The sequence below is a fragment of the Azospirillum sp. SYSU D00513 genome, from assembly GCF_017356015.1.
Taxonomy (GTDB): Bacteria; Pseudomonadota; Alphaproteobacteria; order Azospirillales; family Azospirillaceae; genus Azospirillum.
In genome coordinates, this window is record NZ_JAFIQV010000004.1 from 1 (window position 1) to 57,271 (window position 57,271).

The window sequence follows — 57,271 nt, forward strand, 5'->3', positions numbered from 1 at the left end:
CGTGACAGACCATCACGTCGATAGGAGGCATGTGGACGCGCGGCAACGCGTGAAGCTGAGCCTTACTAATCGCTCGATCGGCTTGATCCACCGCGCCTGGAGGACCGAAAGGTCCGAAGGTCGCGCCACGCGCAGCAGCAAACCTGTCTGCAGCCCTACCGTCGTTCAGACGTCCTCACTTGCAACAGCTGCCCCTTGGGCCCCGGTGACCTGGTGGTCATGGCGAGGTTCCCAACACCCGATCCCATCCCGAACTCGGCCGTGAAACACCTCAGCGCCAATGGTACTGCGTCTTAAGGCGTGGGAGAGTCGGTCGCCGCCAGGTCACCAGGGCCCAAGGACACAGCAGCTCAGCAAAACAAAACCACTTGCACCTGTCATCACCCATTCGAACGGCCCGGATCTCATGATCCGGGCTGTTCCGCGTTGTGCGCCTAGAGCATTTTCCATTCATTTGCGGTCATAGCCTGCGGCGGAAAAGTAGTTCGTACATTCAGCCGGGGTGACGGCATCGATGCACTGGCCGATGGTTGTCCAAAGATCGTCTTTGGTCCGGGCAGCGGCCTTCCTGAGCAGGCTCTTGAGCTTGGAGAATGCCATTTCGATGGGGTTGAAGTCCGGGCTGTAGGGAGGCAGGAACCGCAGTTCGGCGCCGGCGCCTTCGATGGCCTCGCGCACGGCGTCCGGTTTGTGGGCGGGCAGGTTGTCCATGACCACGACATCGCCGGGCGACAGCGTCGGCACCAGCACCTGCTCGACATAGGCCAAGAAGGCCGATGCGTTCATGGCGCCGTCGAGAACCATGGGCGCGGTGATGCCGGCAAGCCGCAACGCGCCGACGAACGTTGTGGTTTTCCAATGCCCATGCGGCACCGGGGCGCGGCAGCGTTCACCGCGTGGCGCGCGGCCACGCAGCCGCGCCATCTTGGTGGAAGCGCCGGTCTCGTCGATGAACACCAGCCGTTCAGGATCAAGCTCCGGCTGGAGATCCAACCAGGCTTGCCGCTGTTCCTGAACGTCAGGCCGCTGCTGCTCGCTTGCGTGCGCCGTTCTTTTTAAACGTCAGGCCGTGCCGGTCGAGAAGCCGCCAGACCGTGCTCTGTGCCACACGCACCCCGTGCGCTTGGTCCATGTGCGCCGCGATCTCGGCCAGAGTGATGTCGGGCGTCGCATCGACCAGTTTCAGGATCTCCGCGGCATGCGCTTCCATGCGGTGCGAATGCCGGTCACCACCGAGGGGCTTGGGCTGGACATGGCCTTCCCGCCGCCACTGGTTCATCCACTTGATCGCCGTCGAGGCCGCGACACCGAACCGCTTCGCTGCCGCCCGGCGCGATTGCCCGCTCTCAACCGCTGCGATCAAACGCTCGCGAAGGTCCTTGGAAAGAGGTGCTGTCATACCGGCTGGCCTCCTATACCAGCCCCTATCTTGAATCAGATTTCCGCACCCAAGGGAATCCCTCCCGATTCCGTCAGACCGGGAAATGCTCTAGCATGTGTGTTCCCTGACGGGTGGAAGTTTCATTGTGAGTTGATCGCGCCGAGCGAAGTGAAGCGCAATTGTGGAAGGGCGACCAGCCGCGGAAGGAAGCGTGGGTCGAAGCTTAGCAGCCTTGTCGTGCCGGCCGCCCTCACCCCGTTCCGCGCAGCATGCCCGGCAAGGTTGCCAGCCTAAGATAATGGCCAGTTTTAATTTACCGCTTTTTAAGTTCCGACTTAGTATTAGCTTCTGCCAAGGTTGCAGTGAGAAAAATAGCATCAACAACGGTGACTTGGTGGATTTCGAGTATGTTGGGATGGCCATCTGTTTTGGGGCGAGCCTTCAGCGTTCCCCGGACCATTCTCGGGGAGCGATATAGAAGATTTTAGATGAATACGAGAACAATGTTTCTGCCGCTGCACCAAACCGACCGCTGCTAAGACGGATGAAATGAAAGCTCTGTTCAACCTGAATCTTCGAACGAAGGTCTTTGCTTCGTTCGGGCTGGTTCTCCTCGTATCCGCCGGGCTGGGGCTTTTCGCCCTGGACCGCCTTGGCCAAATGAACGGCATCACGGAAGAACTGCGCGACCGCTGGCTTCCCAGCACCGCCCTTGCCGGTGAGTTCCTGACCGGTGCCAATGAATTCCGCACCTATGAATCCGGCCATGTTCAGGAGGTCGATCCCGGTCTCATGAAGGAGCGGGAGGGTTTTGCAGCGAAGCTGCTCGGACGGCTCGATGAGACCCGTGCCAAGTATGACCGCTTCACCATCACCGGCCAGGAGAGCGAGACCTACACCAAGCTCAAGAACAGCCTGGACACATACGTCAAGGCCACCCAGAAGGTCTTCGAGCTATCGAGGAACAACCGTAAGGAGGAAGCTTCCCAACTTTTCCTGAACGACTCCCGGGACGCCTTCCGTGCCCTCAAGAAGGCGGCGGAGGAGCTGGTTGCAATCAACATGCGCCACGGCCGGGAGGTTGGAAACCTGTCCCAGGACATCCACGGCACGGCTTGGACGCTCATCGTCGGCGCGATCATCCTCGCCCTCATCCTGTGCGCCTCGGCCGGCCTCTTTCTCGTCGCCTCGGTTTCGCGCCCCGTCGTCAGGCTCACGGAGATCATGGGGCGGCTTGCCAAGCGCGAGCTGGATGTGCCGGTGGACGGCCTGGATCGGCAGGACGAAATCGGCCACATTGCCCGCGCGGTGCAGGTCTTCAAGAACGGCTTGATCGAAGCCGAACGCCTTGCCGCGGAGCAGGCCGCCGAGCAGAGGGCGAAGGAGCAGCGCGCGGCCACCATCGAAAGGCTGATCGGCGGCTTCGAGGCGCAGACCGTCGAAGTGCTGGGCCGTGTCACGTCGGCTTCGACCCAGCTCGAAGGCACCGCGCAGGCGATGGCGGCCGTCGCGGATCAGAGCCAGCAGCAGGCGGCGTCTTCCGCCACCGCCGCGGAACAGACCTCGGTGAACGTCCAGACGGTGGCGAGCGCGACCGAGCAGATGACAGGGACGCTTCAGGACATTTCGCGCCAGGTCGCCCAGTCCAGCACGGTCGCGAACGCCGCCGTTCAGGAAGCCGAACAGACCAATGAAACGGTCCGTGGGCTTTCCGACGCCGCTCATCGGATCGGCGAAGTCATCGGGCTGATCCAGACCATCGCCGGCCAGACCAACCTGTTGGCGCTCAACGCGACGATCGAGGCGGCACGCGCCGGTGAGGCCGGCAAGGGCTTCGCCGTGGTCGCCAGCGAAGTGAAGAATCTCGCCAACCAGACGGCACGCGCGACGGAGGACATCACCGCCCAGGTCGCCGCCATGCAGCAGGCGACCGGTGGCGCGGTCAGCGCCATCCATGGCATCGGCAGGACGATCTCCTCGATCAACGAAATCGCCACGAGCATCGCCGGCGCCGTGGAGGAGCAAAACGCAACGACCCGGGAAATCGCCCGCAACGTTCAGCAGGCGGCGCAGGGCACCCATGAGGTTTCCGAGAACGTCGCTCTGGTGACGCAGGCGGCCACCAAGACGGGCACGGCGGCAGGCGAGGTGCTGTACGCGGCCCGGGAACTCGGTCAGCAGGCCGACACGCTGCGCAATGGGATCGAGCGTTTCCTGTCCGATATCAGGGCGGCCTGACGGCGTCCCAACCTTCGGGAGTCCGATGGCCTGAACCATCGGACTCCCGCTTGGCGCTGCCCAATCATTTCATGACGGGCGGAAACGCCAGATTCCCGTCGTTTCCTGACCCCGCAGCCAAATGAACACGCCGTCGCGATGATCGCGACGGCGTGTTCATTCGTGCTTCCCGACCGCAAGGCGCCGGGCGGTTCTGCCGACGTCCCGGCTCCCTACCGCATGCCCTTCCGGATCTTGTCCACGGTGATCGGCAGGTCACGCACCCGCACGCCGGTCGCGTGAAAGATCGCGTTGGAGAGGGCCGCCGGCACGCCGACGATGCCGATCTCGCCGACGCCCTTGGCGCCAAGCGGGTTCACCACATCGTCATGCTCCTCCACGAAGATCACGTCGATGTCGTGCACGTCGGCGTTCACCGGCACATGGTACTCGGCGAGGTCGTGGTTCATGACGCGGCCGAGCCGGTGGTCGAGCATCGCCTCCTCTTCCAGTCCCATGCCCATGCCCCAGACGACGGCGCCCAGGATCTGGCTGCGCGCGGTCTTGGGGTTGATGATGCGGCCGGCGGCGATGGCGCTGACGACGCGCGTCACCCGCACGGTGCCGAGATCCTCGTCCACCCGCACCTCCGCGAAGATGGCGGAGTGGGTGCCGAAGGCATGCTTGGACCGCTTGAGGTAATAGGGGATGGAGCGTGCCTCCTCCTCGATGGACTGCGTGCCCGAGGCGCGCATCACCTCGACGATGGCGACGCGCTTGGACGGGTCGCCGCGCAGGGACATGTGGCCGTCGGCGAAGACGACATCCTCCTCTGCGGCGTCACCGAGCGGCGAGCCCTCCATCTTGCCGGCCAGCTTTACCAGCCGGCCGCGGACCATGTCGCACACGGCCTTCACCGCCGAGCCGACGGAGGAAACGGTCCAGGACCCGCCTTCGATGGGCGCCATCGGCAGCGAGGAATCGCCGAGGTTGAAGGTCACATCCTCGATGGGCAGCCCCAACACCTCCGCCGCGATCTGCGTCATGACGGTGTAGGTGCCGGTGCCGATGTCGGCGGTCGCGCTCGCCACGGTCAGCTTGCCGTCCAGCCCCAGCACCGCGCGGGCGTTCGCCTGGCCCTGCATGGCGTCCCACACGCCGGCGGCCATGCCCCAGCCGATCAGTTCCCGCCCCTCGCGCATGGAGCGCGGTTCAAGCTTGCGCCCCGACCAGCCGAAGCGCTCCGCCCCCTGCCGGAAGCAGGCGCGCAGCTCCTTGCTGGAGAAGGGGTTGCCGCTGTTTGGGTCGATGTCCGTGTAATTCTTCAGCCGCAGCTCGACCGGATCCATGCCGAGCTTGTAGGCCAGCTCGTCCATCGCGATCTCCAGCGCCGGCACGCCGGTGGCGGCACCAGGTGCCCGCTGGTCGAGCGGGGTGTGCAGGTCGAGCCGCGACAGCTTGTAGTCCAGCCGGACGTTGTCGCACCGGTACTGCTGGCCCGACCAGTTGACGACGATCTCCACGTAATTCTCGAACTGGGAGCTTTCCTGCACCGCCTCGTGGATGATCGCCTGGAGCGTGCCGTCCTTGGAGGCGCCCAGCGCCACGCGCTGGATCGTCTCCGGCCGGTGGCCGAAGCTGAACATCTGCGGCCGCGACAGCTCGACCCGGACCGAGCGCTTCAGTTCCGTCGCCGCCAGCACCGCCATGAAGAGCTGGTGCTGCGGCCGCAGGCCCGAGCCGAAGGCGCCGCCCACGAAGGGCGAGACCACCCGCACCTGCGACTTCGACAGGTTGAAGACGTTGCAGATGTAGGTCTGGCTGTTCAGCGCGCCCTGCGTCTTGTCGTGGACGGTCAGGGTGCCGTCCTCGCCGTAGAGCACGGTGGAGGCGTGCATCTCCATCGGGTTGTGGTACTCGGCCGCCTGGGTGAATTCCAGATCGACCGTCACATCCGCGTCGGCCAGCGCCTTGTCGGCGTCGCCGCGCGGCGGCGGGGGCGGCTCGAACCCGCCCTTGTCCTTGCCGGGGGTGAATGTGTTCTCCCGGTTGGCGTGCAGGTCGGTCTGGTGCGGCTCCGCCTCATACTCCACCTCGACCAGCCGCGCGCCGTAACGGGCCAACTCCAGGCTCTCGGCGATCACCAGAGCCACGGGCTGGAGGGAGTGGACGATGCGGTCATCGTGGAGCGGCCGGAAGGGGGAGCCCTTGGGGGCGTCCTGGTCCTTCCATTTCCGGTCGAACCAGGCGAGGCTCGGCCGGTTCTCGTGGGTGAAGACCTGGACGACGCCCGGCACCTTCAGGGCCGCGGAGGTGTCGATCCGCGTGATGCGCCCCTTGGCGATGGTGCTGGAAACGATGTAGCCGTGCAGCAGGCCGGGGACGTTGAACTCGCCCGCGTATTTCGCAGCACCGGTCACCTTGAGGCGGCCGTCCACGCGGCTGACGGGCTTGCCGATCTGCGCGCCGGGCGCGTGCAGGAGGTCGGGGAAGGTCGGTTTCGCGATCATGACGGCTCCAGTCCGGCGGCTTCCTCGAAGGCGCGCAGGATGACGCTGCGCGCGAGGTCGATCTTGAAGCTGTTGTGCTCGTATCCCTTGGCGTCGCGCAGCACGGCGTCGGCCATGGCGCGGAAGCTGTCGCGCGTCGCCGGCTGCCCGGCGAGCGCCGCCTCCGCCGCGCGGTCGCGCCAGGGCTTGTGGGCAACGCCGCCCAGCGCCAGTCGCGCCTCCCGGATGGTGCCGCCGTCCAGTTCCAGCGCCACGGCCGCCGAGATCAGCGCGAAGGCGTAGGAGGCGCGGTCGCGCGCCTTCAGGTAGGTCGAATGGGCGGCGAAGCCCTGGGCCGGCAACTCTATGCCGGTGATGATCTCGTCCGCCCGCAGGGTGGTGTCGATGTGCGGCGTGTCGCCGGGCAGCCGGTGGAACTCGCCGATGGGAATGGCGCGCTCGCCGCCGGGGCCGGTCACGCGCACCGTCGCGTCGAGGGCCGCCAGCGCCACCGCCATGTCCGAGGGATGGACGGCGATGCAATGCTCGCTGACGCCGAGGATGGCGTGGATGCGGTTGACGCCGTGCAGCGCGCCGCAGCCGCTCCCCGGCTCCCGTTTGTTGCAGGGGGTGGCGGTGTCGTAGAAGTAATAGCAGCGCGTGCGCTGGAGCAGGTTGCCGCCGTTGGTCGCCATGTTGCGCAGCTGCGCCGAGGCGCCGGCCAGGATGGCCTTGGACAGCATGGGGTAGCGGGCCTGCACGCGCTCGTCGTAGGCGGTGTCGGCGTTGGTCATCAAAGCGCCCAGCCGCAGGCCGCCCTCGGCCGTCTCCTCGATGGTCTTCAGGGGCAGGCGCGTGATGTCCACCAGCCGCACGGGCCGCATCACGTCGGCCTTCATGAGGTCCAGCAGGTTGGTGCCGCCCGCGACCAGCTTCACGGTGGCATTGGCGGCGTCCGGGGCCGCCTGGTTGCCGGCGATGTCCTTGACGGCGGACTGCACGCTGTCGGCGCGCCCGTAGCTGAAGCTTCTCATCGCCGGTCGCCTCCTAAAACCTGCTCGATCGCCGCGACGATGTTGGGATAGGCGCCGCAGCGGCAGATGTTGCCGCTCATCAGCTCGCGGACGTCGTCGGCACTCTTGGCCTTGCCCTCGGACAGGAGCCCGACGGCCGAACAGATCTGCCCCGGCGTGCAGTAGCCGCACTGGAAGGCGTCATGCTCGATGAAAGCCTCCTGCATCGGATGGAGCTGCTCGCCCCTGGCCAGCCCCTCCACCGTGGTGATCTCCTTGCCCTCCTGCATCACCGCCAGCGACAGGCAGGAGTTGATGCGCTTGCCGTCCACCAGCACCGTGCAGGCGCCGCACTGGCCGTGGTCGCAGCCCTTCTTCGTCCCGGTCAGGTCGAGGTGGAGGCGCAAGGTGTCCAGCAGCGTGGTCCAGGGCGCGAGGTTCAGCGTCCGTTCGACGCCGTTGACGGTCAGGGTTATGGCGAGCGTGTCGGGTGCGTGCGGCACGCGGTCTGTGATGGTGTCTGGCATCGGAAGTCTCCGGGGGCCGGTCTTGGCGGCCGGGTGGGGGCGGCCGGTCGGGTTGGACCGGCCATGGGGTCCGGTCCTGCTCCGGCCCTCAACACCGCATGGCGCGGGATGTTGCGCCGCTCCTGTTGCGCCGCGTGGGGAATGGGCTATACGGGAACTTCCGATCCGGACCCGCATTAGACCCTCAAGGTGAACGGAGCCAGTCCACGTCATGACGTTCCATTCGATCTACCGCCAGGGCTTCGCGCGCATCGCCGCCTGCACGCTCCGCTGCCACATCGCGGATCCGGACGCCAACGCGGAAGCCATTCTGAGGGTCGCCGGCGCCTGCGACGCGCAGTCGGCGGCGCTCGCCGTCTTTCCCGAGCTGACGCTGTCCGGTTATTCCATCGAGGATCTGGTCCACCAGGACGCGCTGCTCGATGCCGTGGAGCGCGCGCTGGACCGGGTGGTCCAGGGATCGGCGGGGCTGATGCCGGTGCTGCTGGTCGGCGCGCCGCTGCGGCATGACGGGCGGGTCTACAACACGGCCTGCGTCGTCCACCGGGGCCGTCTGCTGGGCGTCGTGCCGAAGAGCTACCTGCCCACATACCGGGAATTCTACGAGCGGCGCTACTACGCGGCGGGCGGCTTCAACAACGGCGACGAGATCCAGGTCGGGCCGCATCGCGCGCCCTTCGGCACCGACCTGCTGTTCCCGGCGGAGGACGTGACCGGCTTCACCTTGGGCATCGACGTCTGCGAGGACATGTGGATTCCGATCCCGCCGAGCAGCGTCGCGGCACTCGCCGGGGCCACCGTGCTGGCGAACCTGTCGGGAAGCCCGATCACCATCGGCCGGGCGGATTCGCGCCGTCTGCTCTGCCAGTCGCAGTCCATGCGCTGCCTCGCCGCCTATGTCTACGCCGCGGCGGGGGAGGGGGAATCGACCACCGACCTGTCCTGGGACGGCCAGACCATGGTGGTCGAGAACGGCGTGGTGCTGGCGGAATCCGAACGCTTCCAGGACGGCGACCGCATCACCGTCGCCGATGTGGACCTTGACCTGCTGCGCCAGGAACGCGCGCGGATGGGCACCTTCGACGACAACCGGCGCCGCCACTCCGAGGCGACGGATTCCTTCCGCCGCGTCGCCTTCCGGCTCGAGCCGCCCATGGCTGACCTCGGGCTGAAGCGCCGGCTGGAGCGCTTCCCCTTCGTGCCCGCCGACCCCGCCCGGCTGGAGCAGGACTGCTACGAGGCCTACAACATCCAGGTCGCGGGCCTCGTCCAGCGGCTGCGCGCGGCGCGCATCAAGCGGCTGGTCATCGGCGTTTCGGGCGGGCTCGATTCCACCCAGGCGCTGATCGTCGCGGCGCGCGCCTTCGACCTGCTGGGCCGTCCGCGCACCGACATCCTCGCCTACACGCTGCCCGGCTTCGGCACCAGCGACGCCACCAAGGAGAACGCGATCCGGCTGATGACCGCGCTCGGCGTCTCGCAGCGGGAGATCGACATCCGCCCGGCCGCCCAGCGCATGCTGGAGGACATGGAGCACCCCTTCGCCCGGGGCGAGGCCGTCTATGACGTGACCTTCGAGAATGTCCAGGCGGGCCTGCGCACCGATTACCTGTTCCGCCTCGCTAACCAGCATGACGGGATCGTGCTCGGCACCGGCGACATGTCGGAACTGGCGCTGGGCTGGTGCACCTACGGCGTCGGCGACCAGATGTCGCACTACAACGTCAATTCCGGCGTGCCGAAGACGCTGATCCAGCACCTGATCCGCTGGGTCATCGCCTCGCGCCAGTTCGACGAGGCGGTGCTGACGACGCTGGGCGCGATCCTCAACACGGAGATCTCGCCCGAGCTGGTGCCGGCCGGCGCCGACGCGCAGATCCAGAGCACGGAGGCCAAGGTCGGCCCTTACGAGCTTCAGGACTTCACCCTCTTCTACACGCTGCGCTACGGCTTCCGCCCGTCGAAGATCGCCTTCCTGGCGCTGCACGCCTGGCGCGACGTGGAGGCCGGCGCCTGGCCGCCGGGCTTCCCGGCGGAGCGGCGTCACCAGTACGAGCTGGCCCACATCCGGCACTGGATGCGCGTCTTCGTGCAGCGCTTCTTCGGCTTCAGCCAGTTCAAGCGCTCCGCCATGCCGAACGGCCCGAAGGTGTCGGCCGGCGGCTCCCTTTCGCCGCGCGGCGACTGGCGCCAGCCGTCGGACAGCCCGGCGCGCGTGTGGCTGGAGGAACTGGAGCGCGAGGTGCCGGAGGCCTGACCGCCTCCGGCTCTCGGTAGGCCGGGTTAACGGACCGCCGCTTCAGGTTCCTTTTCGAAGGGCATGCCGAGCAGGCGGGGCAGGGTCAGCGCCGCCGGGTCGGCGTGGGTGTGAACACCGATCGTGATCGCCTCCTGCGGCACATCCAGCCGCAGGGTGCCGTGCAGCCGGTCCCACAGGGTCAGCCCGCTCGACCAGTTGGAATCTGCCTCCTCCGGCTGGTCGGAATGGTGGATGCCGTGCATGCGCGGGGTGACGATGAACGCCACCAGCCGGCGCTCCAGCGCGGGCGGCAGCCGCAAATTGGCGTGGTGGAAGAGGATGGAGGCGAGCAGCGCCTTCTGCCAAATTCCCAGCGCCCGAGGTCCCACCCCGATCAGCAGGATCTGCGCCGCCCGCCAGGGCACCGAGAGGGCCATTTCCGCCGCGTGGAAGCGCAACGCCGTCGTGGCGGTGAGGTCGAGGTCGGCGTGGTGGACCCGGTGCAGCCGCCACAGCCAGGGCACCCGGTGCGTCAGCACATGCCAGAGATAGAGCGTGTAGTCCATCGCCAGCACCGCCAGCGGGATCTCAGCCCAGGGCGGCAATCCGGAGCGCTTCAGCAGTCCCCAGCGCCGCTCCTCGACCAGCTCGGCCAGCGGACCGATCACCGGCTTCTGCACGATCTGGAGAGTCGCCGTGCTGACCGCCGCGACGGCGAGGTTGCGGGCGTCGTGGCGCCAGCGCGGCTCGACCTCGCGGCGCAACGGCCGGCGGCGCTCCATCCAGAGCAGCGCGCCGAACGCGCCGAAGGCCAGCCCGGCGGTCAGCCAGGGTGAAACGCGCGTCCTGCCGGCCATGCCTCATCCCTTTCCTTCACGCGGACATGAAGGGCGCAACGGTCCCGTCCGCCCGCTGTTCCCTGGGGATGCGGTCGCCGCAACGCGTTGTGCCGGCGGGCCGCCAAGAAACCAGGAGCCACTTCACCAGGAGTTCTGATCATGGCTTACGAATACGACGACAACCGCCGCCGGGGCGGCTGGCGCGACGAGGACCGCTGGGAGGACCGCTGGCAGGGTGCGGCGCGTGACGACCGCTTCCGCGACGACCTGCGCGGCGGTTTCGGCGGCACGAGCTATCGCGACAACGACGAGGTGATCGATCCCGTGGAAGCGCGGCGCGACTGGTACCGCGACAGCGGCCGGGACGCTCCCTTCGGCGAGGGCGGCTACAGCGCCCGCCGTCGCGGCCCGGACTACAATGATCGTGGCGGCTACCGGGGCGGCCAGGACAATGGCGGTTATCGGAGCGGGGGGTACCGGAGCGGCGGCCATCAGGGCAGCGACGACCGAGGCTTCTTCGAGCGGGCCGGCGACGAGATGGCGTCCTGGTTCGGCAGCGAGGAGGCGGAGCGCCGCCGCCGCATGGACGCGATGCGCGGCGATTCCGGCGCCCAGCACCACCGTGGCCGCGGCCCGCGCGGCTACACCCGCTCCGACGAGCGCATCCGCGAGGACATCAACGACCGGCTGACCGACGATCCCTACATCGACGCGACCGAAGTCGATGTCAGCGTCAGCGGCGGCGAGGTCACCCTGTCCGGCACGGTGGACCACCGCGACGCCAAGCGCCGCGCCGAGGACATCGCTGAGTCCGTCTCCGGTGTCCGCCACGTGCAGAACAACCTGCGCGTCCAGCAGCAGGGCCAGCAGGGCATGCACGGCACCGGCGGTACGACGGCCGGCGCCTCGGCCATGGCCGGCATGGGCTCCGGCTTCGGATCCGGCACGGGGAGTGGGTCTGGGACTGAGACCGGCATGGGCGGCGGCATGGGCTCGGGCACCGGAACCATGCCGGTGACCGGCGCTAATGCCGGCGGCAAGGTCACCAGCCAGAGCTGATCGCCAAAGACCGACGAAGATATCGATGGCCTCCGCGCTCGTGAAGCGGAGGCCCTCCGAACCGCGCCGGGAAACCCGGCGCGGTTCGGTTTGCGTGCCCGCCCAACAAAGCCATCGTCCACTTCAGGATGGAACAGGCCTCGCCGGTCATGGAGATTCCTGACCACCAGCGCGGATCGCTCGGTCACAAGCCTGGACGGCGTTCTCGGATGCCGCCCGCCACTCCCCGATCATCTGGCGCAGCTCGTGCCATTCCTCCGGCGATCCCAGCGCGATCAGGGGCTCCTCGCGGAGGCGCCGGATCTCATCGACCATGGCCAGCACCGTGACCGGATGGACCATCGCCATGTAGCGCATGTATGGAGCGCTCATGGGCTTGTCGGCCAGGGCGGCGCGGGCCGCGGCATCCAGCCGGTCCAAAGTGGCATCATCGAGATCCCGAGCCTGATCCATCATCCACTCCACCGTGACGCGGGCGAACAAATTACCACGACGCCAAGGCACCTTGCTGTCCGGGAAAATTCGTTACGTCACGAAATTAGGTGGCATCATCCCGGCCACGCCGTTTGCACCGCCGTTTGATTTCCTCTGACAAGCCAAGCACCGTCATGAGGTTCACCTCCCTTTGTTCGACGAGCAAAGGCACATGATCGCCGACGTGGCCCGCCGGACCGGCTCGGCAAGCGGCGTTAGGGCCTGTATCCGTGTCCCGCAATGCCCTCCGGTCACCACCGTCTCCAGCAGCGCCGGGGACCATGTCGCGAGTTCAGAGGAACGTCAGCGAGAAGCCCGCAGGCGGCTCGTAGCTGTTCCAGAACTCCTTCAATTCGGCCGAGGCGAACTGAAGGTCGAACTGCGGTGTGCCGTCACCGCTGTTTCGGAAGAGAAAAAGCTCCTCCTTCCCGTTCCCGTCCAGGTCGGTGATGCTCCAGATCGGGATGTTGAAGCCCTCATCGAGCGGCAACACAGTGTCCAATTCGGGAATGCTGATCTGTGGGCCGTGGAAATCGACGATCTGGTACTTTCCGTCCCCATTGAAGTCCGCGAAGTCGAAAACGTCCTCTTATGAGGGAATGAAGCCGGTGAACTCGGGTTGCTCCCGATCGGCGAACAGCAGGACGCCAGGCTTCCGAGGTCCGGGCTCCGGATTGGAGGCATCCCACGGATACAGGACCAGGATTTCCTCGTCCCCGTTGCCGTCGGCGTCCAACGAAAATTTCAATGGGCTGTTTTCGACGGGCTCCTCAAGGACGATGCGCTTGCGCCCATCCTTGATCGTCACTTCGTTCGTCCGTGCGTCCCATACGACGACCTCGTCGGCACCGTCACCGTCATGGTCCAGGACCACGAAGGCTTCGGTCGCGTCCAGGTCGAGTTTTTCAAAGGCGCGTTGCTCGCGGCGGGTCGCCAGATGGATGTCCATCTCGCCGGTCTGCGCGTCGTAGGATATGATCTCGTCTTTCCCATTGCCGTCGAAGTCAGCGGAAAAGACCTGTCTTCCAGCCGGTATCCCGATCTCCGGGTCCTTGCAGGCGGAACTCGACAGGACACGGAGGGTGCTCCCGTCATCGCTCACGAGGACCGGATCGTCTCGGCCGTCACCGTCGTAGTCGAACCCTCTGGTCATGCTTCCCCCCAATTGTTCAGCGCGCTGACAGACACGAAGTTTTCATCGGGACGTGGTCGAAGGCAGGCCGGAAAAGGAGCGCTCGACGCTCCGGTCGAGGGGGCAAACCATTCGAAAGGGTGGCTGATCTGTTACGGCAAACGGTGTGGGCATGCGGAGCGCACCCGTTGGAACGATACCGAGCGCGGTGTCGTCCCAACATCTCTTTGCCATGGCTGCGGGCCGCCCGTACCGGGCGGGCCGCAGCCATGGCTCGTGGTTCTACCGAGCGACGCCGGTCAGCCCAGCAGCCCGAAGTCATCGTAGGAGATGCGGTCGAAGCCCAGCCCGTAGACGGGCGAGCTCGACGACAGGCTGTAATCATTCGCACCCGGATTGACGAAGTTCGGGTTCAACGTCACGGAACCCTCATCGTAACCCGCGGCCTGCCAGTCCGACAGATCGCCCTCGGCTCCGCTCGCCATCACCTGCGGCCAGGCGTCGAAGAGATCCTCGGACGTGTTCAGGCTGCTGTAGAAGTTGTCGTGAATGTTCCCGACGTCGGCCGGTCCGTAGATGTGGACGGCAGTGCCATCCCTCACATCGACGATGTTCCCCGAGATGTCGTTGCCGCTCATCTCCTTGCCCTTCCAGCCGCCCCAGGCGACGTCCTGCTGGAGACCGATCTGGGCGCCGCTGTTGTCGGCGATCACGTTCTCGGTGACCTTGTTGTCCCAGCCGCCATGCAGGAACACACCGCCGATGTTGCCGTGGACGAGGTTGCCCTCGACCGTGGCGCCGCTGGTCCAGTCATCGAGGTAGATGCCCCAGCTTGACACGTCGCCCGAGGGGTTGGTCGCCGTGGTGCCGGTCACCTCGTTGTTGATGACGGTGTGGCCGGTCAGATCCTGCTGACGGTTGATCAGGTAGATGCCGCCACCGTCGTCCGATTCCAGGTTGGCGTTGATCACCTCGTTGTAGGCGATGGTCGCCCGGTAGGTCGCGTCGCTGCCCGTTGTTTCGACCGAGCCGACGGCGATGGCTTTTTCCGGCGAGTTCTCGATCCGGTTGTGCGTGACCTCGACGTCGTTGCTGCCGTTGACCCAGATGCCGGCGTCACCACGGTCGGCCGAGTTCGGATGCTTGATGAGGTTGTCGGACACGACCGTGGAATCGGAGCCGGCCTTGACGTAGATGGCCTCGGCGCCGGTGCGGTCGAACTGGTTGCCCACGACCCGGCTGTCGGCGCTGTTCTGCACCGTGATACCGTAGCCGCCACCCTCCACGACATTGTTCGCGAAGGTCAAGCCGGCGGCATTGTCGGCGAAGACATAGTGTCCGTCCGAACGGCCGTCGGTGAAGGTCAGGCCTTCGATGGTCACGTTCTTGGCGCCGCCGAGTCCGATCGACACCGAAGCCTGCGAGCCGCTGTGGATCACCGCCTGCTCGTTGCCGTAGCTGGTGAAGGTCACGCCGGAGTCCTGGCCTTCCAGCCAGAGCACGTTCTCCTGGTGGTAGTCGCCACCGCGCACATACGTCGTGTCGATGTCGCTCGACCGCATGGCGGACTGGGCCTTCTCCAGGGAGGAAAACGGGCCATCGGTGCCGTCTGCGTTGGGGGCCGCCAGCTTGCCGGACCAGCTGTCGTTGCCGTTCTCGGCGACGTAGTAGCCCGGGCCGGTCGGCTTGGGCACGGTGGGCGTGGACACGGTGGGCGTGGACTCGTCCGCAGTCCCATCGGCGATCGTCTCGGCGGGAGGCGTCACGCCGTCTTCGGAGAAGTAGCTCTTGTCGGCTTCGACGATCAGCGTGCCGTTCCACCACATGTCGGCCCGTCCGTCGACGACGTCGCGGCCGTCCAGAGCGCCCTTGTCGTAGGAAACGATGTCGTCGCTCGCCAGGACCGACTCACCATTGATGGTGATCTCACTGACGGTCAGAGTGCGGTCCTTTCCGTTCACGATTCCGTCGTTGTCGTACTGAACCTGCACCTTGTGGGGCTGGTTCTCCGCGAGATCCGTCTTGAAGACGAAGTCCTTGGCCGTGGCACCCGTGGTGCCCTCGCCGATCTTCTTGCCGTCGACCAGCAGGTCGAAATGCGCGTCGGCGACGCCCTTGGCGGTCACGATGATGGACGAGTTCCCGGAGGTCGTGGCCATTGATCCGTATCCTTTGTCATTTCGATGCGGCGCCACAATGGTCAAGACGGTTGGGGCATTTGTGAGCCATTTTTCACGAAAACCACGATTAGGTAGTAAAAACCGTGATATTCCCGCGACCAATGGCGAGGCAATTTAGAGAAAGATAGAAATAAACAAGAAATACATGCTACCACGGTCTGTGCATATCTCTTAAGGTGCTGTACCTAATCTCAATAATAAAGATCGCAAACCTAGATGCGTTGGCTACTAATCGCGATGGGCGTTTCACATAAAAGAAACTGTACATCCCAATAATTAAAAAGGCGGAACACCGATCCCCGGTGCCCCGCCCATCCTTCCTGAAAGAAGCCGCGCTCAGCCGGCCTTGCCGGGATCCTTGACCGCCTTCACGCTGTCGAACTCGACGTTGTAGAGTTCGCCGTTCACGCGCTCGACCTTGCGGATGTAGATATCCTGGACGACGTCGCGGGTTTCCGGGTCGATGCTCATGGGGCCGCGCGGGCTGGTCCAGCTCATGCCCTTGGCGGCTTCGATGAAGCTCGGGCCGTCGATCTTGCCGCCGGTCTTCTTCAGCACCTCATAGACCAGATGCAGCCCGTCCCAGCCGCCGACCGACATGAAGTTCGGGCGCATGCCGTTGTTCGCCTTCTTGAAGGCCTCGACATAGGCCTGGTTCTCGGGCGAGGGGTGGGCGGCGGAATAGTAGTGGGCGCTGACGGCGCCCAGCGCGGCGTCGCCCATGGCCGGCAGCAGGTCGTCGTCGGTCACGTCGCCGGTCACCAGCAGCCGGACGCCGGCGGCACCCAGCCCGCGCTCGTTGAACTCCTTCATGAAGCTCGCACCCTCGCCCGAGGGCACGAAGGCGAAGAGGGCGTCGGGGGCGCTGTCCTTGGCGCGCTGGATGAAGGGGCCGTAGTCCGGGTTCTTCAGCGGGATGCGCACCTCGCCCGCCAGCGTGCCGCCGGCCTCGCCGAAGCGCTTCTTGAAGGTGGTCTCGGCGTCGATGCCCGGGCCGTAGTCGGTGACCATCGAATACATCTTCTTGGCACCGTTCTTCGCGGCCCAGTCGGCGATGGTCGCGGCGGACTGCGGCAGGGTGCCGGCGGTGCGGACGATGTAGGGCGACTTGGTGGTGATGACGGAGGAGGCCGCCGCCATCACGATCATCGGCACCTTCGCCTGCTCGGAGATCGGAGCGGCGGCCAGCGCCAGCGGCGTCAGGCCGAAGCCGGCGAGCACCGACACCTTCTCCTTCACCACCAGCTCCTGCGCCAGCCGCTTGGTGGTCTCCGGCGCGGTGCCGGTGTCGTCCTTCAGGATGAGCTGGATCTCGCGCCCGCCTACGGTCGTGCCGTTCAGCTGCTGGTACAGCTTCACCGCCGCGTCGATCTGTTTCCCGGTCGAGGCGAAGGGGCCGGACATCGGCAGGATCAGCCCGATCTTCACCGGATCGGCCGCCCAGGCACCCCCCGCGGCCATGGCCGACATCACGGCGCCGATCGCCACGCTCTTCAATGCACGCATTTCCTGGTTCCTCCCCATTGATTCTCTTTGAAACGATTCTCTTCGAAACCGTTCAGGCCGCCCTAGCGCCGACCCGCATCCCGACATAGCGTTCCAGCGTCGCGTGGTCCTCCATCAGCGCCGCCGAGGGCGCGCGGTGGACGATCCGGCCGCGCTCCAGCACGATGGCGTTGCGGGTGAGGCCGAGCGCGATGTGGGCGTGCTGCTCCACCAGGATGATGGCGAGCCCGTCGCCCTCGACCATCATGCGGATGGCGCGCGACAGCTCCTCCACGATCACCGGGGCGAGGCCTTCCAGCGGCTCGTCCAGCAGCATCAGCACAGGATTCAGCATCAGCGCCCGCCCGATGGCGAGCATCTGCTGCTCGCCGCCGGACAGCTGCGTGCCGAGGTTGGCGCGCCGCTCCTCCAGCCGCGGGAACAGCGCGTAGACCCGGCGCAGATCCCAGCGGCCCGGCCGGCCCGCGATGGTCAGGTTCTCCTCGACCGTCAGGGACGGGAAGATGTCGCGTTCCTGCGGCACCCAGCCGAGCCCGGCGGCGGGGCGGCGGTGTGGCGCCAGCCGCTCGACGGCGCGCCCGCGCAGCCGGATCGAGCCCGACCGCATCAGCGTGTGGCCCATCAGCGTGGCGAGCAGGGTGGTCTTGCCCATGCCGTTGCGGCCGAGCAGGGCCAGCGCCTCTCCCTCCTCCATGGAGAAGGAAACCTCGTCCAGCACGGCGGCGTCGCCGTAGCCGGCATGCACGCCGGTGAGCTGGAGCAGCGGATCAGACATGCGCGGCACTCCCCAGATAGACCTCGCGGACGCGAGAGTCGTCGGCGATCTCCGCCGGGGTGCCGTGGCAGAGCACCTGGCCCGACACCAGCACGGTGATCCGCTCGGCGAAGCGGAAGACCAGCTCCATGTCATGCTCGATGAAAAGGATGGCGAGGTCGCGCGGCAGGCCGGAGATCACGTCGAACAGCTCCGCGCTCTCCCGCGCCGGCACGCCGGCGGCCGGCTCGTCCAGCAGCAGGACGCGCGGCTCGCAGGCCAGCGCCAGCGCGATCTCCACCAGCCGCTGGCGCCCATAGGCGAGTTCCCGCGTCGGGCGTTCCGCGTCGGCCTCCAGCCCGAGCCGGCGGAGCAGGGCCATCGCCTCCTCGATCACGTCGCCCCGGCGGCCCAGCCGGGTCAGCCAGCTCCGCGTCAGGCCGCGCCGCTCGGCGATGGCGAGCACGACGGATTCCAGCGGCGTCAGGGCCGGGAACAGCGTGTTGATCTGGAAGGTGCGGACCAGCCCGCGGCGCACGCGCTCGGTCGGCGGCAGCGCCGTCACATCCTCGCCGTGCAGCCGGATGCGGCCCGCCGTCGGGCGCAGCATGCCGGTCAGCAGGTTGATCAGCGTCGTCTTGCCGGCGCCGTTTGGCCCGATCAGCGCGTGGCGCGCGCCGGCCGGCAGGTCGAAGGTGACGTCACGGGTCGCCTGGAGCGCCCCGAAGCTGACGGACAGCCCTTCGGTGGAGAGGGCGGCGGGGCTCATCGGGATGCCTCCTTGGCGCGGGTCAGCCGGCGGTGCAGGGCGGAGAGGCCGGTCAGAATGCCGCCGCGCAGGAACAGCACGACGAAGACCAGCATCAGCCCCATCCAGAAGAACCAGTATTCGGGGTTGGCGGCGGCCAGCTCGTCGCGCGCCACCATGAAGACCGCCGCCCCGACGAAGGCGCCATAGAGATGGCCGGCCCCGCCGAGGATCAACATGATCAGCACCTCGGCGGAGCGCTGGAAGGCCAGCACCTCGACCGAGACGAACTGCGTCGTCTGAGTCAGCAGCGCGCCGGCGATGCCGGCCATGGCGGCGGAGATGGTGTAGATCAGCGCGCTGTGCCGCCTCATCGGGGCGCCGATGGCCAGCATGCGGCGGCTGTTCTCGCGCATGCCCTTCAGCGCCAGCCCGAAGGGTGACACGGTGAGCTGCCGCGCCAGAAGGAAGCACAGGAACACCACCACCAGGCTGTAGACGAAGGCGGTCCGCCCCCACAGGTCCTGCTCGAAAATCCCCAGGATCGGGTCGATGACGATGCCCTGCAGCCCGTCGTCGCCGCCGGTGATGGCGTAGGCCTTCACCGCCAGCTCATGCAGCACCAGCGAGATGCCGAGCGTGACCATCAGCAGGGCGATTCCGTGCACCCGCACGATGATGAAGCTCAGCGCGAATCCGACCGCCCCGGCGATGGCGCCCGCCGCCAGCAGCCCGCTGATCGGCTCGCTCCAGCCATTGGCGGCCAGCAGCCCGGCGGCATAGGCGCCGAGGCCGAAGAAGGCCGCGTGGCCCAGCGACACGATCCCGCCGTACCCCAGCAGCAGGTCGAGCGACAGGGCGAAGAGCCCGGCGATCAGCACCTGCGACACCAGCACGAGGTCGTCGGGGAAGAGGAAGTAGCAGCTCGCCGGCACCAGCCAGAAGGCCAGCTCGTACCAGCGCCAGCGGCCCTGCCGCTCCAGCAGAGTGCCGGATGCGGTACCCGTGGCGGCACGCTTGCTCTTTTCCTCCAGGGGAAGGACGGTCATCGGGATCACCTCCGCCCGAACAGGCCGGTGGGACGCCACAGCAGCAGCGACACCATGACGGCGTAGATGATGAAGGCGCCGGTCTCCGGCACGTAGTATTTGCCGCCGACGTCGGCGATGCCGAGCACCAGCGCCGCGATCAGCGACCCCTTGATGGAGCCGAGCCCGCCGACCGCCACGACGATCAGAAAATAGACCATGTATTTGATGGGGAAGCCGGGATCGAGGCCGATCAGGTTGATGCCGATGGCCCCGCCCAGCCCGGCGAGCCCGCTGCCGATCATGAAGGTCAGGCTGAAGACGCGGTTCACGTTGATGCCGCAGCCCTGCGCCATGCGCGGGTTGTCCACCGAGGCGCGGATCATCGCGCCGAAGCGCGTGCGCTCGATCCCGAAGATCAGCCCGACAGTGACCGCCGCGGCCACGGCGATCAGGAACAGACGGTAGGCGCCGATGTCCACCCCGCCGATGGTCCAGCCGCCGCTGAGATAGTCCGGCACCTGCACCGGCTGCTGGCCAGGGCCCCAGAAATAGGTCGCCCCCGCCACCGCCATGAAGACGAGGCCGATGGTCAGCAGCACCTGGTCCAGCTCCGTCGCCCGGTAGAGCCGCTGGTACAGGCCGCGTTCCAGCAGGAAGCTCGCCGCCGCGACCGCCAGGAAGGCGATGGGCAGCGTCGCCAGAAAGGGCACGCCCCACTGGTTCATCAGCGTCGCGGCGACATAGCCGCCGAGCATGGCGAAGGCGCCGTGCGCGAGGTTGGCGAAGCCCATCAGCCCCATCGTCACCGACAGGCCGACCGAGATGATGAACAGCAGCATGCCGTAGGCGATGCCATTGAACAGCACGTTGCCCACACTGACCATGATCCTCCCCCTCCTTGTCGTTCCGGCGGTCTCATGCCGCCTTTAAGGTGCCGCCGTGATGGACGCCGCCTGCCGGGCCGGCATCGCGGCGGTGCGGTCGGCCGTGTCGATGGTCACGCCGCCGCGCGCCACGCGGGACACGCAGGTGCACATCTTGGCGTTGGCCTGCTTCTGGGCGTCGCTGAAGAAGACATCGCGGTGGTCGACCACTCCCTCCGTCTCCAGTATGTCCACCGCGCAGAGGCCGCATTCCCCGCGCCGGCAGTCGTGGATCATGGCGACGCCGGCATCCTCCAGCGCGTCGAGCATCGACTTGTTCTCCGGCACCAGCAGATCGAGGCCGAGGCGCGGGACGCGCACGCGGAAGGCTTCCGTCGCGTAGCGGCCGCTGTTGCCGAAGGTCTCGAAGCGCAGCCCCCCGACCGGACGGCCGCTGTCGGCCCAGGCCGTCTTGGCCGCCTCCAGCATGCCGATGGGGCCGCAGAGATAGACCTCGCCGCCGGGCGCCAGCCGCGCGAACTCGGCCGGCAGATCGACGCGCCGCCCCTCGGCGTCGAGGAACAGCTCCAGCCGGTCGCCCAGCCGCTCGCGCAGCTCCTCCGCGAAGGCCAGCTCGGCCTCGGTCCGGGCGGCGTAGAGCAGCCGGACCCGCGCCTTGGCCTGCGACAGGGCCAGCGCCATGCCGTAGATCGGCGTGATGCCGATGCCGCCGGCGATCAGCAGATAATCCGGGCGGCCGTAGGTCAGCTCGAAATGGTTGGCTGGCTGGGAAATGGTGAGGTTCGCGCCGGGTTCCAGGCTCCACATGTAGAGCGAGCCGCCGCGGCTGTCGGGCAGGCGCTTCACGGCGATGCGGTAGAGCCCGTCGGCACAGGGGCCGACGATGGAATAGGAGCGGACGTCGGGGCGCCCGTCCACATAGACGGTGACCTTCAGGTGGCTGCCCGGCGCGGGCGCCACGAAACGGGCCGAGGGCTCGATCTCGAAAAGGCGGATGCCGGCGGCGATGTCCGTGATGGACCGGAGCCGCGCGCCGCTCCACTCGATGTCTGAACGCATGTCGCTTCTCCGGTTGATCAGGTGCGCTCGCCGAGGCGGATCAGCGAGGCGCCGGGCACGCGGTCGAGATGGTCCTGGCTCGCTAGCGCGACCTGAAGGTTGCGCTGGGCGATGCGTGAATGCTCCCGCGCCAGGCTCTCGGCGCGGGCACCCTCGCCGCGCTCGATCGCCTCCAGGATGGAGCGGTGGTGCTCCTGCGCGATGAAGAGGATCTCGCGCGACTCCGGCAGTTCCGACTGGACCAGCACGAAGGCGTTGGGGGAGGCGAAGGGCAGGTGCTGGATGCGCTCGATGGAGCGTTTCAGCACCGCGCTGTCCGCCAGCTCGACCAGCAGGGAATGGAAGCGGTCGTTCAGGCGGATGTAGTCGGAGAAATCCTCAATGCCGAAATCGCGGCGGCGGATCAGCGCGTCCAGGCTGCCGACGCAGTCGCGCATTTCCGCCAGCTCGGCGCGGGAGGGGCGGCGCTCGGCCGCGCGGCGCGCCGCCATCCCCTCCAGCGTGCCGCGCAGCTCGATGGCGTCGGCGATGTCGGCGGCGCTGAACTTCCGGACCACGAAGCCGCCCGTGGACAGGCAATCCACGAGCCCCTCCTCCTCCAGCCGCACCAGCGCCATGCGCACCGGCGTGCGCGACACGCCGAGCCGTTCCACGATGCCGAGTTCGGAGACGCGCTCGCCGGGCGACAGCTCTCCGCTCAGGATCAGCTCCCGCAGTTGCAGGAGCGCGCGGACGGTCTGGGCGTTGCGCGGCTTGTCCTCCGCAGGCTGTTCCATCGCCATGGCCGCCGCTCCTACTCGGCCGCCTTCGCCACCGGGCCGCCCGTCTCCTCCGCGATCATGTGGTCGATCATGCGGCGCGCCCAGAGGGCGCCGGCGTCGATGTTCAGGTTGTAGAAGGGCTGGCGCGGGTTGTTGTCGATGGCCCGCTGCTGCGCCTCCAGCACCTCGACGTCCTGGTCGTAGACGCCGCGCCCGTTGTTGACGTGGGCGACGTTCAGCTCCGTCGTCAGGCTCTGGTCGTCGGTGCGGAAGCTGCGGACGAAGTTCCAGAAATAGTGGCAGCTCGTCGCCGTCTCCGGCGTGATGGCGGCCAGGAAGAAGCCGTTCACCCCCTGGGAACGGTCGCCCTCCGGCGCGCCGGAGCCGTGCGGCGCCACGCCGACGTCGCCGGCCACGATGCCCGGCGCCTGGAAATGAATGATCTGCCAGCGGTCCACCGGCCCCGGCTTGCCGAGCTGGCGGCGCCAGAAGGGCGGGGCGTCGATGTTCTTCATCCAGCGCGTCACCACGATCTCGCGGTCGGTGTGGGTGACGTCGAAGGGGTTCCGGGTGATCGCGTCGTCGCCGATGCTGCCGGCATGGACGTAGGTCTCGTGGGTCAGGTCCATGAGATTGTCCACGACCAGCCGGTAGTCGCATTTCAGGCCGTAGAAGGTCCCGCCCTGGCCGACCCATTTCGGGTCGTCGTTCCAGTGGAAGTCCGGGATCTTCGCGGGGTCGGCCAGCGCCGGCTCGCCCATCCAGACCCAGACCAGCCGGTGCTTCTCCTCCACCGGATAGGCGCGCACACAGGCCGACGGGTTGATGGTCTCCTGCGCCGGCATGTAGGTGCAGCGGCCCGCCGGGTCGAAGACGAGACCGTGATAGCCGCACACCACCTGGTCGCCTTCCAGCCGCCCCATCGACAGCGGCAACAGCCGGTGCCAGCAGGCATCCTCCAGCGCGGCGACACGCCCGTCCGACCGGCGGTACAGCACCACGTCCTTCCCGCAGATCTTGCGGGGCGCCAGCGCGCGCTTGATCTCATGGATCCAGGCGGCGGCGTACCAGGCGTTCATGGGCCAGGGACTTGTGGGAATGGGCTTCGCGGTGGTCACGGCAATCTCCCATTTTCGCTTTGGACGGCGCGCGTCCGGGCGGCGCCTGATTGCCAGGAAGAATACTGAGCCTTATTGTTGGATACAATGACTATCTTGAAGACAGCAGGTGGCGCAGCGAACCATCGATGCATGGCCAGTTTGGCAGCCTGACGGGGTGCCGCGCTGTATACAATGGGGGCCGCAGCTTCCATGGCGCTGAAGGGATGATGAGCGCGCTGGCATGGTTTTCCCCCAAGTCGCAGGGGGAGTATCATGCAAGCGTGTGCAACGCGGCGGTGTGACGATGCCCAGTCCAGCTCGAACGCTTGACCTTCTGGGTGGAAGTGCCGTGTTCGGCGGCAAACCCCTCGACGGCTTTGGGATGGTTGGCCTCGTGCGGTGCGGGATCCCGGTCGGGGCCGTCCAGTTCCTGCTGGAAAGCGGATGGCTGACGCAAGGCGAATTGGAAGTGCTCGTGGTGTCGCGGGCGAGCTTGGCCCGGCGGCATGCCTCCGGACTGCTGACGGCACGCCAATCCGACCGTCTGCTCCGCGTGGCGAGGATGCTGGCCGTGGCTGAGGAAACCTTCGGCGACCGGAGGAAGGCCGGAGACTGGTTGCGCAGGCCCACGGCGCCGCTAGCCGGGGAACGACCCCTGGACCTTCTCGACACGGGCGAAGGAGCCCGCCTGATCGAAACCCTGCTGGGGCGGATCGCGCACGGCATCGCCGCTTGAGTCAGGGTGCGGCGAAAAGCGCCCACCGCCTCACGCCGCCGTGTCCTTGCTCTTCTCCTCCTCCTCGACCAGTCCGCCGTAATTCCCCTCGCGGAATTCCTTGAGGCTGCGGTCGATGGTCTCGTCCGGCAGGCCGGCGCGGCGCAGGAGGAGGCCGGCCATCTGGAGGCTGGTTTCCATCGTCTCGGGCACGACGGCCGAGGCGCCTACGGACTTCAGGATCTCCCCGCGCTCCAGATCGTGGGCACGGGCGACGATGGGCAGGCCCGCGGCGTGGTGGCGGATGGCCTCGACGGCGCGCTCGGCTGCTTCGGGGCGGTTCAGGGTGATGACGGCGGCGCGCGCCCGGCCGATGCCGGCGGCGTGCAGGACGCCGAACTGGCTGGCGTCGCCGTAATAGACGGGCAGCCCGTCGCGGTGCGCCTGCGCCACGCGCTGCGGCTCCAGGTCGAGCGCCACGAAGGGGATGTCGTGGGCCGCCAGCACGCGGGCGATGGCGCGGCCGACGCGGCCGTAGCCGGCGATCAGCACATGGCCGCGCAGGTCGCTGGTCTCGATGCCGAAGGCCTCCGCCCCGTCGCGCGCCTCGATCGCCTTCGCCAGCCGGGCGGCCAGGGCGCCGATCAGCGGCGTCACCGCCATGCTGAGCGCCACCACCGACGACAGGATCTGTCCGGTCTCGCCGTCCAGGATGCGCAGGTCCGCCGCCTTGCCGATCAGCACGAAGGCGAACTCGCCGCCCTGCGACAGCAACAGCCCGACACGCAACGAGGTCGCGAGCCCGAGTCCCGACAGGCGGCAGAGCAGGGCCAGCAGCAAGGCCTTGCCGGTCAGAAGCCCGGTGGTGATGGCCAGGATCGCCGCCGCCTCGCGCCACATCAGCGGCAGGTCGAGCGACATGCCCACCGTCATGAAGAAGAGCCCGAGGAACAGCCCGCGGAAGGGCTCGATGTCGGCCTCGACCTGGTGGCGGAAGGCCGTGTCGGCGATCAGCATGCCGGCGAGGAAGGCGCCCAGCGCCATCGACATGCCCGCCTCGGCCGTCAGGTAGCCGACCGCCAGCACGATGAACAGGTTGGTGGCGGAGAAGACCTCCGGGCTTTTCGCGGCGGCGATGAATCCGTAGACCGGCCGCAGCACGAAGCGGCCGAGCAGCATGATCAGCCCGATCGCGGCCACGCCCTTGAGCAGGGCGAGGCCCAGCGCCTGCCCGATGCTGGTGGACTCGTTGGCAAGCAGCGGCAGCAACGCCAGCAGCGGCACGACCGCGAGATCCTGGAAGATCAGCACGGCGACCGACACGCGGCCGAAGCGCGCCACCGTCTCCCCGCGTTCGACGAGCAGCTTCAGCACCGTGGCGGTGGAGGAGAAGGCGAGCGCCCCGCCGACGACCAGCGCGGCCTCCGCCGGGAGGCCGATCGCGTAGGCGGCCCCGCCCAGCAGCAACCCGGTCGCCACCACCTGCATCAGCCCGAGCCCGAAGATGTAGCGCCGCATCGCCCGCAGGCGCGACAGCGGCAGTTCCAGCCCGATGGCGAAGAGCAGGAAGACCACGCCGAACTCCGCCAGGAAGCGCGGCGTCTCGATGGAGGGCACCGGCCCCGGCGTGTGCGGTCCGAGCAGGACGCCCGCCACCAGATAGCCCAGCACCGCCGGGATGCGCAGCGCCTGGAAGACGGGAACGACCACGATGGCCGCCAGGAGGAAGGACAGGACGTCCAGAAGAAGGTGATGCTCGTCCATGGCGGAACTTCGGCGGCGCGCTTCGAAAAGGCGGTGGTTGGGAAGGGAAGCGGCGGAAAGGCGCCGGCGGTCAGCCCCGCGGCACCGCCAGCAGCTCGTCCACGGTCGCGACCAGCTCGTCGTTGGCGAAGGGTTTGAACAGCAGCCGGTCGGCACCGTGCATCTGCGACAGCGTCAGGGCGGCCGAGGCCGGGAAGTCATGGGACCCGCCGGACACGGCGATGACCGCGGCGCGGCTTCCGCCGGCGCGCAGCCGCTTGACCGTTTCGATGCCGTCGATGCCCGGCATGATCATGTCCACGATCACGACGTCGAAGGGCTGGCGCAGGGCAAGCGCGATGCCCTCCGCGCTGTCGTAGCGCTCGGTGACCGTGTGCCCATGGCTTTCCAGCACCATGCGGACAAGCGTCGCGAAGGCCGGCACGTCGTCGATGACAAGGGCCGTGGCCATCAGCCGCGCCTCCCCCGGTGGAGGGTGCGCGTCGCCCGGTTGGGAATAGCCGTCATGCTTCGCGCGCTCCTTTCTCCGCAACGGCCAAATGGCCCTCGCCCAGGAGTATCGCCAGTCTTACTCCTCGGGGGGTGGCACCGCAAGTCAAGCCGCGTCATGGTCCGCGGCCTCCGTGGTCTGGACGGTGTCGCGCCTCGCGCCGCGGCGGGCGAGCAGCGTGCGGAGCAGCTGTTCGAGCCCGTCCGCCACGGCCCTGTGCGATCCCTCGTTCAGGCATCCGATGGCGGCGGCCAGCTCGTTGAGCGGATCCTGGTCGAGCAGGGCGCGCCCGGCCTCCGACAGGGTCAGCACGCTCTTGCGGCGGTCGCTCTCGCTGGCCTGACGGTTCAGCAGGCCCTTCTTCTCCAGCGCCGAAATGGTCTGGCTGGCCGTGCCCTTGGTCGTGCCGTGATAGCGTGCGAAGGCCACCACGCTCCGGGCGCTGGGCATCGCCTGCGCGAAATAGCGCAAGGCCGCCCATTGAGCCGGGTTGAGCCCTTCGGTAAAGGCGAGACTGCTCGTCGCGCGCATGACCTGGGCCATCACCTCGGCGGTCGCGCGCGCGTTTGGACGCATCCTCGATCCCTTGCCGTGCGGAAATACCAAGCCCCGGCAGTTTCGTTCCGAACTCGCCGGCTGCGCAACCCCTCATTACGTCCGGGCGGCCTTTCCGTCCGGACCTGTCGGCGGTACGACACAGGGAGCCGCCGGATGGGGTGGGCCGGCCACCGTTTCGCGCATTGCAGGCGGCCTGCGGGGGCACCTGACGTGAAAAAGGAAGCTAGCCGGTTCAGGCGTTGCCGATAACCGCCGGACGCGCGGGGCGCTTCGCGCGCCCCGCCCCGGCCGCCAGGCTCGCCGCCATGTCCGCCGCCTGATCGGCGGACGGAACGTTCGGGTCGTGCTGCCCGGTGAAGCGGACGTGCGGCAGCCGTTCCATCAGATGGCGCAGCACCGCCGATGCCAGGGCGGTGCCGTGCCAGAAGACGCGGCGCAGCGCGGGGAAATCGCCGGCGTGGATCAGCCCGCCCTCGGCCAGTTCGGCCAGCCGCTTCGTGCCGGTGGTCCATTGCGTAAGGTTGTGGCTGCGGATGAAGCCGGTCAGCAGGGCGGGATTCGCGTCGGCCTCGGCCGGCTGGACATGGACCGAGGCGCCGGCGGCCAGGGCCGCCAGCGTGTGGAAGACGCCGGCGGTGTCGGCCTCGCCGGCGTCGGCGCTGGTGCGGTCGCCGGGGCGCAGCCCGAACCGGTCGCGCGCCTGCGCGGCGAAGGCCGCGAGCGTGCGGTGGCGCAGGACGAGGCTGGCGGGCCGGCCGGTCGCATCGACGGTGTAGAGCAGGTGCGTGCGCTCCTCGCGTGCGCCGGACAGCAGCAGCGGCGCCGAGGATTGAGCGTCCACGTCGGCTTGGGTGAAGGCAGCCTGAGCAAAGGCGGCCGGATTGAGGATTCGTGGCCGCTCCCGCCCGTCCGGAGCCGGACCGAGCCAGCCGATGACGGCGGAGCCAGCCGTGGAGGTGAAGCCGCGCAACGCCTTGAGCGTCGCCGCCGTCTCGGCGCAGGCGAGGATCACGGCGGGCCGGGCATCCGCCAGGACCAGGGCCGAGCGGATGGCCGGGGCGCGCGCGTCGAGCGGAACGCAAACGCCGCCGGCCTTGAGAACGGCGAGGGTGGCCGTGATGGACGTGGCCCCGCGCGGCAGCAGCAGCGCGACGCGGTCGCCGGCCCGGCAGCCGGCCTCGCGCAGCGCGCGGGCGAGGCGGCTGCTCGCGGCGTCGAGCTGACCGTGGGTCAGCTCTCCGTCGGGCGCTGAAACCGCGAGAGCGGCCGGATGCCGGGCCGCCCGTCCGAGAAGGTGCTCCTGCAACGCGGCCATGATCGGGACTCTCCGTCGCTCGCCAGTTTCAAGCTCCGCCTCTTCAGGGGCGTTTCGCTGGTGGTCCACCGGAACCGGGCGGCGTCAGCCGCCGAGCTCTGTGAAGCCGATGTCGCTGTCCGCCGTGGTGACGAACCAGTTGCGGGGATCCGCCAGCATCGGACCCAGCTCCTGCCGGTCCGGCGCCGGGCGGACCATCATCCGGGTCGGCGCGCGCAGCCCGTTCCGCAGGCACAGGAAGCCCATCATGGAGAGCGGCCGCGCCGCCTGCATGTTGAGTGTCCGGCACAGCAGGGCGGACACCCGCTCGCGCCGGGCCTGCTCCACCACCAGCGCGAAGGTGGGCATCAGCCAGCCGGGGCGGGCGAGATAATCGAGCACCACCGCCACCGGCTCGCCGCGCCAGCGGTCCACCCGCAGCACGACGTACCCCATCAGCCGGCCGCCCTTCATGATGTAGAAGCGGCGCAGCCGCCCGGCGTTCGGCGCCCGGTCGAAACGCCAGCTCAGGAAGGCGCGGTCGCGCCGGGCGATGACGGTGTGCTGGGGAGCAGCGGCCTCCCACAGCTCATCCGCCTTCTCGTCGAAGGCGGGCACCTCCACCAGCCGGCCGCCCCGGACGCGCGCCGCCAGGTTGTAGGAGGTGGAGGCGACGGAGAGCGCCGGCTTCCCGATGCCCGCCGCGATGCTGGCCAGCGCGCCGCCGTAGGGGCTGACGCGCAGGCAGCGCAACGGATCGATGACCCGCAGGAAGGTGGGAAGGCCACCCAGGTCCGACCAGCCCGCGCGCTTGTAGGACTTGTAAGCGGCGTCGGTCATGCCCAGCGAGATGGACACCTCGCTCGAGGCGAGGTGCGCATCCGACAGGGTGGGGCCGACGCCGCGCAGGCGCCATTCCTTGGCGACCATCAGGTCGATGGCCCAGGATGCCCGGTGGCTCCGGTCCCCGGCCTTGAGCGCGAAGGGAATGCCGGCCTGCTGGCCGACGATCCCCCCGTTCCGGCGGCAGACCCAGAACTGCGGCCCTTCCGGGTCCTGTTCCGGCGGCTCAAGCAGCCACCGGAAATGATCCCGGCAGAGCTGGATCGAGTTGGGTCCGAAATACTCCCGCTGAAAGGACTCAAGGTCGGGGCGGTCGTCCGGCACGTACCGGGCGATGCCACGCTGGGTCCAGGGCATCACTGTCATGCGTGGCTCCCGTCGACCTCGACCGGCTGGACCAGGATGGCGTTGCGCAGGATGCGGGCCGAGGTGCGGCGCTTCAGCACGATGTCCTTGTAGACGCGCTGCACCTGCTCGACCGACAGCCCCAGGGCGGCGGCGGCCTCCGCCTCCGGCACGCCGTTGCCGTAGGCGCAGAGCGCCAGGTCCAGCTTGTCGTAGGGGATGGCGTAGTAGAACTCTTCCTGGCTCTGCGGCAGGGTGTAGGTGTCGGTGCTGGGCGACTGGTTCTGGATCTCCGCCGGCAGGCCGAGATAGGCCGCCATCTGATAGACTTGGCTCTTGTACAGATGCGCGATCGGCTTCAGGTCGGCCAGGCCGTCGCCGCCGCGGACGAAGAAGCCCAGCTCGAACTCCAGACGGTTCGGCGTGCCGATGACCGCGTAGTTCAGCCGGTCGGCATGGGTGTATTCGACGGTCTTGCGGATGCGCTGCTTCAGGTTGGTCGCGGCGACCACCGACAGGTAGATGTCGGCCGGCATGCGGCTGGTCTGGCGCTCGCCCTCCGGCGATTCGACGGTGATGTTGAAGTAGTTGACGCGGTCGGAGTCGAGCAGCCCGGCGGCCAGGCCGATCTTCTGCTTCCAGCCCTCGCCATATTCGGGGAAGAGGCGGCGGATGGCGTTGTCGCGGCGCTCGTAGCAGCCGAGCGCGGTCAGCGGGGCGGTGATGTTCTCCATGATCGGGGTCAGGCCCAGGCTCTCGCAGAGCAGCCGGCCGCGCTCGGTGCTGCTGTCGGAGGACTCCTTCTCCGGCATCAGGATGGCGAGCACCCGCTCCGGTCCGAGGGCGCGCACGGCGAGCGCCGCGCAGACGGAGCTGTCGATGCCGCCCGACACGCCGAGAACGACGCCCTGGCGGCGCAGGTCCTGGGAGACGATCCGCTTGATCGACTGCTCGATCTCGCGAGCGGCCGCCGCGCAGTCGAGTTCGAGGGCGCTGGCATCGAACGAATTGAGGGCGTTCAGCATGGCGTCAGATTTCCCGATTTATATAAGTTGAACTATGAACAGGCTATTCCCGTCGGACCGGATCACACCGCCGCCGCGGCGGCACCCAGCCGGTCTTCCAGAACGTGGGTGGGGACTTCCTCCAGCTTCCGCCGCAAGGTGGCGGCCGTCCGCGGGAAATCCTCCAGATAGTCTTTGGCGAGCATCTGCATGGTCAGCACCCCGACCAGCGCCATCTCCTCGCGCTCGCCGGCCATCTGCCCGCCGGAGCGGTGCGCCTTGGCCGACAGGGAAGCGACGGCGGTGGGGTCCGCCAGGCCGAAGCGGGACACCGCCTCGGGCGACAGAAGCTCGTGGACGTAGTGCGGCGCGTCGGCCCCGAACAGCGCGGTCGTCATCGGCGCGCGGTAGGGGCGCTTGGGCCGCTGGCCGATCTCCGCCGGCAGCAGGCGCGCGGCCAGCCGGCGCAGGGCCAGCTTGTCGCGCAGGCCCAGCATCTTCACGCGGTCGGGCAGGGCCGCGCAGAAATCGACCGTGTCGGGATCGAGGAACGGGTAGCGGACCTCGATGCTGTTGGCCATCGCCACCCGGTCGCCCTGGCTGGTCAGCAGGTAGGGCGTCAGGAAGGCGGCGATCTCCGCCATCTGCGAACGGGCCAGCGGGCTCCAGCGAGTCCAGCCGTCCGGCATGTGGGCCGCCACCTTGGCCTCGAAGGCCTCGGCGTCGGCCGCCGCGCGCAGGTCGGCGTGCAGCAGGCGCTGCGACCAGGCGGTGTTCTGCCAGCGGATCTGGTGCGCGTAGAAGGGCGCGTCCGTCTCCATCATCCCGCGGCGGAAGAAGTTCTGCCAGAGCGGGCTGTCCTTCTGGCCGCTCGCGGCGGCGAAGGGATGGATGCGGCCGAGCAGCTTCGGGCGGATCTTGGAGTCCGGTTGGCGCGCCCAGAAGCGGCGGACCCGGTCCTCCTTGAAGATGTCGTAGCCGGCCAGCCACTCGTCGGCGCCCTCGCCGGACAGGACGACTCGGATGCCGCTGTCGCGCACCAGCCGGGACAGGAGGAAAAGCGGGGCGGGAGCCGTGCGTACCAGCGGCGCCTCGCCGTGCCAGATCACGTCGGGCAATGCTGCCTGGATGTCGGACTGGCTGCACAGGATGTCGTGGTGCTCGGTCCCGACATGCCGCGCGACGATCCGCTGTTGCGGGGTCTCGTCGAAGGCTCCGTCGGTGAAGCGCACGCCGAAGCTGTGCATCTGAGTGGTGTCGAGCTTGCGCGCCAGCGCCGCGATGACCGAGCTGTCGAGCCCGCCGCTGATATAGACGCCGACCGGCACGTCGGCGCGCAGCCGCAGCCGGATCGAGTCCAGCAGCTTCTCCTCCAGGCGGTCGGCCGCCTCGTCGAGCGACAGCTTCGCGAGATCCGGATCGCCGGCCATGTCGGCCTGCCAGTAGCGCTCGGCCCGGATGTCGAGGTTCGCGTCGATGCGGAGCGCGGTTGCCGCCGGCACGCTCTCCACCCCGGCGAAGACGCTGCCGTGCGGGGCGACGCTCCAGTGGGAGAAGACCTGGCCGAGCTTGGCGCTGTCGAAGCGCGGGTCGATCCGGCCGCCGGCGAACAGCGATTTGGCCTCGGAGCCGAAGACGATGTGCTCGCCCGCCCGGGCATAGAAGAGCGGCAGGATGCCGAGCCGGTCGCGCACGAGCCACAGCTCGCGCCTGGACTCGTCCCACAGGCAGATGGCGAACTGGCCGTTCAGCTTGGCCCAGGTGGCCGGCCCGTACTCCTCGAAGGCGTGGACGATCACTTCCGTGTCGGTCTGCGTGTAGAAGCGGTGGCCGCGCGCCTCAAGGTCCCGGCGCAGCTCGACGTGATTGAAGATCTCCCCGTTGAAGGAGATCCAGAGGCTGCGGTCCTCGTTGTGGATCGGCTGGAAGCCGCCGGCCAGCCCGACGATGCTGAGGCGCGCGTGGGCCAACCCGACGCGGCGGTCACGGTAGAAGCCGTAGCCGTCCGGGCCGCGGTGGCCCAGCATGGCGATCATCCGCCGCAGCTCTTCCAGCCCGGGGGGTTCGGCTCGAGGCCCGGCGAGGACTCCGGCGACACCACACATGGAAGCAGTCTCCTCGAAAAGCGGGGCCCGGATAAAGGCCAGTAAGGGGTGCTCTGGGACAGTGCCCTGAGGCGGCCGTCGGAACGGTGCAGCCGGGCCGGCGCGGTCAGGCCGGCGTGACCAGCTCGAAGCGCTTGATCTTCCCGCTGTCCGTCTTGGGCAGCTCGTCGCGGATCTCGATGAATTTGGGGACGAGGTGGCCTTCCAGCCGGCCGCGGCAGTGCTGGCGGACGGCGGCCTCGGCCAGAACCGCGCCGGGGCGCGGCACCAGGAAGGCCTTGACCGCCAGCCCGTCCACCGGGTCCGGCACGCCGACGACCACCGCCTCGGCGACGGCCTCCAGCTCGTAGAGCGCGTTCTCGACCTCTTTGGGGCTGACTTTTTCGCCGCGGCACTTGAAGACGTCGTCCTTGCGGCTGACGAAGTAGAGATAACCCTCCTCGTCGGAGCGGAAGAGGTCGCCGCTGTGGAGCAGCGTCTCGCCCAGCGGGCCGGTGCGCAGGCGGCGCGCCGTCTCTTCCGGGCGGTTCCAATAGCCGCGCATGACGTTCGCCCCGCGCACCACCAGCTCGCCCACCTCGCCGGGGGCGGCGCGGCGGCCGTCCTCGTCCACGACATAGGCTTCGCAGTTGGGCATGGCCCGCCCGACGGAGTCCGGCCGGGTGGCGAGGTCCGCCGGGTCGAGGTAGCAGACCCGCGTGCATTCCGTCATGCCGTACATCGAATAGAAGGCGGCCCGCGGAAACATCTCCCTCAGCCGCTGCATGTGCGCGGACGGCAGCGGGGCGGCGGCGTTGGTGAGGTAGCGCAGCGAGGACAGGTCGGTGGCCTTCAGCGCCTCCAGCCCCAGCAGGGTGGAGAAGAAGGTCGGCACGCCTGGCAGCCCGGTGACGCGGTGCTTCGCCATGCGCGCCAGCGTCTCGGCCGGGAAGGCGAAGGACCGTTCCAGCACCACGGTGAAACCGACGCGCGCGGCGGTCAGCACCTGGGTCAGCCCGTAGCCGAAGCTCAGCGGCAGGACGCACATCACCACGTCGTCGGGCCGGTTCTCCAGATAGGTGGAGATCGCCCAGGTCGTGTTGACCAGGTTGGCGTGGCTGAGCATCACGCCCTTTGGCCGCCCGGTCGTGCCGGAGGTGTAGAGGATGGCGGCCAGATCCTGGTCGATCAGGCCGGGGTCGGCGGGGGCCGCGTGCGGCGCCGCCAGGATCTCGGTGAAGGACAGCCCGTCGGCGCCGGGCGGCAGGGCTGGCCCGACCCAGAGGGTGACGGCCGGCGCCTCGGCCAGCGCCGGCAGGACCTGCCGGGCCAGCGCCGTGGGTGCCGCCAGGGCCTTCACCCCGCCGTCGGCGAGGATGTAGGCCAGCTTGTCGGCCTTGGTCGAGGGATTGACGGGGATGAACACGGCACCCGCCTTCAGCGCCCCGAAGAGGCTGGCGACGAACTCGACCGAGTTCTCCAGCATCACCGCGACGCGGTCGCCCCGTTCCACCCCGGCGGACTGCAGCGCGGCGGCGACCTTGTCGCTGTCCCGCTCCAGCTCGGCGTAGGTCCGGCGGACCTCGCCGGCGACCAGAGCGGTGCGCTCCGGGTCGCGGGCGGCGGTCTCGCCGAGGAACTGATGCAGCAGGTGGGCCATGTCACGTCCCCGTTCGATTGGCCGTTTGGCGTCCAGCTTCCGGGTCAGGCCGCGGTCTTGATCGCCTGCTTGCGCTCAACGAAGTGCGCGATGCGCTCGACCGATTCCAGGTTGTCGGCGACCAGATCGTCATCCTCGATCGCGATGCCGAAGCGCTCTTCCAGGAAGGTGACGACGTGCATGATGCCCGTGGAGTCGATCACGCCGGATTCCAGGAGGGACTCCGCGTTGTCGAAGCCGGAGTCGTTCCCGAGCAGGAAGTTATCCACGATGAAGGTGCGGATGTCCTGAACGGCGGCGGTCAGGTGCGTTTCGGTGGTCACGGTACGCATGTCGCTGGCAACTCCGCAAAGGGTTTGGTCCGTTGGACCGCGGCGGGCCGAGGACTGTGTCCCCGCCATCCGCGGCAAGCTCTGGGTTCGTTTCGGGTCCCTCGCCATCCGGCCCTGGGCCGGACGGCGGCTTTTCCGAACCGCGTCCTGCATCACTCTTTATTGCACCCGCACCCCGGGTTTGCGAGGGAGCAAAGGATAAGGCGACGCTGAAGACCTTGGTAGCCTGAAGGTTTTGCAGGGTATTACTTGCAGAAGGAGTCCTATACATCCGCGCCGCCGGGTAATATGGGCGGCGTATGAGCTAAGCCGCCGGGATGGGCCGGACGTCCGGCGCCGCGGCGGGCTTGCCCCGGCCGGATGCCTTGAGCGTGCGCAGCTTGGCCGGTATGCCGGTCATCTGAACGCTGAGCCAGGCCACCGACGCGTCGTCCGACAGGGGGAAGGCCTTGAGCTGCAGCGGATCGGAGCCGGGGCCGTTCCAGCCCGGATCGATGCTCCGGGCGGTGCGGTAGCCGGCGCGGCGGATGGCGGCCAGCTCGCGTTCGCCGAAATCGCCGTTGGGGAAGGCGAAATGGTGGCAGGGCTTGCCCACCGATGCCTCCAGCTCGGTCTTGCAGAGTTCGATCTCCTCGGCGGCCTGCCGGTCGTCGCAGCGCAGGAGGATCGGGTGGTGGCGCGTGTGGCCGCCATAATCCGCGACCTCGCCCATCCGGTGCACCTCGTCCCAGGTCATGGCCTGGCGCTCGGCGCCGTCCCGGTCGGGATCGTCGCCGAAATCGGCGAGCCGCTGGCGCCGCTCGGCGTCGGGCACGAGCTTCAGCGTCTCCACGCCGATGCGCTCGGCGGCGGCGGTCTTCCACCAGTAGGGGCGGGCGGTGCCGACGATCTGGCTGCACAGGAAGATGGTCGGCCGGACGCCGAACTCCCGGAAGAGCGGCTCCAGCTTCGTGTTGGCGCGGTGGCCGTCGTCGAAGGTGATGACGAGCGGGTAAGGCGGCAGGGCGTTCCACCGGCCGGTCTCCATGGCGTCGGCCACGGCGTCCATCGTGGTGAAGTTGTAACGCTCCGCGAACCAGGCGAGATGCTCGCGCAGCAGCTCCGGTTCCGGATCGTGATAGACGACGATGGTGGCCTTGCGGCGCGCGAAGCCGAAACGCATCAGCGCGCCGAGTCCGGTCCAGCGCACCATGCCGGCGATGGCTTGCTTCATGATGGAGCAGTCCTCCTGGACGTCAAATCGGGTGGGTCGGAAATCGGGTGAGTCGAAAAAACTTCGAACGATGGGCACGGCGAACAGGAAAGGCACGGTAAAGGAAACGGGCGGGGCGAAACGGCGAGGACGGGCGCTCCGGGCGCCCGTCCGTTCCGCTTCGCACCGCCCCGCAAATCGAGGAGCGGAAGGCCCGGCGCGTCTCAGCGCACGTGCGGGCCGGCCGAGGCGCGGGTCGCGGGGCTGCCGGCGCCGGGCAGGGTTTCGGGCTGGCGCGGGTAGCCGGCCGGCTCGCCCCGCCAGTTGCGCGCGTTGCGCCGGTAGATCTCCAAGATCCGACCGCGGTAGACGGCGATGTCGAACTGCCGCTCGAACATCTCGCGCGCGCCGAGCCCGAGCCGGCGGCGCAGCGCCGGGTCCTCGATGACGCGGGCCAGCGCCGCGGCGAGGGCGCAGCGGTCGCCCGGCGGCACGAGAAGGCCGGTCGTCTCGTCCTTGATGGCGTCGCCCACGCTGCCGACCGGCGTCGCGATGATCGCCAGCCCGTTGGCCATGGCCTCCAGGACCGACATCGGCAGCCCCTCGAACATGGAAGGCTGCACCAGAACGTCGGCGGCCTGCAGCTCGCGCCGGCAGCCCGTCTGGTCGAGCCAGCCGGTGAAGCGGACGCGGCCGGCGAGCCCCAGCCTTTCGGCCTGGGCGCGGTAGGTTTCCAGCTCGCCGTCGCCGGCGATGGTCAGCTCCCAGTTCTTGTCCCGGCAGGCCTCCGAGCCGAGCGCGTCGAGCAGCACGTCGATGCCCTTCAGCTTGATCAGCCGGCCGAGGAACAGAAGCCGCACCGGGCCCTCCTCCTTGCGGACGGGCAGGACCGTGGGGCCGGGAACGGCGTTGTGCAGCACCGTCACGCGCCGCGCGTCGGAGCCGAAGCTGTCCACCACCCACTGGCGCCAGTAGTCGCCGAGCACGACGATCTCGTGCGTCATGGCGATCATGCGCCGGATGGCCCAGCGCGTCACCGGCCCGGCATCCTCGTAATGCTTGGGAAAGCGGCCGCCATGCATGTGCAGGATGACCGGGACCCGGAACAGCGAGGCCATGGCGATCAGCACGCCCTTGCGCAGGACGCTGCCGTACTCGGCCATGTGGATGTGCAGGAGCTGCGCCTTGCCCGTCAGGAAACAGCCGAACAGGCGCAGCACGGCGGCCATGAAGTAGAAGGGCATCAAGCGGAATTTGCCGGGACCATAGCTGTCGACGACCTCGAACCGCACCTCCGGGCAGTGCTCCCGCAGGTCGCTGGTGAAGTTGTCGACGATCCGCCCCATGCCGCCCTTTTCTTCGGTGCCGCCGGGGGAGACGATGTAGATCATGTCAGCTCCTGGTCTTTATCCTTGCAGGGGCGGCGGTACCGGAGGCCGATGCCGCCGCCCGTCCGTGCATTGGATCTTGAAAGCCGAGGCCGCCTCCGCCCGGAATGGGACGGCACGGCCGCACCAATGGTTTCCCTAATGTTTTTTTCCGCCTTGAGGCCGTTCGTTCTTGGTCCAGAAGTATGGCAACGAAATCAAGGCGGCAATGATGCGGGCGGATTACGCGAACTTCGGAGAGGGTTGTGTGTCGAGGAGCGCACATAACGCTTCCGTGTCCGGTCCGCCTCTTTCGTGGTATAGGCTTTTGACTTAGCGCGGTTCCATCCGCGTGAAGGAGGTCTCGGCCGCCGGCGCCGCCGGGGGCATTGTGCCGAGGCCAGCCGATCCCAGCCCCCCGCTTCCCAGCGTGGCGGCTTCGGGAAGGCCGGTCCGCCGCTCCGGCGTCTGCATCTCCTCGTACAGCGCGTTCAGCGCGTCGGCGTAGGCGCCGATGTCGAACAGCCGCACGAACAGGCGCCGCCCCTCCTCGGACAGCCGCCGGTACAGATCCGGATCGCCGGCCAGCTCAAGGATGCTGTCGGCAAGCGCCTCGCGCTCGTTCACGGGCACGATCATGGCCGTCTCCGCGTGCTTCAGCACCTCCGGGATCGAACCCACGGGCGTGGTCACCACGGGCAGCCGGGCGGCGAGCGCCTCCAGGATCACCATGGGCAGCCCCTCGTGGGTGGAGGGCAGAACCAGCATGTCGTGCGAGCGGAGCATCTCGTGCGCCTGCTCGCGCGACACCCAGCCGTGGAAGCTGCAATCCTCCGCGATGCCGAGGCGCGCGGCCATCTCGCGGTAGCCGTCCACGTCGCCGCCGCCGCCGAGCGTCAGGCGGAAGCGCACGCCGCGCTGCTTGAGGATCTCGCAGGCGTGCAGGAGCGTGCCGATTCCCTTGCGCTCGGACAGGTTGGCGAGCACCAGGAGCGACAGGGTGGCGCCCTGCGGCGGCGGCTCGCGCTCCAGCCCGTCAGCCGCGAAGTCGGGCACGGCGTTGTAGAGGATGCGGATCTTCTGAGGGGCGATCCCGAGTTCCTCCGCCAGGAAGCCGCTCCACTCCTTGCCCAGCACGACGGCCCGGTCGCAGTGGCGGAACAGCCAGCGGGACATGGCGCGCCCGACGGCGCTCTCCCGGCAATAGTCGATGAAGGTGGCGCCGTGCAGATGGACGACGGTCGGACGGCCGAACAGCTTCGCGACGAACTGGATCGCGGCCTTGCGGGGCACGCTGGCGCCCTCGGACACGTTGATGTGGACGATCGAGGCGCGGCCGCGGGCCGCCAGCCATCCCAGGCGGGCCAGGGTCGCGGTGAGGTAGAGGGGCGACATCCAGACGCTCCCCTTGCCCCGGGTGTCGAGCACCACCGTGTCCGGCTTGGCGGCCGAGGCCTCGAACTGGTCGACGATGTATCCCGTCATGCGGCCGATGCCGCCGCCGCCTTCCAGGGCGCCGGGAGTGGTGAAGACGATGCAGGTCTTTTTATGATTGTTGCGCATTGTGCCCCTACCTCATGCGGCGCGGGAAGCGGAGAACAAGGCTTGGCGGACACGCCGCCGCAGGCCCACGGGCATCAGGGAGTGCATGGCGAAGGTGGCGAGCGCCACCGGCGTCGGCGCCCCGTCGCGCAGTGCCGATCCGAGGATGCGCAGACGCGTCGAGGCCGTGCGCGCCGCGGACTCGCCGCCGGTCGCCTGAAGCAGCAGGCCGGCGTAGGCGCGCGGGGACAGATAGTCGCGCATGGATTCCGCCCATCCCAGCGCCAGGTCGATGCTGTGGCAGGTGGAGAGCGTGACCCGGTTGTTCTCGGTGAAATGGACGGCGAGGACGTCCGGCACGGTGATCAGCGCGCAGCCGTCGATCTTGCCGCAGGTGATCAGCCATTCCCAGTCATCGAAGGGTGACTTCGGGATGGGATGGCGCACCAGAAGTTCCTTCGGCGCCAGCAGCGTGGTCGTCGGGGCGAAGGTCTCGCCCTTGAACAGGCCCTTGCGGACGAAGAGATAATCGCCGATGGAGTCCTGGGCCGTCGCCAGGCGGCGCGGCCATTCGAAGGTGCCGCGCGCGGTCGGCACCTGGCTGCGGCAGCTCATGATCGGGTAGCGCAGGCCGGCCGGACGGGCCGCCATCTGCGTGGCGATCTTGCCTTCCAGCCACAGGTCGTCGTCGTCCAGGAAGGCGATCCAGTCGCCGGCGGCGCGGTGGACGCCGATGTTGCGGGCTTCGGCGGCACCCTTGTTCTCGGGCAGTTCGATGACCGTGAGGCGCGGGTCGGACAGGCCGCCCAGCGCGCCGGCGGTGGCCGGGTCGGGACCGTCGATCACGACGATCACCTCCAGGGCCGCGTAGCTCTGCGCCAGCGCGCTTTCGACCGCCCGCTTGACCAGATCGGGCCGGTTGCGTGTGGGTATGACTACTGAAACCAGCTCTTGCGAGGACGTCATGACAATGCCTTCAATCACAATAGCAGGAAGGGTGGAGTGCCGGCGGGCCGCCCGGTGGACCACCGGGCGAACCGCCGGGCGCGGGCGCCGTCAGCGCAGCGGCGTCCGGGAATGGGGCATTCCGTAGGCCGGCGCGGCCATGGCGGGGTGCATGGCCGCGTTCCGGGCGGCGGCGGCCTGCATCGCCTCGATGCGGAGGTTGCGGCGGCGTTGCGCCAGGCGCACGACGCAGATCACGAAGATCGCCCAGTTGAGCGAATGGCGCTCCAGGAAGAGGCTTTCGGAGATCGACACCAGCAGCATCGCGCAGGCCACGGCGAAGATCCAGGCGGGCTCTGCCCGGTCGGCGCCGTAGCGGGCGTTGAGGAAGCCCTGGATCAGCATGCGGCCGAGCAGCATGACCATCAGCACCAGCCCAGGCAGGCCGAGGTCGAGCAGGACCTCCATCCAGGCGTTGTGGGCGGAGTCGATGCCCCAGGACTCGACGAAGCCGCTTCCCGGGCCGAAGGCGCCATGCCAGTAGGCGGCGTAGCCGTAGCCGAGGACGAAGTTGTCCCGGATCGACATCAGCGTGTGTTCCCACAGCACGGTGCGGCCGGTCAGCGTGACGTCGCGCCCGAGCATGTAGAGCACATCTTCGTAGAAGGCGGCACCGCCGGTGATGCCGATCACGGCGACCAGCAGCAGGCCGGCCATCGCCGGGGCGAAGGTGCGGATGTTGCCGCGGACCATGGCGGTGGACAGCAGCGCGCCGGCGACGACCAGCGAGGTGACGAGGCCGGTGGTGGACCGGCTCATCACGATCAGAAGCAGCGCCATCACCAGCAGCGGGCGGACCACCCACTTCTTGCCCTCGCGCATCCAGTCGAGCCACAGCAGGCAGAGCACGAGCCAGACCATCATGCGGCCGGTCACGTTCTTCTGGAAGAAGATGCCCTTCCAGGCGCCGACATGCTGTGCGGCGTCCAGCCCGACCTCCGGCATCGCGACGACCGAGGCGTAGGAGATCAGCATCAGCAGCGACAGGCCGGTCGCCAGCATCCGGATGATCTCCGGGAAGCTGTAGCGCAGGGCCATGTAGAGGCCGAACATGGTCGTGAAGGCGAAGGCCACCGACCGGCGCAGCGTCACGTCGGGGTACAGCGACCACAGGGTGGACGCGAAGACCATCAGCAGGGTCACCGTGATCCAGCCGTTCGCCATGGGAAGCCGGAAGGCGATCCTGGGCCGCATGCACAGCAGCGCCAGGATCAGCACGTAGATGCCCATGAAGAACAGGATGGCGCCGGCGGATTCCTGGTCTTCGGCCGCCGCGCCGCCGCCGGTGAGCAGAACCGGAAGCATCGTGCCGCCGAACGACATGATGACGATGACCGTGAGGGTCTTTTCCAGGAGTTCGTAAAGTCTCATCGTGGCCGCTGCAAAATTGAAGGGCTCGGGGACGGCAAGGCCGGGGCCTTGCTGCTCAGCACAATGACAATGCGCACGCGAGGCGCGGTAGCGAAGGCGGGCGGTCGCGTTAGACCAAAGGAGGCGGAACGCAGAAGGGGGTAGGCCGGGCATCCGGACTCCCCCTTTCAGGCAGGCGCGCCTGCCCCCGCATCAGGCGCCGGGTCTTATGACCCGTCGCCCTTCAGCACCATCACCGCGGTCTTGCAGAGGATGAAGAAGTCGAAGAGCAGGCCGCAGTTGCGGACGTAGAAGACGTCCATGGCGACGCGCTCCTGGAAGGTGGTGCGGTGCCGGCCGGAGACCTGCCAGAAGCCGGTGAGGCCGGGGCGCACGGACCCGATGACCTCGGCGGACTGCCCGACTTCGGGAAGCTCCTTGGGCATGTAGGCACGGGGGCCGATCAGGCTCATGTCGCCCATCAGCACGTTCCAGAGCTGCGGCAGCTCGTCGAGCGAGGTCTTGCGCAGGAAGCGGCCGAAGGGGGTGATGCGCGGATCGACCGTCAGCTTATGGTAGACCGTGTACTCCTCGCGCGCCTTCGGGTCGGTCTCCAGCAGGTGCTGGAGGTGCTCCTCGGCGTTGATGTGCATGGAGCGGAACTTCAGCAGGTCGAAGGTCAGGCTGCCGCCGGCCCAGCGCTTCTGGCGGAAGAACACCGGACCCGGGCTGTCCAGCTTGATGAGGAGCGCGATCCCCAGCATCAGCGGTGCGGCCACGACCAGGAGGATGCTGGTCAGCACGATGTCCATGGCGCGGCGGATGCGCAGGTAGCCGGTCGTCGGGCGGGGGCTGACGCGCAGGGCGAGCGAGCCGTGGAGGTTGTGGAAGCTGGCGTCCATGGCGGTGACGTTGCCCTCGCCCAGCACACAGTAAACCTGCTTGAAGGGAAGCGTCTTGGCGAAGCCGGCCAGGTCGCTGCGGTGGCGGCCGACGTCGGTGACGATCGCGGCCTGGGCCTGGCGGGCATAGATCGGGGAAGCGGTCAGCAGCTCGGTCGGGCCGACGACGGGCAGGTTGGCGACGCGGGTCTGCCACAGGCTGTCGTCGTCGTCGAAGAAGCAGACCGGGCGCATGCCGAGCCAGGGAAGGCGCTGCAGCTTCTCGGCCAGGGCGGCACCCTGCGGGCCGGCGCCGACGATCACCACGGGCATGCGCCACTGGAGGGCGCCGGCCAGAAGCCCGTGCACCACCAGAAGGTCGGCGGCGTAGGCCGCGGCGAAGCCGAGCATGGCGACCGACAGCGCCTCCACGAAGAAGGACCGGAAGCCGTCCATGACCACGAAGGGCACCGCCAGCACGGCGCAGCAGAGCAGGGCCGCCTGAAAGGTGCGGCGCGCCCGCTCCATGTGGTCGAAACGTCCGAGCGAATAGACGCCGAACACCGACTTCACGAGCGGGACGAGCATCAGGCCGGTGACCAGCGCGCGCCGGCTCGTGTCCTGTTCGATGGAAAGTTCGGTGGGAGAGAAGAACTGGCTGATCGCCCAGCCCAGAAGGGCAAGCACAATTCCGTCGGACAGGGCCATGAGCAGCCACAGCGGCGGCGTCATCGCCTTCTTCGCCGGGGCGAGATCCATAACGGCTTCCGGTTCCAGTTTGCTCATCGTGGGTCCCGTGGGTTTGAAATTGACTGTCACCCGCCCCTTGGGTTGGCTTGAGGCGGCCGTTCATTGCTTTTTACTTTTGACGCCTTTTTTCTTTCCGTATTTAGTAATGCAAAAGCATACAGGCGTTTTGCGTTGGAAAACGGCGTGTCTTTGTGCTGTCCACGATTTAGGAGGAGGGCCGTGCCTTAACAAGAAATCAGAAGTGTTCTTCCTACCCCAGGGCGATACCTCCCGGACCCAGGAGGAGGCAGGCGCCGAATGTATTCGAGAGTGACGAAGTGGGTGCCTGCGCGACCGTATGATCCGCTCTGGAGGGAGGATTGGGCACGGCCCTATCCAGGGGGTAGGTTCAATTAACCGCAAATTGGTGGTAGATGCCGGCCCTGGGCGGCAAGAGCGGGTGGTTTCCGGTCCCGGCGGCGCCTTGTCCCGGACGGTTTCCCGCGAAGGGCATCCCGAGAAGGAGGTGCCCGGCATTCGGAAGCGGGGTGCGCGACCATTTCGGGGATGGCCTTCGCTCCAAAGGGCGGTTGCGGCTGCCGTGCGCCGGGAGCACGCTCGGCCGATGATGCCCCGGATCCCGCGCGTGCCGGTCGCTGGGGGGCCGGTGCGGGGGGCGTGAGCGCCCGGCCGGGCGGAAGCGGCTATGACCGAAGAGCCCGAAGCTCGCCCCAAGGTGAAATTGACACCAGGCGGGGCCGTTCCGATCATTCGGTGCGACACGAACATTCATCCGCCGGCGGCGCAGACACGCCCGTCCGGCGCGTCTCGACCCGATTATCAGAGCCGGCACGGCGGCGGTGGGGCAGGGGTCCCGCGGCGCGCCGACGGCTTTTCGCGGAGTGCCTCAATGGCTTCGGAAGCTGCGACGATCCTGAAACACGGCTGGCTCTTCATGGTGGCCAACGTGGTCAACCGGGCTGCCGGGCTCCTTCTTCTGCCCCTCTACACGAAGATCCTGACGCCGTCGGAGTTCGGCGTCTACGCGCTCGTCGTGGTGGTCAGCGACCTGCTCGCCGTCATGCTGATGATCGGGCTGAACAACGCCTTCACGGCCGTCTATTTCGAGCATGCCGAGGAGGAGGGGCGCCGGCGGGTGGTCAGCACCTGCCTGCTCGCCCTGGCCGGCGCCTCGGCGGCGCTGCTGGCGCTCTGCTACCCCGCCGGCATGGCGGCGAGCTGGGCGATGTTCGGCAGCACGGAACACACGACGGTGATGGCGCTGGCGCTCGGCACCGTGGCGCTCACCACGCTGTTCGAGCTGACGCTCGCCTATTACCGCGTGCAGAAGCGGTCGGGTTTGTGCCTGGGCGTCTCGGTCGCCAAGGTCGGCGCGCTGCTCGGCTTCAACCTGCTGTTCCTGTGGGGCCTCGATCTTGGAGTGCCCGGTATCTTCCTGGCCAACGCGGCGTCCTTCGCGGCCCTGGCGCTGCTGCTGGTCACCGCCATCCTGCGCGGAACCGGCTTCGGCTTCTCCGGCGCCGTGCTTCGCCGGGTGGTGACGCTGGGGCTGCCCTACATGCCGCAGTCGCTGCTCGACATCGCCAACAATTTCGTGGCGCGCTGGCTGCTCAACATCCTTCTGTCCACCGCGGCCGTCGGCATCTTCGCCTTCGGCATGCGGCTGTCCCAGATCCTCTACATGTTCCTGACCGCCTCCTTCCTGCAGATCTGGTCGGTGCGCCGGCTGGAGTCGCAGCACGAGGCGGTGGACGTCGAGCAGGCGGACTTCGTCTTCCACCTGTTCGTGCTGGTGCTGACGGGAGCGGCGCTGGGGATGGCGCTGACCACGCCGGAGATCCTCTGGCTGATCGCCTCGGCGGATTACGCGCCGGTGCTGTCCTGCATGCCCTTCCTGGTGCTGGCCTTCGTGCTGCACGGCATCCGCATGAACCCGGAGGTCGCCCTGCTGAAGGCGAAGCGGGTCGGGGTGCTGCCCTGGATCTCCGCCGCCAGCCTGGCGGTGGGGACGGGGCTGGCGGTGCTGCTGGTGTGGCGCTGGGGCCTCGTGGGGGCAGCGGTCGCCAATCTCGGCCGCGAGGTCTTCCAGATCGTGCTGACGGAGGCGGTGCGCCGCCGCCTGGCCGATGACGAAATCCCGCTGAGAGTCATGCGCCTCGCCTGGATCCTCCTGCCGGCCGGTCTGGCCTATGCGGTCGGCTGGCACCTGTTCGGCGACAGCGTCGATCCGGTGGTCACCGCCTACAAGGTGCTGCTGACGCTGGCTTTCCTGCTGGTGTCGCTGTTCGGTCCGGGCATCGGCCCGGCCGGCCGGGCCACGCTGTTCAAGCTCCTCGGCGGCCGGGGCCGGCGCGTCCAGTCCGCCTGAAGCGGCCGCCCGGACGCATGAAAGGGCCGGCAGCGCGAGCTGCCGGCCCTTCGTCTTGAACGCGTTCCGACCGGTCCGGATGCTTTAGGCGATGTCGCCGTCGAACATGCCCGACTTGATGGCGTTCAGCTTGGTGTAATCGACGGTCCAGTCATCCTTCATGATGCCGCCGGTGTCACCCGAACCGGGGCTCCAGGCCCAATAGGTCCAGCTGACGCCTTCCTCGTTGGCACCGATGTCGATCTTGCCGTCGGTGTTCCAGTCGCCATTCATGTACTGGATCAGCTCGGGCATCCACTTCTTGTCGATGTCCGTCTGCATCTTGGAACCGAACTCGCCGACCAGCACCGGAGCCACGTCGTTCTTGACGAGGTTGCCCCACATCTGGTCCCACTTCGCCGGCATGTTGTTCGGGAAGTTGGCGTCCTTGAACCAGTCCATCATGTGCAGCGACGGGCCGTAGTCGTGGACCGAGTAGACCAGCTTGTTGTCGACGTTGAAGTCGATCGGCCGGTTGTTGGCGCCGAGCAGGTTGCCGCCCCACCAGTACCAGTTGCCGTTGTGGATTTCGACGCCTTCGACGATCAGCAGCCAGTTCGGGTTGACGGACTGAATGGCGTTGCCGATGCGCTCGGCGGCGGCAGCCCAGTCGGTCGCCTGGTTGCCGCTGCCCCAGGTGGCGGCGCCGTGCGGCTCGTTGTGCAGGTCGGCGGCGATGACCGACGGGTTATCGGCGTAGCGCGCGGCCAGCATCTTCCAGTTGGCGATCATCTTCGATTCCGGATACTGGTCGGTGTACCAGAGGCCGTTCTCGTTGGCCGAGGCACCGTCACCGGAACGATGGTGGTCGAGGATGATCTTCATGCCGGTCTTGTCGGCGTACTCGATGATCTTATCGAACACCTGGAGCGAGGTCAGGCCGCGCAGGTCGGGGTTCTTCGAGTAGTCGATGCCGGTCGGCATGCGGCCGCTGTCCAGCATGGCGTCGGAGAAGGGCAGCCGGATGGTGTTGAAGCCCAACTCCTGCATCTTGTCCATGTGGTTCTGGTAGCTGTCCATCCACAGGCCCTGCGGGGCGAAGGCGAAGCCTTCGGCGCCGAACCAGTTGACGCCGGTCAGCTTCACGTTCTGGCCCGAGCTGTCGACGATCTGGCTGCCCTCGGTGTGCAGGTAGCCATCGGCGATCGGCTTGGACGGCGTGGGAACCGGGGTGGGGGTGGGCGTCGGCGTCGGCGTCGGCGTGGTGCCGCTGCCGGCCGGGAAGAAGCTCTTGTCGGCGTTCACGACCAGCGTGCCGTTCCACCACAGGTCGGCCTGGCCCTTCACCACGTCACGGCCGTCCAGAGCGCCCTTGTCGTAGGTCACGATACCGTCGGTCGGCAGGACCGACTTGCCGTTGATGACGATCTTGCTGACGTTCAGGTTGCGGTCGACACCGTTGACCACGCCGTCATTGTCGTATTGGATCTGGACCTTGTGCGCCTGGAGGTCGGCGGCATTGGTCTTGAAGGTGAAGTCCTTCGTGGTCGAGGTCGTCGTGCCCTCGCCGATCTTCTTGCCGTCCACCAGCACGTTGAAGTGGGCGCCGCCGTTGCCCTTCGCGCTCACCGTGATGGTATCGGAGCCGGTGCCGGTGGTCGGGGTCGGCGCCGGGGTGGTCGGGGCCGGCGTGCTGGTGGCCGTGCCCGGGAAGTAGTCCTTGGTCAGCGCGAACTTCAGCGCGCCGTCCCACCACATGGCCTCCTGGCCGGGAATGACGTCCTGGCCGTCGATGGCGCCCTTGTCGTAGGTCACCAGCGAGCTGGTCGGGGTGACCGTCTTGCCGTTGACCTGAAGCGACTTGATGGTCAGGTCACGGTACATGCCGGCCTTGTCGGTCGACAGCCAGTCGTTGTCGTAAACGATCTGGATGGTGTGTGCGGCACCCGGCGCCACCTGCGTCTTGAAGCTGTAGCTGCCGGTTGAAGTCGAGTTGACCGTGGCCTGCCCAATGTCGCGCCCGTCGACGAGCAGCTTGAAGTGCGGCCAGATCCCGCCGGCAGCCTGGCCCGAGGCGTTGACGACGAAGGTCGTGTCGACGGTGCTCGTGGTGGTCATTGCCATGGTGGATACCTCGTTGTTTTCCGATTTCGCTGAGCCCGAGAGTGGCCGGAAATGCTTAACGAGATATTTCGGATTTTAGCGAAATGCGGCTAAAAGGCCACGTCGGCCTGTGAAAAGAATGGGACGTAAAAATCGCTGCCGGCGTGGCGGCACGGACACAGGCGCGGCGCCCAGGTCACGGAGAAGTGGCTGATTTGCAGGGATAATTTTGAGACAGAAACGGTCCAAGCCCCTGGAGCGGAAGCGGAAAAACCATGTCACAGGCGTGGGGTCGCGGGGGTGCCGAATGGCAGGAATCATCTCCGGGAACGGCCCTTCGCGCGGCCCCATGGTTAACACCGTGCGTCGCGGCAAGCCTTTTCCGGCACCCTCCCGCGCGTTCCGCAAAAAGAAAAGGGCGGCTCCGGTTTCCCGGAGCCGCCCCTTTTTTCGCCGCGATCCGTGCCGCGGACCGGTCCCCTTACGGCGCCGTCCGCAGGCTGGTCGGGTCGCCATAGTACTTACGCGTGGCGACGTAGCTGTTGTAGGGCGTGTCGTAACCCTGGGCCGCGGCCTTCTTCAGGTTCACGTCGGTCATCACGCACACGAACTTCTCGTGGTCGATCGGGCCGAGGTCGGCGACGGCCTGGAGGTCGCTCGCCGTGGTGTGGCCCCAGCGGGTGACGAACAGCACGCGGGAGGCGGCGCCGCAGACGATGCGGGCGTCGGACACCGCGAGCGCCGGAGCCGTGTCGAAGATCACCAGATCGTAGCGCGGCGACAGGCCGGCCATCAGGTGGACCAGGGAGTCCACGTTGAAGCGGTCGAGCGTCGAGGACATCAGGCGCCCGGCCGGGACCATGGCGAAGGGAACCTCGTCGGAGACGTGGACGATCTCGTCCAGCGACGCCTCGCCGCCGATCCAGTCCGACAGGCCCTTCTCGGCCGAGAGATTGAACAGGGTGTTCAGGCGCGAGCGGCGGAAGTCGGTGTCGACGACCACGACGCGGCGGCCGGCCTGGCTGGCCACCTGGGCGACGGCGAGGCTCATCGAGGTCTTGCCGTCGGACGGACGGGCCGAGGTCACCGCGATGGAGCCGACCGGGCCGAGGTTGGCCAGATGGTTGCGGAAGAGCGAGCGCATGGATTCGCTGAACAGCGAGAAGGGGTGGCGCTGGAAGACCTGATAGAGGCCGCCGGCCATGCCCTTGGTCGTGTGGTGCGGGACGATGTGGACGCCGCCAACGCCGAGGATGCGGCGGATCGTCTCCGGTGTGCGGACGCGGCGCTGCAACAGCTCCAGCAGGAAGACGGTGAAGACCGACAGGACGACCGAGCCGATGAAAGCGGCGACCAGCAGCAGGATGCGGAACGGACCGGACGGCTCACCCGGGACCTGCGGCGGGGACACCAGCTTCACGCCCGACGGGAAGGCGCGGTTGTCCTGCTGGGCGGTGACTTCCTCCAGGCGGGCGAGCAGGCTGTCGAGCAGCTGGCGCTTGGCCTGGGCCTCGGCCTCCAGCGTGCGGAGCGGGACCGCCTGCTGGGACATCGTCTGGTAGCTGGATTCCAGCTTCGTGATCATGTCCTGCAGGGCTTTTTCCTGCGCGACGGCGACGTTGGCGGCCTCGCGGACACCGGCGATCTCGCGGCGGGTCTCCGAGGACAGGCGGGAGCTGGCCTCGTTCAGCCGGGCCTGAAGCTCGACGACGCGGGGATGCTTGGGGCCGTACTGGCGGGACAGCTGGGCCATCTCGCCGGACAGGGCGGCGACCGTGGCGCGGAGCTGGGCGACGACAGGCGACGCGATGCTGCTGCCGCCGCTGGCGGTGTTGCTCTCGATGGAGTTGGCCTGGGCGACGAGGCGGGCACGGTCGGCGGCGGCCTGGGCGAGGCGCATGCGGGCCTGCTCAAGCTCGTTCTGGGCCATCATGCCGGTGCCGCCGCGCAGCAGGCCGGCGCTGAAGCGGGCCTCTTCGACCTTCTGGTCGGCGGCGGCGGCTTCCTCGCGCAGGACCTGGATGCGGTCCTCGAGCCAGGCGACGGCGCCGGTGGACAGCTCGCGGTCCATCTGCTGGCGGGTGCCCATGTAATGGCGCACCACGCTGTCCACCACCTGCTGGGCGAGCTGCGGGTCGCGGGCGGTGAAGCGGACCTGGATCACGCGCGACCGGCCGACGATGGCGACGTCGAGGTTGCGCTTGATGCGCTCCAGGATGCGGTCGGGGCCGAGTGCGGCGTGGGCCTCGCGGGCGTGATGGTCGCGCACCAGCTGGTCGCCGTGGTTCAGCAGGAAGGCGATGAAGCCCGGCGGGGCCGCGTCGCCCCAGACGCTGCGCACGAGGTCATGCCCCAGCGCCACCGAACGCTCGATCAGCGGCGCCTCCGTGTCGGCCGCCCGCGGCGGGTTGAACTCCGGATGCTCCGTGAGGTTCAGGTCCTCGACCACGCGGCTCAGGACCTGCTGCGAGCGCAGGATCTCGAGTTCGCTGGCGATGGTCGCGTCCTCGGCCGAGAGGGAGCCCAGCACCTGTTCGGCCTCGCTGACGATCCGGACCTGGCGGCTGTCGGCCAGCAGGAGCGCTTCGGAGGTGTACTTGTCCTGGAGCAGCGAGACGCCGAAGGCCGCCAGCGTGGTCACGGTGACCACGATGAAGGCGATCAGCCACTTGTGGCTCATCAGCACGCGCAGGATGAAACGGAAGTCCGGGCCCATGCCAGGGGCCTGTCCCTCGAACTCGGCGCGCGGGCGCTGCGGGGCGACGGCGGTGGGCCACGCCGGTGCCGGCGCGCCGCCGTGGTGGATCTGGGGAAGGTTTTCCACTTCTCAAAGCTCCTTATGCATGGGCGCTGATGCTGGGGTGCTGGACAGACGGGATGTGGCGGCGCGGCGCATCAGCATCACGTTGCGGGCAAAGCCGAACGCGCCGATGCAGTAGCGGCTGAACAGGCGCCGAGGCTCCTGCGCGAGCCGGAACGCCCATTCCAGCCCGGCCTTCTGGACGAGGGCCGGGGCACGGGTGAATCGTCCCGCCAGGAAGTCGATGATGGCACCGCCATTGATGATCAGGACCGGATGGTCGAGCGAGCGTTTCAGCTCGATCGCCATCTCCTCCTGCCGGGGCATGCCCATGGCGAGGAGGATGATGTCCGGCCGGTTCTGCCGAGCCTGCTCCAGGTAATGTTCCTTCGGATGGAAACCGTGCTGAAGGTCAATGAAGCTGTGCGGTGTGCAGCCCTCGAGACGTGCCCGCGCGCCGTCCAGCCAGGGCTGTTCGGTGCCGTAGATGGCGACCCGGCGGGCCGGCAGCGTGCGCAGCAGCAAGGGGATGAAATCGGTGCCGTTCATGTTGAAACCCGGCTGGATCCCGAGCGACGGCATGGCCGCCTGCAGCGCGATGCCGTCGCGCAGCAGGACGTCCGACGCGCGGAACGCCGCCAGGGCGGGTTCGGACACGGCGCAGAGATTGACGCCGTGGGCGTTGATGAAGGACAGAACCGTCGGCCGTTCCACCGCGCCCAGGGACGCCAGAAGTTGCCGGCGTTCCTCTTCGCTGGAAATGCACCGTATTCTCTCGATCAGTTCCAGGACTTCACGAGGACTCGGCATAAAGTTCTCCCGAAATAATGCTCCGGCGGCTTCGCGGCCGCCGCGTTCGACAAAGGATGACGGTCGCGGAACCGTCATGATCGACAAATGATGCCTGACGGGGCGGAGCCTGGTCAGGCGGGATTGCTTGTTAATACGTCCGGTGGCGTTGCCTGCTCTTGCGCGTTCGCGGCTAACCCCATCGTTAGAGGGCCGCCTCGATCCGCAAGCCTCTATGTGGCGGTTCATGGCCCTCCTGCGCATTGGCGGGAACGGTAGTCGGCCAGTGCAGGAGAATTAGCCCGCCCCGGCGGGCTCCTCCGAAGGACTCGCCTTGGCAATCCGGAAGAGAGTGCCCACATAGCGCGCTCCCCCGAACTTTGGTGCATGGCGCGTAGGCGCCGTTACCGATCGGCCGTCCGGATGTTGATCCGGAAGGCACTTGGGCCCTTGACCCCTCCGCGCGCGTGCCGGACCCTGGGGAACGGGTGTCCGGAACCCGCCGGGGGCCCTTGGAAAGAGACGAGATGAGCGAGAACGACACCACCCCTCCCGACGGCGGCAAGATGCCCGGCACGGCCGACGAGTTCGACCGGCGCGACGCCCTGCGGGCCATTGCCGCCGTCGTGCGCGGCGACGGCATCGAGGTCGACGCGGATTCGGTCCCGGCGCGCTGGTCGGTGGCGGTGGCGCACGAGGTGGCGGTGCCGGGCGCCGACCGCCGCCTGAAGCTGCGGTTCCGCGTCGCCGTCGGCCCGCTCCCGGAGATCGAGGCCGAGCTGTGGGGGTTGCTGGCGGGCGAGGAGGGATTCGGCCGCCCGCAGGCCAAGACGCTGGGCAAGCGGGTGAAGGCGGCCTGCCTGGAATCCGGCGCGCTGGACAAGGCGCGCAAGCGCGTCGACGGCTGGTTCGAGTCCATGGCGTCGCGCAGCGCCGCGATGGGCGACGCTTGGCGGCCCAAGGGCTTTGCCGATGAGCTGGGCCGCATCGTCGGCTTCGGCGGGCGCATCCCGCGCGTGCAGACCCTGCTCGACGCGCTGGAGGAGGCCTTCAACAGCGCCGCTGCCCGCGCCGGCATGAAGGTGCGCCGTGCGCGGCTGGAGAACGCGTCGGGCCTCGGCGTCTATCTCGACAGCTTCGCCACGGCGCGCGCCATGGTGCGCAAGCTGCGGCTGTTCGTCGGCCCGACCAACTCCGGCAAGACCCACGCCGCCATGGACCGCCTGGCCGAGGCGGAGAGCGGCTGCTACCTGGCGCCGCTCCGCCTCCTGGCGCTGGAAGGGCAGGAAGCGATCGAGACGCGCGGCCGCCCCTGCAGCCTCGTCACCGGCGAGGAGCGCGACGTGCGCCCCGGCGCCTCCTTCACCTCCTCCACCATCGAGATGGTGAACACGAGCCGCGTGTGGGGCGCCTGCGTCATCGACGAGATCCAGATGATCGGCGATCCCGACCGCGGCTGGGCCTGGACCCAGGCGGTGGCCGGCGTGGCCGCGCCGGAGATCCTGATGACCGGCTCGGCGGACGCCATCCCCTACCTGAAGCGGCTGGCCGTGGCGCTGGGCGAGGAACTTGAGATCATCGAGTTCACCCGCAAGTCGCCGCTGCGCGTGCAGGAGGAGCGGGTGAAGCTGTCCGACGTGAAGCGCGGCGACGCGCTGATCGCCTTCTCGCGCCGCGACGTCATGACCTTCCGGCGCGAGCTGCTCGACAAGGGCCACAGCGTGGCGGTGATCTACGGCGCCCTGTCGCCGGAGGTCCGCCGCGCCGAGGCGCGCCGCTTCCGCGAGGGCGCCGCCGACGTGCTGGTCGCCACCGACGCCATCGGCATGGGACTGAACCTGCCGGTCGCCCGCGTGGTGCTGACCACCACCCGCAAGTATGACGGGCGCGAGGAGCGCGAGCTGCTGCCGCCGGAGATCCGCCAGATCGGCGGGCGCGCCGGCCGCTTCGGCATGCACGAGGAGGGGCGGGTCGCCGTGCTGGACGGCGAGTCCATCAACCCGGTGCGCCGCGCCCTGACCGCGGCCCCCGTGCCGCCTGAGGACCCGCGCCCCTGGATCTCGCCGAACCTGTCCCACGTCGAGGCCATCGCCCAGGAGCTGGACACCAACAGCCTTGCCAAGGTGCTGCGCACCGCCGGGCAGGAGCTGCTGCGCGCCCACCAGACCTTCCGCATGACCGACCTGGAGCAGCGCATCCAGGCGGCCCAGGCGGTGGACAAGGCGAACCTGCCGCTGGCCGCGCGCGACATGCTGGCGCGCTGCCCCATCGACGTGCGCGACCAGGAGAACCTGCGCCTGCTGGCCCGCTGGGCCGGCAACCAGGGCCGCGGCTTCCCGAACCCGGCCCCGGAGGAAGCCGAGCGCTTCACCATGGAGGTCGGCACCGACGTGGAGCTGGAGGCGGCCGAGCGCGCCGTGAAGCAGCTCACCGCCTATGCCTGGCTCGCCTACCGCTTCCCGGACGCCTACCCGGAGATGGACCTGTGCCAGGAGCGCCGGGCCATGCTGAACGCCTTCATCGAGCGGACACTGGCCGAGCGCACCCTGGCCCGCGCCTGCCCCTCCTGCGGCAAGAAGCTGAAGCCCAACCACCGTTTCCGCGTCTGCGACGCCTGCTTCGCGAACCGGGACGAACGCCGGGACTTCCGGCGTGACGGCCGGCGCGGGGGCGAGGGGAGCGCGAAGGCGCACGACCATGCCGCCCATGCACCGGCCCAGGCCAAGGGACCGCGCGGCGACGGCCCGCGCCGGGGCCGCCCCCCGGCCGCGGCACCCGCCGGGCGGGGACGCGGACGAGGCGGAGCGGGGCGGGCGAGGCCCGCCTGACGCGGTTCCCACACCGGAACGGACAGAACGCAACAGCCAAAAGGCGGCGCCGGGCGCTTCGGGCGCCGCCTTTTCCGTTCATGCCTTTCCAGAGTGCCGGGGTCAGGCCCGGACCGGAGCCTCGTGGGCGGAGCGAACCAGCGCGATTCCTTGTTCGGCGTCGGCTTGGTTGCGGAAGGTTTCGCCGGACACCGCGATCTGCCGGTTGTCGGCCCCAAAGAGCGCCCAGCGCCACCGGCCGATCTGGTCCTTGTAGGTCTTGAAATGCATGGCACCTCCCAAGACGGATGCGTGATCGATCTTGCCTGCGCCGTCCGGTCCTCCTGCGCCGGCGGCGCCGGAGATTTAGGAACGCCCGATAAGAGGTCCATACCCCCGGCTTCCTATGAAAATCGGACAGCCCGAAAAGTCAGTTCGGCAAACGGACATCCTCTTTGACAGGCGCCGCGCGAAGCTGGTAGGGCTGATCCATCGGCAATTCGGAAGCGAGCGGCGATGAGCGTCTTCTTCGGGCCGGACCACCGGCGGTTTCAGGAGGAACACGGCACCCGCAGGCTCGCCGACCGCCTGGAGGAGATGGCGCATTCCGCCTTCGAACCACGGGAGCGTGACTTCATCCAGGCCGCCTCCATGTTCTTCCTCTCTACGGTGGACGAGCATGGCCGCCCGACGGTGTCCTATAAGGGCGGGCCACCCGGCTTCGTCCGGGTCACCGGGCCGGGCGAACTGGTTTTCCCGAGCTATGACGGGAACGGCATGTTCCTGTCGCTCGGGAACATCGCCGCCAGCGCCGAGGTCGGTCTGCTGTTCATCGACTTCGAACGGCCGCACCGCCTGCGCGTCCAGGGCCGGGCGGAGGTGCTGGACGATCCGGACCTCCTGCGGGACCATCCCGGCGCCGACCGCCTCGTGCGCGTGACGGCGACGCAGATCTTCGTGAACTGCGGGCGCTACATCCACAAGAGCGCGGGAAGTGCCCTCTCCCCCCATGTTCCCGACGCCGACGGGCGGCAGCCCTTCCCCGCCTGGAAGCGGCTCGACCTGTTCGAGGGCGCGCTGCCGGACACCGACGCGCAGAGGGTGGATGAGCTGGGCGGGACGATGCCGCTGGAGGAATACCGGGGCGAGGACGAACCGCGCCCGCTGCGCTGACCGGATCGGAACCGAGAGGCCCGGAGAATCTCGCCAGGGACTGCCGGCCTCATCGAAGCGGCCTCCCTCACGTCCCGGTGCGGGCGCTCCCCTGATGTGGCGTCGCCCTTCCCCTTCCGGCAAGCCCCCCGCGTCAGGCCGCGCGGATGCCTTCCAGGAAGACCTCCACTTCCCGGCGCAGGGCGTCCGCCTGCCGCAGCAGGTCGGTGGAGGCGGCCTGCACCTGCGCCGCCGCGTCGCCCGTCTGAGCCGCCGCCCGGTTCACCTGCACGACGTTGGAAGTCACCTCGGCCGTGCCCTGGGCGGCCTGCTGCACGTTGCGGGTGATCTCGCCGGTGGTGGCGTTCTGCTCCTCGATCGCGGCGGCGATGGTCGCGGTGATCTCGCTGACGGCCATGATGGTCTGGCTGATCCCGTCGATGGCGGCCACCGTGCCTTGCGTCGCCGCCTGCACCCCGGCGATCTGCTGGGCGATCTCCTCGGTCGCCTTTGCGGTCTGGTTGGCGAGCTGCTTCACCTCGCCCGCCACGACGGCGAAGCCCTTGCCCGCCTCGCCGGCCCGCGCCGCCTCGATGGTCGCGTTCAGCGCCAGCAGGTTGGTCTGGGAGGCGACGTCCTGGATCAGCCGGACCACCTCGCCGATCCGGCCGGCGGCCTCGGCGAGGCCGCGCACCGAGCCGGTGGTCTCCCGCGCCTGGACCGCCGCCTTGGAGGCGATCTCGTTGGAGCTGGCGACCTGCCGGCTGATCTCCTGGATGGAGGCGCCCATTTCCTCCGTGGCCGACGCGACCGTCTGCACGTTGGCGGAGGTCTGTTCGGCCGCCGCCGCCGAGGCGCTGGCCTGCCGGTTGGTCCTGTCGGCGACCGCGGACATGCTCTCGGCGGTGCGCCGCAGCTCCCCGGCGGAAAGGTCCACCGTGTCCAGTGCGCCCGCAACCTTGCCGTCGAACTCCCGGATCAGCCGCTCCACGGCGGCGGCGCGCCGCTCCCGCGCCGCATGCTCCTCGGCTCGCACGGCCTCCAGACGCTGGCGCTCGACTCCGCTCTCCTTGAAGGACTGGATCGCCCGCGCCACGGCCCCGACCTCGTCCGGGCGGTCCCGGCAGGGCACCTCGGCCGCGAAGTCCTGCCGGGCCAGACGCTCCACGGCCCCGCTGATCCCGACCAGCGGTCCGACCACCCGGCGGCTCAGCACGCCGTAGAGCACCGCCAGGAAGGTGAGGGCGGTCGCGCCGATCATGGCCCGCGCGACGAGGTTCCAGAAGCCGGCCCTTTCCTGCGCCTCGGTGACGCCGGCCTCGGTGCGCGCGGCGAGGCGCTTCTGGAACTCGGCGATGGGTGCCGTGATCAGGGCCTTGCCCTTGTCGTAGCTCGGGCCGAACACCAGCGCCTGGGCCTGCTGGAGGTTGTTCTCCTCCACGGCCCTCATGGAGGCTTCCTCCAACGCGATCAGCGCGTCGGACTTGCCCTTGGCCTCCTCGATCAGTTCCAGTTCCGACGCCGGCGCGCCCAGTTCCTTCAGACGCGCGACCACGCGCTCGCGGGACTTGGTTTCCTTCACCTCGCGCCAGTAGGCGTCGTGATGCTTCCGCTCGCCGAAGATCGTGTAGCGGCGGGCCTCGTTGGTGAGGAAGTCGGAGGCGTTGGACAGGTCGAAGGCGAGCTGCCGGTTCTCCGTCCGCTCCCGGACCGCCCGCCGTTCGGCCTCGTCGGCACGGTCGGAAAGGACCAGGCAGGCGCCGGACAGGACGGTCATGCCCAGGGTGGCGGCGTAGGCGAGCTTGGTGACGGTTGCGATGCGCATGGAAACAGGGACCCCAGGGCGAAGAACGCGCGGCAGCGGCCCCGGCGGAACGCCCGGCCGTGACAGCTCCCGCTGTGACGGGGCTGTGATTAGGGCAAAAGCGTTAACGGAACATCAATCAGTGGTTGATGTTGCTGGCTTGCCTGTTCTTCTGAAGGTTGGCCTCACGGACGATCCGGGGCCTCACTCCAGCGGCGCGAACAACAGGTTCAGATCCTCGTCGGTCAGGCCGGGCAGCTCGGCGCCGCCGTCTTCCAGCACCGCGTCGGCCAGCGCCTGCTTGCGTTCCTGCAAGGTCAGGATCGCCTGCTCGACCGTGCCGACCGTGACCAGCTTGTAGACGAAGACGGGCTTGTCCTGGCCAATGCGGTAGGCACGGTCGGTGGCCTGCCGCTCGACGGCGGGGTTCCACCAGGGATCGTAGTGGATGACCGTGTCGGCGGCGGTCAGGTTCAGCCCGGTGCCGCCGGCCTTCAGGCTGATCAGGAAGACCGGCACCTCGCCGCGCTGGAACCGCTCCACCGGCGTCGCGCGGTCCCGCGTCTGTCCGGTCAGCTTCACGTACCGAATGCCGGCACCGTCCAGCGCCGTCTCGATCAGCGACAGCATGCTGGTGAATTGCGAGAAGAGCAGGACGCGGCGCCCGTCCGCCACCAGCGCCGGCAGCATCTCCATCAGCCGGTCGAGCTTGGCGGAATGTTTCACCTTGCCGGCGGCGGGGATCTTCAGCAGGCGGGGGTCGCAGCAGGCCTGCCGCAGCTTCAGCAGCGCGTCGAGGATGAGGATGTGGCTGCGCGCCAGCCCGAGCTTGCGCACCTCGGCTCGCACCCGCTCGTCCATTGCGACGCGGATGCTCTCATAGAGGTCGCGTTGCGGGCC

45 protein-coding genes and 2 rRNA genes (1 of these 47 cut by a window edge) are annotated in these 57,271 nt (G+C 68.3%); 9 read left to right on the top strand and 38 right to left on the bottom strand.

The window, feature by feature from the left end:
• Positions 1–90, top strand: a 23S ribosomal RNA gene (locus JUB11_RS04145); the annotation flags it as partial.
• A 119-nt stretch (positions 91–209) separates the two neighbouring features.
• Positions 210–325 (top strand): 5S ribosomal RNA (gene rrf / locus JUB11_RS04150).
• 125 nt (positions 326–450) lie between these two features.
• On the opposite strand, the gene JUB11_RS04155 is transcribed toward rrf, so the two are convergent.
• Positions 451–1,399, bottom strand: a protein-coding gene (locus JUB11_RS04155) for an IS630 family transposase (RefSeq protein WP_247886833.1) whose coding sequence is annotated in 2 segments (ribosomal slippage) — positions 451–1,051 and positions 1,050–1,399 — 951 coding nt in all. Because the reading frame shifts where the segments join, the coding sequence is not laid out codon by codon here.
• Between the two features lie 531 nt (positions 1,400–1,930).
• On the opposite strand from JUB11_RS04155, the gene JUB11_RS04160 reads away from it, so the two are divergent.
• On the top strand, positions 1,931–3,619 hold the full coding sequence (locus JUB11_RS04160; RefSeq protein WP_207456417.1) for a methyl-accepting chemotaxis protein: 1,689 nt from the start codon (positions 1,931–1,933) through the stop codon (positions 3,617–3,619).
• A 212-nt stretch (positions 3,620–3,831) separates the two neighbouring features.
• Here the strand turns inward: JUB11_RS04160 and JUB11_RS04165 are convergent, their stop codons facing one another.
• Genes JUB11_RS04165 through JUB11_RS04175 form a run of 3 tightly spaced genes read right to left on the bottom strand, consistent with a single transcriptional unit; the run spans position 3,832 to position 7,627 of the window.
• Positions 3,832–6,108, bottom strand: coding sequence for a xanthine dehydrogenase family protein molybdopterin-binding subunit (locus JUB11_RS04165; protein ID WP_207456418.1), 2,277 nt, complete (start codon positions 6,106–6,108; stop codon positions 3,832–3,834).
• The gene (locus tag JUB11_RS04170) at positions 6,105–7,121 is read right to left on the bottom strand and encodes a xanthine dehydrogenase family protein subunit M (RefSeq protein ID WP_207456420.1); all 1,017 of its coding nucleotides are present in this window, start codon (positions 7,119–7,121) and stop codon (positions 6,105–6,107) included. Before JUB11_RS04170 ends, JUB11_RS04165 begins: the two co-directional genes overlap by 4 nt.
• Positions 7,118–7,627 carry a 2Fe-2S iron-sulfur cluster-binding protein gene (locus JUB11_RS04175; protein WP_207456422.1) on the bottom strand — a complete coding sequence of 170 codons (510 nt, stop codon included), beginning with the start codon at positions 7,625–7,627 and terminating at the stop codon, positions 7,118–7,120. Before JUB11_RS04175 ends, JUB11_RS04170 begins: the two co-directional genes overlap by 4 nt.
• Positions 7,628–7,838: 211 nt before the next feature.
• Here JUB11_RS04175 and JUB11_RS04180 point away from each other — a divergent pair, with 211 nt between their 5' ends.
• Positions 7,839–9,884 (top strand): NAD(+) synthase, encoded by a 2,046-nt coding sequence (locus JUB11_RS04180; RefSeq protein WP_207456423.1) that lies wholly within the window; start codon positions 7,839–7,841, stop codon positions 9,882–9,884.
• A gap of 26 nt (positions 9,885–9,910) precedes the next feature.
• Here JUB11_RS04180 and JUB11_RS04185 read toward each other — a convergent pair whose 3' ends face one another.
• Entirely contained in the window at positions 9,911–10,723 is an 813-nt protein-coding gene (locus tag JUB11_RS04185; RefSeq protein WP_207456424.1) for a sterol desaturase family protein, read from the bottom strand.
• 141 nt (positions 10,724–10,864) lie between these two features.
• Here JUB11_RS04185 and JUB11_RS04190 point away from each other — a divergent pair, with 141 nt between their 5' ends.
• Positions 10,865–11,764: a BON domain-containing protein gene (locus tag JUB11_RS04190; protein ID WP_207456425.1), complete on the top strand. Its 900-nt coding sequence runs from the start codon at positions 10,865–10,867 to the stop codon at positions 11,762–11,764.
• Positions 11,765–11,911: 147 nt separating this feature from the next.
• Here JUB11_RS04190 and JUB11_RS04195 read toward each other — a convergent pair whose 3' ends face one another.
• The 12 genes from JUB11_RS04195 to JUB11_RS04250 form a co-directional block, all read right to left on the bottom strand.
• Entirely contained in the window at positions 11,912–12,220 is a 309-nt protein-coding gene (locus JUB11_RS04195) for a hypothetical protein (protein WP_207456426.1), read from the bottom strand.
• A 310-nt stretch (positions 12,221–12,530) separates the two neighbouring features.
• Positions 12,531–12,728 carry a hypothetical protein gene (locus tag JUB11_RS04200; RefSeq protein WP_207456427.1) on the bottom strand — a complete coding sequence of 66 codons (198 nt, stop codon included), beginning with the start codon at positions 12,726–12,728 and terminating at the stop codon, positions 12,531–12,533.
• A gap of 99 nt (positions 12,729–12,827) precedes the next feature.
• Entirely contained in the window at positions 12,828–13,391 is a 564-nt protein-coding gene (locus tag JUB11_RS04205; protein ID WP_207456428.1) for a hypothetical protein, read from the bottom strand.
• A 278-nt stretch (positions 13,392–13,669) separates the two neighbouring features.
• A complete protein-coding gene (locus tag JUB11_RS04210; protein ID WP_207456429.1) occupies positions 13,670–15,529 on the bottom strand; it encodes a carbohydrate-binding domain-containing protein in 1,860 nt (619 codons plus the stop codon).
• 357 nt (positions 15,530–15,886) lie between these two features.
• Positions 15,887–17,056, bottom strand: a complete 1,170-nt coding sequence (locus JUB11_RS04215; RefSeq protein WP_247886834.1) for an ABC transporter substrate-binding protein — start codon at positions 17,054–17,056, stop codon at positions 15,887–15,889.
• Between the two features lie 52 nt (positions 17,057–17,108).
• On the bottom strand, positions 17,109–17,831 hold the full coding sequence (locus JUB11_RS04220; RefSeq protein ID WP_207456430.1) for an ABC transporter ATP-binding protein: 723 nt from the start codon (positions 17,829–17,831) through the stop codon (positions 17,109–17,111).
• Positions 17,824–18,579, bottom strand: a complete 756-nt coding sequence (locus tag JUB11_RS04225; RefSeq protein WP_207456431.1) for an ABC transporter ATP-binding protein — start codon at positions 18,577–18,579, stop codon at positions 17,824–17,826. Before JUB11_RS04225 ends, JUB11_RS04220 begins: the two co-directional genes overlap by 8 nt.
• A complete protein-coding gene (locus JUB11_RS04230) occupies positions 18,576–19,607 on the bottom strand; it encodes a branched-chain amino acid ABC transporter permease (RefSeq protein WP_207456432.1) in 1,032 nt (343 codons plus the stop codon). The genes JUB11_RS04225 and JUB11_RS04230 overlap by 4 nt, the downstream gene beginning before the upstream one ends.
• Positions 19,608–19,612: 5 nt before the next feature.
• Complete coding sequence (locus tag JUB11_RS04235) at positions 19,613–20,473, bottom strand: branched-chain amino acid ABC transporter permease (RefSeq protein WP_207456433.1); 861 nt, start codon at positions 20,471–20,473, stop codon at positions 19,613–19,615.
• Positions 20,474–20,515: 42 nt separating this feature from the next.
• Entirely contained in the window at positions 20,516–21,532 is a 1,017-nt protein-coding gene (locus JUB11_RS04240) for a PDR/VanB family oxidoreductase (protein WP_207456434.1), read from the bottom strand.
• Positions 21,533–21,549: 17 nt separating this feature from the next.
• Entirely contained in the window at positions 21,550–22,314 is a 765-nt protein-coding gene (locus tag JUB11_RS04245) for a GntR family transcriptional regulator (protein ID WP_247886835.1), read from the bottom strand.
• Positions 22,315–22,325: 11 nt separating this feature from the next.
• A complete protein-coding gene (locus tag JUB11_RS04250; RefSeq protein WP_348771351.1) occupies positions 22,326–23,411 on the bottom strand; it encodes an aromatic ring-hydroxylating dioxygenase subunit alpha in 1,086 nt (361 codons plus the stop codon).
• A gap of 331 nt (positions 23,412–23,742) precedes the next feature.
• On the opposite strand from JUB11_RS04250, the gene JUB11_RS04255 reads away from it, so the two are divergent.
• On the top strand, positions 23,743–24,129 hold the full coding sequence (locus JUB11_RS04255) for an antitoxin Xre/MbcA/ParS toxin-binding domain-containing protein (RefSeq protein WP_348771352.1): 387 nt from the start codon (positions 23,743–23,745) through the stop codon (positions 24,127–24,129).
• 30 nt (positions 24,130–24,159) lie between these two features.
• Here the strand turns inward: JUB11_RS04255 and JUB11_RS04260 are convergent, their stop codons facing one another.
• From JUB11_RS04260 to JUB11_RS04330, 15 genes are all read right to left on the bottom strand, one after another.
• The gene (locus JUB11_RS04260; protein WP_207456439.1) at positions 24,160–25,872 is read right to left on the bottom strand and encodes a monovalent cation:proton antiporter-2 (CPA2) family protein; all 1,713 of its coding nucleotides are present in this window, start codon (positions 25,870–25,872) and stop codon (positions 24,160–24,162) included.
• A 70-nt stretch (positions 25,873–25,942) separates the two neighbouring features.
• A complete protein-coding gene (locus JUB11_RS04265; RefSeq protein WP_207456441.1) occupies positions 25,943–26,323 on the bottom strand; it encodes a response regulator in 381 nt (126 codons plus the stop codon).
• 144 nt (positions 26,324–26,467) lie between these two features.
• Positions 26,468–26,938: a MarR family transcriptional regulator gene (locus JUB11_RS04270; RefSeq protein WP_207456443.1), complete on the bottom strand. Its 471-nt coding sequence runs from the start codon at positions 26,936–26,938 to the stop codon at positions 26,468–26,470.
• Between the two features lie 214 nt (positions 26,939–27,152).
• Positions 27,153–28,235: an AMP-binding protein gene (locus JUB11_RS04275; RefSeq protein WP_207456446.1), complete on the bottom strand. Its 1,083-nt coding sequence runs from the start codon at positions 28,233–28,235 to the stop codon at positions 27,153–27,155.
• Positions 28,236–28,319: 84 nt separating this feature from the next.
• On the bottom strand, positions 28,320–29,423 hold the full coding sequence (locus tag JUB11_RS04280; RefSeq protein WP_207456448.1) for a GNAT family N-acetyltransferase: 1,104 nt from the start codon (positions 29,421–29,423) through the stop codon (positions 28,320–28,322).
• A complete protein-coding gene (gene nadE, locus JUB11_RS04285) occupies positions 29,420–30,427 on the bottom strand; it encodes an NAD(+) synthase (RefSeq protein WP_207456450.1) in 1,008 nt (335 codons plus the stop codon). Before nadE ends, JUB11_RS04280 begins: the two co-directional genes overlap by 4 nt.
• A 62-nt stretch (positions 30,428–30,489) precedes the next feature.
• Positions 30,490–32,511: an asparagine synthase (glutamine-hydrolyzing) gene (gene asnB, locus JUB11_RS04290; protein WP_207456452.1), complete on the bottom strand. Its 2,022-nt coding sequence runs from the start codon at positions 32,509–32,511 to the stop codon at positions 30,490–30,492.
• A 106-nt stretch (positions 32,512–32,617) separates the two neighbouring features.
• A complete protein-coding gene (locus JUB11_RS04295; protein WP_207456454.1) occupies positions 32,618–34,150 on the bottom strand; it encodes an AMP-binding protein in 1,533 nt (510 codons plus the stop codon).
• Between the two features lie 44 nt (positions 34,151–34,194).
• Positions 34,195–34,482 carry an acyl carrier protein gene (locus JUB11_RS04300; RefSeq protein ID WP_207456456.1) on the bottom strand — a complete coding sequence of 96 codons (288 nt, stop codon included), beginning with the start codon at positions 34,480–34,482 and terminating at the stop codon, positions 34,195–34,197.
• 304 nt (positions 34,483–34,786) lie between these two features.
• Positions 34,787–35,695: a polysaccharide deacetylase family protein gene (locus tag JUB11_RS04305; RefSeq protein ID WP_207456458.1), complete on the bottom strand. Its 909-nt coding sequence runs from the start codon at positions 35,693–35,695 to the stop codon at positions 34,787–34,789.
• 203 nt (positions 35,696–35,898) lie between these two features.
• Positions 35,899–37,065: a glycosyltransferase family 4 protein gene (locus JUB11_RS04310; protein WP_207456460.1), complete on the bottom strand. Its 1,167-nt coding sequence runs from the start codon at positions 37,063–37,065 to the stop codon at positions 35,899–35,901.
• 309 nt (positions 37,066–37,374) lie between these two features.
• Entirely contained in the window at positions 37,375–38,604 is a 1,230-nt protein-coding gene (locus JUB11_RS04315; protein WP_207456463.1) for a glycosyltransferase family 4 protein, read from the bottom strand.
• 12 nt (positions 38,605–38,616) lie between these two features.
• Entirely contained in the window at positions 38,617–39,549 is a 933-nt protein-coding gene (locus JUB11_RS04320) for a glycosyltransferase (protein WP_207456466.1), read from the bottom strand.
• Positions 39,550–39,639: 90 nt separating this feature from the next.
• Positions 39,640–40,959, bottom strand: a complete 1,320-nt coding sequence (locus JUB11_RS04325) for an O-antigen ligase (protein WP_207456468.1) — start codon at positions 40,957–40,959, stop codon at positions 39,640–39,642.
• Between the two features lie 206 nt (positions 40,960–41,165).
• A complete protein-coding gene (locus JUB11_RS04330; RefSeq protein WP_207456473.1) occupies positions 41,166–42,605 on the bottom strand; it encodes an exopolysaccharide biosynthesis polyprenyl glycosylphosphotransferase in 1,440 nt (479 codons plus the stop codon).
• An 853-nt stretch (positions 42,606–43,458) separates the two neighbouring features.
• On the opposite strand from JUB11_RS04330, the gene JUB11_RS04335 reads away from it, so the two are divergent.
• Positions 43,459–44,937 (top strand): lipopolysaccharide biosynthesis protein, encoded by a 1,479-nt coding sequence (locus JUB11_RS04335; protein ID WP_207456475.1) that lies wholly within the window; start codon positions 43,459–43,461, stop codon positions 44,935–44,937.
• 84 nt (positions 44,938–45,021) lie between these two features.
• Here JUB11_RS04335 and JUB11_RS04340 read toward each other — a convergent pair whose 3' ends face one another.
• The 3 genes from JUB11_RS04340 to JUB11_RS04350 form a co-directional block, all read right to left on the bottom strand.
• On the bottom strand, positions 45,022–47,040 hold the full coding sequence (locus JUB11_RS04340) for a carbohydrate-binding domain-containing protein (protein WP_207456477.1): 2,019 nt from the start codon (positions 47,038–47,040) through the stop codon (positions 45,022–45,024).
• A 460-nt stretch (positions 47,041–47,500) separates the two neighbouring features.
• Positions 47,501–49,843 (bottom strand): Wzz/FepE/Etk N-terminal domain-containing protein, encoded by a 2,343-nt coding sequence (locus JUB11_RS04345; protein WP_207456479.1) that lies wholly within the window; start codon positions 49,841–49,843, stop codon positions 47,501–47,503.
• A gap of 3 nt (positions 49,844–49,846) precedes the next feature.
• The gene (locus JUB11_RS04350) at positions 49,847–50,707 is read right to left on the bottom strand and encodes a WecB/TagA/CpsF family glycosyltransferase (protein ID WP_247886854.1); all 861 of its coding nucleotides are present in this window, start codon (positions 50,705–50,707) and stop codon (positions 49,847–49,849) included.
• 428 nt (positions 50,708–51,135) lie between these two features.
• On the opposite strand from JUB11_RS04350, the gene JUB11_RS33110 reads away from it, so the two are divergent.
• Positions 51,136–53,436, top strand: a complete 2,301-nt coding sequence (locus JUB11_RS33110; RefSeq protein WP_207456481.1) for a helicase-related protein — start codon at positions 51,136–51,138, stop codon at positions 53,434–53,436.
• A 102-nt stretch (positions 53,437–53,538) separates the two neighbouring features.
• On the opposite strand, the gene JUB11_RS04360 is transcribed toward JUB11_RS33110, so the two are convergent.
• Positions 53,539–53,706 (bottom strand): DUF1508 domain-containing protein, encoded by a 168-nt coding sequence (locus tag JUB11_RS04360; protein WP_207456483.1) that lies wholly within the window; start codon positions 53,704–53,706, stop codon positions 53,539–53,541.
• Between the two features lie 225 nt (positions 53,707–53,931).
• Between JUB11_RS04360 and JUB11_RS04365 the strand changes: the two genes are divergently transcribed.
• On the top strand, positions 53,932–54,588 hold the full coding sequence (locus tag JUB11_RS04365) for a pyridoxamine 5'-phosphate oxidase family protein (protein WP_207456485.1): 657 nt from the start codon (positions 53,932–53,934) through the stop codon (positions 54,586–54,588).
• Positions 54,589–54,721: 133 nt separating this feature from the next.
• Here the strand turns inward: JUB11_RS04365 and JUB11_RS04370 are convergent, their stop codons facing one another.
• Positions 54,722–56,392, bottom strand: a complete 1,671-nt coding sequence (locus tag JUB11_RS04370; RefSeq protein ID WP_207456488.1) for a HAMP domain-containing methyl-accepting chemotaxis protein — start codon at positions 56,390–56,392, stop codon at positions 54,722–54,724.
• A 183-nt stretch (positions 56,393–56,575) separates the two neighbouring features.
• Positions 56,576–57,271, bottom strand: the end of a protein-coding gene (locus tag JUB11_RS04375; protein ID WP_207456490.1) for a DEAD/DEAH box helicase. Its footprint extends 2,646 nt past the window's final position; 696 of the gene's 3,342 nt are visible here — the last part of the coding sequence; the start codon falls outside the window, past its right edge — the gene reads right to left on this strand; it ends in the stop codon at positions 56,576–56,578.

What these genes read in the sequence shown, in the direction of transcription:
- JUB11_RS04160 (WP_207456417.1), top strand. Translation starts at nt 1,931, where the DNA reads ATGAAAGCTCTGTTCAACCTGAATCTTCGAACGAAGGTCTTTGCTTCG.
- JUB11_RS04165 (WP_207456418.1), bottom strand. Translation starts at nt 6,108, where the DNA reads ATGATCGCGAAACCGACCTTCCCCGACCTCCTGCACGCGCCCGGCGCG.
- JUB11_RS04170 (WP_207456420.1), bottom strand. Translation starts at nt 7,121, where the DNA reads ATGAGAAGCTTCAGCTACGGGCGCGCCGACAGCGTGCAGTCCGCCGTC.
- JUB11_RS04175 (WP_207456422.1), bottom strand. Translation starts at nt 7,627, where the DNA reads ATGCCAGACACCATCACAGACCGCGTGCCGCACGCACCCGACACGCTC.
- JUB11_RS04180 (WP_207456423.1), top strand. Translation starts at nt 7,839, where the DNA reads ATGACGTTCCATTCGATCTACCGCCAGGGCTTCGCGCGCATCGCCGCC.
- JUB11_RS04185 (WP_207456424.1), bottom strand. Translation starts at nt 10,723, where the DNA reads ATGGCCGGCAGGACGCGCGTTTCACCCTGGCTGACCGCCGGGCTGGCC.
- JUB11_RS04190 (WP_207456425.1), top strand. Translation starts at nt 10,865, where the DNA reads ATGGCTTACGAATACGACGACAACCGCCGCCGGGGCGGCTGGCGCGAC.
- JUB11_RS04195 (WP_207456426.1), bottom strand. Translation starts at nt 12,220, where the DNA reads ATGATGGATCAGGCTCGGGATCTCGATGATGCCACTTTGGACCGGCTG.
- JUB11_RS04205 (WP_207456428.1), bottom strand. Translation starts at nt 13,391, where the DNA reads ATGACCAGAGGGTTCGACTACGACGGTGACGGCCGAGACGATCCGGTC.
- JUB11_RS04210 (WP_207456429.1), bottom strand. Translation starts at nt 15,529, where the DNA reads ATGGCCACGACCTCCGGGAACTCGTCCATCATCGTGACCGCCAAGGGC.
- JUB11_RS04215 (WP_247886834.1), bottom strand. Translation starts at nt 17,056, where the DNA reads ATGCGTGCATTGAAGAGCGTGGCGATCGGCGCCGTGATGTCGGCCATG.
- JUB11_RS04220 (WP_207456430.1), bottom strand. Translation starts at nt 17,831, where the DNA reads ATGTCTGATCCGCTGCTCCAGCTCACCGGCGTGCATGCCGGCTACGGC.
- JUB11_RS04225 (WP_207456431.1), bottom strand. Translation starts at nt 18,579, where the DNA reads ATGAGCCCCGCCGCCCTCTCCACCGAAGGGCTGTCCGTCAGCTTCGGG.
- JUB11_RS04230 (WP_207456432.1), bottom strand. Translation starts at nt 19,607, where the DNA reads ATGACCGTCCTTCCCCTGGAGGAAAAGAGCAAGCGTGCCGCCACGGGT.
- JUB11_RS04235 (WP_207456433.1), bottom strand. Translation starts at nt 20,473, where the DNA reads ATGGTCAGTGTGGGCAACGTGCTGTTCAATGGCATCGCCTACGGCATG.
- JUB11_RS04240 (WP_207456434.1), bottom strand. Translation starts at nt 21,532, where the DNA reads ATGCGTTCAGACATCGAGTGGAGCGGCGCGCGGCTCCGGTCCATCACG.
- JUB11_RS04245 (WP_247886835.1), bottom strand. Translation starts at nt 22,314, where the DNA reads ATGGCGATGGAACAGCCTGCGGAGGACAAGCCGCGCAACGCCCAGACC.
- JUB11_RS04260 (WP_207456439.1), bottom strand. Translation starts at nt 25,872, where the DNA reads ATGGACGAGCATCACCTTCTTCTGGACGTCCTGTCCTTCCTCCTGGCG.
- JUB11_RS04265 (WP_207456441.1), bottom strand. Translation starts at nt 26,323, where the DNA reads ATGGCCACGGCCCTTGTCATCGACGACGTGCCGGCCTTCGCGACGCTT.
- JUB11_RS04270 (WP_207456443.1), bottom strand. Translation starts at nt 26,938, where the DNA reads ATGCGTCCAAACGCGCGCGCGACCGCCGAGGTGATGGCCCAGGTCATG.
- JUB11_RS04275 (WP_207456446.1), bottom strand. Translation starts at nt 28,235, where the DNA reads ATGGCCGCGTTGCAGGAGCACCTTCTCGGACGGGCGGCCCGGCATCCG.
- JUB11_RS04280 (WP_207456448.1), bottom strand. Translation starts at nt 29,423, where the DNA reads ATGACAGTGATGCCCTGGACCCAGCGTGGCATCGCCCGGTACGTGCCG.
- nadE (WP_207456450.1), bottom strand. Translation starts at nt 30,427, where the DNA reads ATGCTGAACGCCCTCAATTCGTTCGATGCCAGCGCCCTCGAACTCGAC.
- asnB (WP_207456452.1), bottom strand. Translation starts at nt 32,511, where the DNA reads ATGTGTGGTGTCGCCGGAGTCCTCGCCGGGCCTCGAGCCGAACCCCCC.
- JUB11_RS04295 (WP_207456454.1), bottom strand. Translation starts at nt 34,150, where the DNA reads ATGGCCCACCTGCTGCATCAGTTCCTCGGCGAGACCGCCGCCCGCGAC.
- JUB11_RS04300 (WP_207456456.1), bottom strand. Translation starts at nt 34,482, where the DNA reads ATGCGTACCGTGACCACCGAAACGCACCTGACCGCCGCCGTTCAGGAC.
- JUB11_RS04305 (WP_207456458.1), bottom strand. Translation starts at nt 35,695, where the DNA reads ATGAAGCAAGCCATCGCCGGCATGGTGCGCTGGACCGGACTCGGCGCG.
- JUB11_RS04310 (WP_207456460.1), bottom strand. Translation starts at nt 37,065, where the DNA reads ATGATCTACATCGTCTCCCCCGGCGGCACCGAAGAAAAGGGCGGCATG.
- JUB11_RS04315 (WP_207456463.1), bottom strand. Translation starts at nt 38,604, where the DNA reads ATGCGCAACAATCATAAAAAGACCTGCATCGTCTTCACCACTCCCGGC.
- JUB11_RS04320 (WP_207456466.1), bottom strand. Translation starts at nt 39,549, where the DNA reads ATGACGTCCTCGCAAGAGCTGGTTTCAGTAGTCATACCCACACGCAAC.
- JUB11_RS04325 (WP_207456468.1), bottom strand. Translation starts at nt 40,959, where the DNA reads ATGAGACTTTACGAACTCCTGGAAAAGACCCTCACGGTCATCGTCATC.
- JUB11_RS04330 (WP_207456473.1), bottom strand. Translation starts at nt 42,605, where the DNA reads ATGAGCAAACTGGAACCGGAAGCCGTTATGGATCTCGCCCCGGCGAAG.
- JUB11_RS04335 (WP_207456475.1), top strand. Translation starts at nt 43,459, where the DNA reads ATGGCTTCGGAAGCTGCGACGATCCTGAAACACGGCTGGCTCTTCATG.
- JUB11_RS04340 (WP_207456477.1), bottom strand. Translation starts at nt 47,040, where the DNA reads ATGGCAATGACCACCACGAGCACCGTCGACACGACCTTCGTCGTCAAC.
- JUB11_RS04350 (WP_247886854.1), bottom strand. Translation starts at nt 50,707, where the DNA reads ATGACGGTTCCGCGACCGTCATCCTTTGTCGAACGCGGCGGCCGCGAA.
- JUB11_RS33110 (WP_207456481.1), top strand. Translation starts at nt 51,136, where the DNA reads ATGAGCGAGAACGACACCACCCCTCCCGACGGCGGCAAGATGCCCGGC.
- JUB11_RS04360 (WP_207456483.1), bottom strand. Translation starts at nt 53,706, where the DNA reads ATGCATTTCAAGACCTACAAGGACCAGATCGGCCGGTGGCGCTGGGCG.
- JUB11_RS04365 (WP_207456485.1), top strand. Translation starts at nt 53,932, where the DNA reads ATGAGCGTCTTCTTCGGGCCGGACCACCGGCGGTTTCAGGAGGAACAC.
- JUB11_RS04370 (WP_207456488.1), bottom strand. Translation starts at nt 56,392, where the DNA reads ATGCGCATCGCAACCGTCACCAAGCTCGCCTACGCCGCCACCCTGGGC.